This window comes from Pseudoalteromonas rubra (assembly GCF_004212645.1).
GTDB classification, from domain to species: domain Bacteria; phylum Pseudomonadota; class Gammaproteobacteria; order Enterobacterales; family Alteromonadaceae; genus Pseudoalteromonas; species Pseudoalteromonas rubra_G.
Genome location: NZ_PPUZ01000049.1, coordinates 1 through 57,671, shown reverse-complemented (window position 1 = coordinate 57,671; position 57,671 = coordinate 1). Strand labels below are relative to the sequence as shown.

Below are 57,671 nucleotides of genomic sequence, written 5' to 3'. Positions count from 1 at the left end.
AGGGCTTTTAATTACGTCAACATTTGCGTGCGCTTCGGCTTTTGCCACAACTGCATTACCAAGTGGTATCACAGAAGCTTTTGCGAAATTCACCACGCAAATTAGTGAGCTGGAAACATTGGCCTGGCCAATCCTGATTTCAGTCACATCTGCATTTGTGATCATCAAACTGTTCAAACGTTTTGTTTCAAAGGCGACTTAACAGGGCAGGCTCATACTTTAAGCAAAGGACAGCTCGCTGTCCTTTTTTGATCTAAGGAATGAAAATGAGATTGTTAGCTGCTTTGTCTTTATTATCAGCATCATCTTTCGCTGAAAACTGTCAACCGACCACTAATTTACTGCCCATCGTGACGGAAAATGCGCCCAGTGGTCTTGCATTTGTTCAGTCTTACTCACAAATGGCTGAAGGGCGCTTCCTGATAGGGAATGATGTGCTAGACCCGATTAAGTATCGCGGTCAACATTGGTTAGACCCAAATGGCGCTGACTGTCCACAAACATCAAACGGCGTCAGACTAAATTCGCTTGTCCAAGTTCCCTATATAGACCCTGTTGATAATGCACAAAGGCAGAAAACGGTGTGCATATACATGAGCTTCCAGGACAAGTACTGTCCGGATGGATACACAATAGACTTGATGAATAAAGACTGTATTTTGTCAGACTCAAGCCAGTGTAATAATCAATGCTCTGATGGCTTTCCACCTGACTTACTGGGCTATCCAGGTTGTGACCGACCACCGATACAGCAATGCAGCGATGGTTCATATCGCCTAGCTGATGCGATTTGCCCAGTGGATATTCCAGACCCAGATCCAAACCCAGATCCGACACCAAACCCTGATATTGATTTATCTGGTCTCATTCAGAAAATTGAAGAATTTAGACAACAGGAAAACCACTCTGGTGAGCAAGTCATAGATAAGCTAACTGATTTGAGTGGCAGTGTCAGACAGTCTGGCGACTCTGTGCGTGACGGTATCAATGCAGGGTTAATAAATCAGACTCAAGCCCTCAGTGCTTCAATAGGACAGTTAAATGACGATAACAAACTGCGTTCTGATTTACTGCGCGACTCTGTGTTTCAACTTAACACGGCTGTCAGGGATTTGCAGGCTGGAAATGCATTTGAACTTGATCTTACCAGGCAGTCTATTCAACAGCAGACTGATGCATTGAGCCCGAAGATAGACAGTACAAACTCGAAGCTTGATGCGACTAATCAACTGCTTAATAGCATAAAACAAAATACAGAGCCGAAACCTGGTGAAAGCTGTGTGCCAAGCATTGAAAATAATTACTGTGAGAACCCTCACGGTATCACAACTGCTGGAATGAAAAACATATTCGACACGTTAGGGGAGTATTTCGACGGCGAGATTACAGGCTATCAATCGAATTTTGAGACCAAGATAAACGAGTTCTCACAAACAAGCCCTTTGGGTAACGACCTGGACGAATCGGCTATTGAGTCGTTGCTTTCCTATTTTACCGATGTAATCCCACAGGCGACGGAATGCCGGCCTTTAACACTGTTTGATTATCAGGGTAAACGTTACGAAATCTCTTGTGCATTTTCTACCAAATTCAAGGAGCTTTTCGCTTGGATTTTAGGTGTTTATACCATTTTCAACTTAATTAACATACTAACGACTGGCATTGTCCCAAGAGGTACGCCAGCGAAACAAGGAGTATAGATATGCCCGCATTTCTTTTACCTATTATTACCGGTGCAGCAAGTATGATGCGATTTCCTGCTTTAATTGCGTTCTTCGCCGGGTTGTTCGGTCAGGTCATTGCGTTCTTTGCAAAATATCTGACAACTAAAGTGGCTATGCAGCTGACTATTGTTACCGCAGTTTCGGGGCTCACTCTCGCTGTTTTCGCAGCTATCAAGGCGTTAATACTAGCAATTTCTGTTGTTGCTCCGGAAGGGTTGATTCATGGGGCTTCGCTTGTCATTCCTGATAACGCAGCAGTCTGCTTGTCCTCCATTGTGTCAGCGCACGCAGTCCGTTATGTGTGGGTTTGGAAAGTGTATTTTATAGAATCTTTTGCACAGGGGCGTTGATATGACCGTTCATTTTATTACCGGAAAACTTGGGTCTGGCAAAAGTTTAAATTCAGTTTCCCGAATCAAAGACAGGTTAATGAAAGGGCTGCCAGTTGCAACCAACCTAGATATAAATTTAGTACCTATGCTTGGCAGAGATAAGAAGAACACTCGCTTGTATCGACTACCAGACAAGCCAAGTGTCGAGGACTTTATCAATATTGGCATTGGCAACCACAGCTATGATGAATCTAAAAATGGCCTGATCGTACTCGATGAGTGTGGCACATGGTTTAACTCTCGAACGTGGAATGATAAGAGTCGTCAAGAGATCATTGACTGGTTCTTACATGCCAGGAAAAGAGGATGGGACATCGACTTTTTAATTCAGAATATTTCATTGGTCGATAAGCAAGCGCGCGAAGCGTTAGGGGAATTGGTTGTTTACTGCCGCAGAACTGACCGCTTGAATATTCCCTTAGTTGGAACACTTTTCTGGATGTTAACGGGCAATAAGCTGCCCTTGCCCCGTATTCACTTTGGCATAGTTAAATATGGCGTGGCGAACAATTCCATCACTGTTGATAAGTGGTTGACAGTCGGAAGTAGCCTTTACCCATGCTACGACACAAAGCAAATATTTAGTCCCAATTACTCAAATTCGACCTACTCAGTCTTACCCCCATATTACACACATGGCAGATATCAGGTGCCGTGTACAGTGAGAAACATCATGAGAATTACCAAAATTTATTTGAAAAAGTGGTCTCGTCTTAAACTGGTCCTATTTGGAGCACTCATACCCAGTATTTATTTGTACGTATCTTATGAGCCCAACAGTGAACAGGGTAGTTTAGATAAAGGGGGGCAGGAACAAACAAGCCAGGGTGATGCTTTTGCTACGAAATCCGCTTTCAGTGATTTCAAAATAATTTCATATTCTTCTTTGCCAAATTTTGAGCGCTTTATTATCTCCTCACCCGAAAAGTCTTATTCATCCAGTCAGTTAACAGCTATGGGCTATCAAGTGACAGTTAAACATGCCTGCCACATCACACTTCATAAGGATGCGAATGATGAAACGGTTTTTTGTTAGTTTGTTTGTATGTTTGTTTGTTTCTAATGCAGCGTTCGCCGAAAAACAAAACAAACCAATCCAGCTCAGAAATACACCAATAACAGAGCTGACACAGTGGCTTTCTCATGTTACGGGAAAAACTATTGTCGTTAGTTCCTCTGTATCGGGAACGCTTCTGACTGCTGATATTCCTTCGGTTTCAACTGTCGATTTGATGGTGTTGCTTGACCATATAACCAAGTCTAATAACTTAGTTATGCTTGATTATGGGGATGTTGTACGTATCGAAAACAATACCAATCAGTTGATAACGGTAGGGGCTTTGGAGTCAGTGGTTTATAAGTTTTCAAACATACAGGCAACGAAAGTCTTGCCGCTGTTTCAGCAAGCGATAAAAACCCCCGATACCGATAAACAGTTTATGGAAAAGTTTGATGACATAAAATTTCAAACTCCTAGTGCCGGTGTGTTACCTAATTCAAATTCGATACTGGCAATTACATCACCTGAAGTGCATGAGCAACTTGCAGGGCTCAGAAGGGCGCTAGATTCACCTATTCGGCAAGTCCTAATTGAAGCGATTATCATGGAAACTGATGCGGGTGATGGCTTCTCATTTGGTGTGGACCTTTCAACTGCATTGAAGCAAACAGGTTTCACATTTACGTCGAATACACTCGGCTCACTTAGCTCTGGCCTTGGTGGGAATCTGATGTATTCAAGTGGTGGCGATATTCGAGCTTTAATATCGGCAACAGCTAAAGTGAAGAATACAAAAATACTGTCTACTCCAACCTTGTTGGTCATGGACAGGGAGCAAGGCGCTATTTCTGTGGGTCAGAATGTTCCATTTTTGATTGCTAAGGAAGTCACTGATGCAGGTAAAAGTGTTACCCGTATCGAGCGTAAAAATGTGGGTGTTTCGTTGTCAGTTACTCCTCATGTGTTAGAAGATGGTACGGCAATTCTTAAAATCAGTCAGGAGTCGTCTAGTGTAACGGACTCGACTATTGCGAGCGACATAGTGACAAATCAGCGCTCAATCCAAACCACGGTTTCAGTTAAAAGCGGCCAGACAATTGTACTTGGCGGCTTGGTGAGTGAGGAAAATAGAAAAAGTGAAGAGGGGGTGCCGGTTCTCAAGGACGTTCCACTGATTGGCCATCTATTCAAAACTGAATCAAACAATGTCGTACAGCGCGAGCTAACTGTGATGCTAAAAGTCCAAGTGTTCTAAGGCAGCATAGGGCAATATATCCCGTCATTTACTTTGCAGCCCTGCCTACGCAGTAGGTGGGGCTGCAAAGTAACATCACAACCAATTCGCCCCTGACTATTTTTTTTGCTTAAATCTGCATCGAATGAAATCACTGGTTAACATTGCGGGGCAGTAATGCAAGGGGATTATTAAGGGGCGTGCCCCTTGATGGCCAGCGCAAGCACACTCAGAATTGAACCGGTCAAAAAACTTTCCATGCGCGCAGTAAAAATTGCTCTGAACAATGGCAATGCGCATCCTTGGTGGACAAGTCGCGAGTTTTCAAAAAACGATGTGGTCACGATGTGGACACTTTCCATCAGGCACAAAAAAGCCAGTTAAAGATTGTATCTCTAACTGGCTGTTTTATAACACTTTAAAGTGGTGGAGCTGGGGGGATTTGAACCCCCGTCCAGAAAGCGTCGACCTTCGGTCCTACATGTTTAGTATCGTCTTTTGGTTAACCTTTAAGTCTCGGACGAACACGATAAGTAAAGGCGAGGCCGCTTAGTTTTAGCCCTTCAACCCCGGCCAAGGTTTCCGTAGCGATCTTGTGTAGGGTGACACTCCAGAACCAGAACCACAAGCATTTCATGGAGGAGTGCTAGCGGGCTATTATGCCGCTAGAGCGTAGTTATCGTCGTTTGCGATTACTTTAAATGCGGCTTTTTTACGAGGCCAACCGCCCCTCGACATGCACCTCAGGCTTCATGAATCCTGTCGAATCCTAATCAGCCCCTGAAATCTCTTTCAGTCAGTGATTGTGATTATACCCAATAAAATCCCTAAAGCTCAAGCGAAGTTTGCCGATAAGTACAATGATAATAGCTACTTGGCGGTTTTATACTCAAGCCTCATTTACAATCGTTTATATTTTGTGTAACTGAGGAGCTGGTTGGGCTTAACAATTAGGAAAGGTTGTGCTCAAATAAGGCAAGGCAATGGTTGTTTTAACGCACTGTTGTTGGTCAGTTTGACCGGTTTGTTCCTGTTTTAGCTGGTTTTGAATTTTGGCTGCATCTTAGATTATGGAAAATATAGCACTTTGGTTGTATTTTTTCCAAATAATTTTTGTTGCATGGCAAGATAACCCTGTATAAATAGGTACAAATGTAAAATGACGGGACTTAGTGCCTGGCGTGTAAAAAGCATGTTTTCTTTTACCGCAATGGCATAACAGGCTGTTTTCTGTATAGGCTCTACACCGATTGTCAGCACGGATGCAATACAATATGAAGAGGTTACACAGTGGCACTTGTCCTATGTATAGACCTGGTAGTGCATAATAATTCTAATAACATCATGCATAATTTTCGGGAAGTAAGTGATGTCTTTGTTTCATTTTGATGAGGAGTCGGGGTACGTTTCAATCAATGAACACCCTGCAAATACCGGATTTCCGGCCAGTTCCGCGCAGCTTGTTGAAGCGCTGGAAAGTTCTCCTTATGCCGACTTTGATATCATACATGCCAATATCGGGCAGTTGTTTTCGCCGTCGGATGATAGAGAAAAGGATTCTTTAATCGTTGCCAAAGCGGTTGATGCCGAGCTGACAGTTCGGGTAGACGACAGCAATATGATGGCAGAAGCACGACTGACGACAGCACGTGGCGGTAAAATGATTACCATGGACCAGGCCCGCGAAGCGCTTAAAGCCGCCGGCGTAAAACGGGGGATAAGTAAGCAAGCGCTGGATACTTTCCTCGGTCAGCAGTTTGAGCAGTCTCCCGGGAGTGTTTACAGTGGTATTGTCGCCCATGGTCAGCGGGCTAAAGATGGCACTGATGCCCGGTTTGTCCGTTTGTGTATGACAGCGCAGGACAGAGTGCTGAGTCCGCAGCAAAAAGACGGTGGCAAGGTTGATATGCGAGATCTCGGCGCCATTATTACCGTCAGTCCCGGCAGTCCGCTGATGAAGCGTGTGCCACCAACGCCTGGTGAAGAGGGTTATTCAGTATTTGGCGATGTGCTTGAGCCCAAACAGGGTAAAGACTTTGCGCTGGAGGTACCAGAAGGCACCAAAATTTCTCCTGACGATCCCAACCTATTGATCGCCGATTCTAAAGGTGTACCCGTAGCTATCCCGCGTGGGATCAGGGTTGACGATGTACTGTGTTACGATCAGGTAGATGCCACCACTGGCCATATAGAATTTGATGGCAGTGTCATTGTCAGCGGCGATGTAAAAGACGGCATGAAGATCAAAGCCTCCGGCGACATTACCGTGATCGGCTTTGTTGAGTCGGCGCACCTTGAAAGCAATGGCACCGTAACAGTGATGCTGGGGGTGATTGGTCGTAAGCGCGAGGATGGTGAAGACTTCAGCTGTTGTGTCAAAGCAAAGCGTACCGTCTCTGTTGGCTATGCACAGTATTGCCATATCGAATCTGAGCAGGACTTGTTGATTGAGCGCCAGGTTTTACATTGCGACCTCAGAGCTAAGCGCATGATCCGGGTTGGAAAAGGCGATACGCCCAGAGGCAAACTGATAGGCGGTACAGTCTATGATGCAATGCGCATTGAAGCCGGTGAAGTGGGCGCACCTTCGGGTACCCGAACGCGCATTGCGCTGGCCCAGGACTGGCACATGTTAAAACAAAAACAACAAGAATTTAAAGAGCTTGAAAAACGTCTTACCGATAAAACCCTTGCCCTGAAACGTGCACAGATCAAAGCGCAAAAAGCACCGGCCTCGAATAAGCGCGATGCCTATCTTACTAAACTGGCTCAGAATGAAAAACAACTCAGTAAGCATTACGCGCGTAATCAACGCAATATAAAACTGGTTCAGCACAAGTTGGCAAGGCTGTTAAAAATGAGCCGGATCAAGATCAACGAATTGATGCACCCGGGGATTGAGTTGACCATTGCCCGCGACAGCAAATCTTTCTCGCGGATCTATCCGCCGCATTCTGTGTTGCTGGATGAAGGCAAGATAACGCAGGAGTTTGCGACCGGGTAATATAGTCGCGATACCTCTGGTGGGTATCGCGCTTTTTGGTGGCTTATGCCGATGCGTCGTTGCTTTGCTCGTCACTCTCAGGTAAAGGCCAGCCACCCAAAGCCTGCCATTTATTGACAATATGACAAAACAACTCCGCGGTGCGCTCTGTATCGTACAGCGCTGAGTGCGCCTGACTGTTATCAAACTCAATGCCCGCGGTGCGACACGCTTTGGCCAGCACGGTCTGCCCCAATGCTAGTCCGGCCAGCGAGGTAGTATCAAAACTCACAAACGGATGAAACGGAGTGCGCTTGATTTTGCAGCGTTCAATGGCTGCGTTCAAAAACCCGTGGTCAAATGCGGCATTGTGTGCCACTACCACCGAGCGCTGACACCCCGCGGCCTTTTGTGCTTTGCGCACAGCTTTACAGATCTCTTTAATGGCTTCTTCTTCCGCCACTGCACCACGCAGCGCACTGAAGGGATCAATGCCGTTAAAATCAATCGCCGACTGCTCGATATTGGCGCCTTCAAACGGGGCAACATGAAAGTGTACCGTGTGGTCGAGGCTGAGCAGGCCCTGTTCGTCCATCTTAAGCATGCTGACGGCAATTTCCAGCAGTGCGTCGGTGTCTTTATTAAAGCCTGCGGTTTCAACGTCAATGACGACCGGAAAGAAGCCGCGAAAGCGCTTTGCGAATAGGGTTTGCTCTTGTTCTGCCATAATCTGCTTGGTTTACTAAAATGAGCGGCCTATTATACTGATCAGAGCTAAAGATGCGAATTTAGTGGCGTGCTTCGTGCACGTAAAGCAAGGTAAACACCGTAAAGACTGCACGTGTCAGAACTTTGCCACGAAAGTCTGGTTTTAAAGGCATGATTATTGCTTGTGATTATTGCGATATAAACCGGTGAGGTGTTTACTGACGCAGGCATTGATCACTCTATCAGTGCGCCCGGTTCGGTATTTTTGTTCAAAGCGGAGTAAGAGCGTGAAGTTTAAAGCGAATCTGATTATTGCGACCACCCTGAGTATGCTAACGCTGCAGGCGCATGGTGCAATGCGGCAATACTCTGCCACAGCAGACAGCTCCCAGTGGTTTGTCGACAGAACCACTCGATTGTCGTGCGCACTGTCGCACGAAGTGCCGTATTACGGCGAAGCCATTTTCTCGGCAACGGCGAGTAAAAACAAAGATCTCACTTTTAATCTGGATATGGTAGTCAGGCCAGAAAGTTACGATTTCGCCGGGCTGGAATCGGTGCCGCCAGCGTGGCGAGCCGGGTTGCCAGCACGGGTGATGGGCCAGATGAAGTTATTGAAGAAATTTGATGGTGAACTGACCAACGATATCAGCTGGGAGATGCTGACAGAGCTCGAGAAGGGCTATTATCCCACTTTTTATTATCAGGATTGGCAGAACCAGCACGATCAAATCTCAGTGGCGCTGTCTTCAGTGAATTTTAAAAATGCCTACTGGGAGTTCTTGCAGTGCCGCGATAATCTGCTGCCTTACAGCTTCGAAGACATTGCTTTTACTGTGATGAACTATAAGTTCAACAGCAGCGAACTGACCAAGTCGTCGCGTAAACGGCTGGATATGATTGGGGAGTACCTCAATAACGACCCTGAGATTGAATCGATTTATATTTCGGCTTACACAGACAGTTACGGCGGCCGCTCGGTTAATATGGCGATGTCGAAAAAACGGGCTGAAGCCATTAAAACCTATATGGCGTCAAAGGGCATACCAGAAGATAAGATAGTCACCGATGGGTTTGGCGAAAAGCGCCATATTGCACCAAACGACACGCCGATCGGGCGTGATAAAAACCGCCGCGTTGTGATTCAAATTTCCAAACCATAAAAAAGGCTCCCATTTTGGGAGCCCGCTGACATTTTAAATTTTATTCCTGATCAAGTCCCGAACCACAAAGCGGGCAGGGTGCAGTGCCTGATTCAGCCGCTCGCTGAGCGGACGGGGTTCGTCACACAACGCTGCAACCAGGTGCTCTGTCACCAAAGGTGCGCTGCACAATCCGCGAGCGCCAAATCCGGTCACAACGTGCAGACCTTCGTGAGGCTGAGCAAGCGGCGCAAAGTCGTTGTGCTTGCCACGGCGAAGATTGGCAAAAGCGTCACACAAACTGTTTGGATCCGGCACCTGGCCTGCCATAGGGAAATGATCGTTAAAGCAGCAACGTACCGCCGCTTTGGCTCCTGTGATCTCACCCAGGCTTTGATCAAACTGGGTATCGCCATAAAAACCCTGTAGCTGAGCACGGTTGGTGGCGTTATCCTGTTCAGTAACTTCACGTCCCTTACTGTATTTTTCAAATGTTGCGCCCATACAGTGTTCGCCCTGTGCGCTGGGCGTAAAGTACCCTTTGTGGCACAACACCGTCGTGAGCCCGGAAGAGGCTTCGCCGGCCTGGATATGAGAAACCTGACCGCGCACGCCGTGCAGCCCTAAGTGCTGAGTCTGAGCATACCCATCGCTGTGCTCGCCTGCGCAAACAAAGACGTCGGAAAACGGGCCCAGCCATTGCTTATTTACGTGTAAGTACCAGCCATCTTCGCGCTTGTCGAGTTCGCTGACATCTGCATTTAAGTGCTGCTGGCCAGGGCATTTCGCTTGCGCAGCGCTAAACACGGCTTCGGTCAGCTGCGGCGGGCTTACCCAGCCAGCCTGCTCAATAAACAGACCATCGAATGGGGTGTCGATATTGGCCAGCTTTTGTGCTTCTGTTACCGAGACATAGCGTATCAATGAGTCTGGGAATAAATCGCTGTTGGCAATTTTCTGGTGCTGCGTTTTTTTACCTTCGGTCACGCTTTGCAACAGCACGCCGCACCAGTCATGATCATAGCCAAAGCCGGCCGCTTCGATTTGCTGATAAAAGCGCCGTGCGTATAAAAAGCTCAAAGCATACAGCTCACTGGTGGTGCTGTACTCGGCCTGCAAGTTGGGATAAACGGCGCCCTGACGATTGTGCGATGCACCACCGGCGAGGGTGTCATCTTTACAAAACAGGGTGGTGCTAATGTTGCGCTTGGCAAGCTGATAGCTTAAACAGGCCGAACCAATACCACCACCTATGATGGCAACGCGCTCAAGCTTGCGAGTAGGGTGACGATAGTATTCAGGGTTGGTTGCCTGCGGGTTCGCCTCATTAAACTGACCGATCACCATTTCCCGCTTACGGCCGTAGCCTTTGACTTTTTGACAGTCGAAGCCGGCCTGTTGCAAGCCCCGACGGACAAAGCCCGCAGCAGTAAAGGTGGCGAAGGTCGCATTGGCCCGGCTCAGCGCTGCCATGGCATCAAACAGAGATTGTTGCCACATATCCGGATTTTTGCTGGGAGCAAAGCCATCCAGGTACCAGGCATCGACCAGACCATCTGGTGTATAAGAAAGTTTGGGCAAGGAGGCATGCACATCGCCAAACCACAGATCCAGGATCACTTCACCCTCATCAAATTCCAGGCGATGACAGCCTTCTACGGCATCCGGGTATTGTGCGCACAATTGTTGTGCCTGAATCGACAAATCTGGCCATGCTTTTAGGGCTTGTCGTAAATCTTCAATCTTGATCGGGTATTTTTCAAATGAAATAAAGTAAAGACGTTGAACGTTGCGTTGTGATTTCAAACGCTGAAACTGAGCCCAGGTATTAAGAAAATTCAGGCCTGTGCCAAATCCGGTCTCGGCAACCACAAAGTGGTCCCGGTCATGGTTGAGCAATCGGGTATTGAGCTTATTTTGTGTATAAAAAACATAATCCGACTCAGCCTGACCGTCATCGTTTGAAAAGTAGACATCGTCAAAGCTGTCGGCAACCGGCGTGCCTGCGTCGTTAAAGTGTATCTGGGCGTTGCGTATCATAATGTGTCTAAAAGTTCGCTACTAAATTGCCGCCTATTTTACGGATTTTATTTGCGTTCGTCCGTTGCATTTTAACAAATATCAGTTCAGAGTACGTGTGTACGCTGGAAAGCTGACCACTTGGTGCCTGGTTTCAGCGTAGAATACGCGTAAATTTAAAAAGTCCTAAGGGAATTACCCATGAGAAGAGCCGTTATTACGGGTATCGGTGTAGTGTCAAGCATCGGTAACAACAAGCAAGAAGTACTAGAATCTTTGAAAGCGGGTAAAAGTGGTATCGCTTTTAACCAAGAGTTCGCAGATATGAATCTGCGCAGCCAGGTATCGGGCAAGCTGGATATTGACGTTAAGTCTCTGGTTGACCGTAAAGCACATCGCTTTATGGGAGATGCAGCTGCATTTTCTTATATTTCAATGGCGCAAGCGATTGAAGACTCAGGTCTGGCACCTGAGCAGGTGTCTAATGAGCGTACTGGCCTTATCGTCGGCTCAGGTGGTGGTTCGTCTAAGTACCAGGTTGAAGCCGCTGACATTCTGCGCGAGAAAGGCGTTAAACGCGTAGGTCCTTATATGGTACCACGTACTATGGCCAGTACCGCTTCAGCCTGTCTTGCAACACCGTTTAAAATCAAAGGTGTTAACTATTCAATCAGCTCTGCCTGTGCAACGTCAGCACACTGTATTGGTAATGCGGTAGAGCAAATTCAGTTAGGCAAACAAGACGTGATCTTTGCCGGTGGTGGTGAAGAGCTACACTGGACCCTGGCTATGGAATTCGATGCGATGGGTGCATTGTCTACCAAGTATAACGAAGCACCAGAAACGGCTTCACGCACTTACGATGCAAACCGTGACGGTTTTGTTATCTCTGGTGGTGGCGGTATCGTGGTGGTTGAAGAGCTTGAGCATGCTCTGGCTCGTGGTGCGCACATCTATGCTGAAATCGTTGGCTACGGCGCAACGTCTGATGGCTATGACATGGTTGCACCGTCTGGTGAAGGCGCTGTGAGATGTATGAAGCAGGCTATGCAGGATCTCGAAGGCCCAATCGACTACCTGAACACCCATGGTACGTCAACGCCGGTTGGGGATGTGAAAGAGCTCGGTGCTATCCAGGAACTGTTTGGTGACAATTCTCCGGCGATCAGCGCAACTAAGGCGATGACAGGTCACGCGCTGGGTGCTGCAGGTGTGCACGAAGCGATTTACTCCTTGCTGATGCTGGAAAATAACTTCATTGCACCGTCTATCAACATTGATGAGTTGGACGAGCAGGCACAAGGTCTGGATATTGTGACTGAAATGCGCGAGCGTGAGCTGAACACTGTGATGTCTAACAGCTTCGGCTTTGGCGGCACCAACGCGACTTTGGTGATGCAAAAGTATAAAGGTTAATGGCGATTGCCATTAACCAAAAAAACCGCCAAAAGGCGGTTTTTTTATGGGTGTCTGACAGCCGTTAGGCTTTGTGCTTCATCAGACGCTCTTTGTCGCGCGACCAGTCTCTGTCTTTGATGTCGGCGCGCTTATCATGCATCTTCTTACCTTTGGCCAAATGGAACTCAAGTTTTACCCAGCACTTTTTCCAGTACATGGCGGTGGCGACCAGTGAAAAGCCATCGCGCTCGGTGGCACCGATCAGGCGGTCAATTTCACGCTTCTTAAGCAGCAGCTTACGATAACGCATAGGGTCACAAATAACGTGCGTTGAGGCGCTGTTTAACGGTTGAATTTGACTGGCAAGCAAAAAGGCTTCGCCGTCTTTAAGGTGAATATAAGTATCGGTGATATTGACCTTACCGGCTCGGATGCTTTTTACTTCCCAGCCTTGGAGTTCAATACCGGCTTCGAACTTGTCGTGTAAAAAATACTCATGACGCGCCTTTTTATTCAGCGCTATGGTATTGCTATTTGATTTGTTTGGTTTTTTCTTTGCCATAATGGCGTAGTCTACCTTGTATATCGGCGCGGATCAAAAATTGTGGTTATTTTCCCCCAGTCGACTGTCACAAACAAGATAAATCTTGAAAACCTTGGTAAAATCGCTTTGTTAGAGTTTGGAGAGCGTATGCCACAAGTAGAAAAAAGTGCGTTAGTGATGTACAGCACACAAGAAATGTTTAACTTGGTCAATGATGTTGACGCTTATCCCGCTTTTTTGCCTCATTGCTCCGGGGCGCGGGTAATAGATACTTCGGATCAGGGCATGACTGCAAGCCTTGAAATCTCCAAGGCCGGTCTGACCAAATGGTTTACGACAAAGAACCAGTATGAAGGCAACCGGGTCAGAATGCAGCTGGTAGATGGCCCGTTTAAGTCTTTGCATGGCTATTGGGAGTTTATTGAGCTGGATGAGCAGGCCTGCAAGGTGTGCCTGAAGCTTGAGTTTGAATTTGCCAACAAGTTGATTGAACTGGCGTTTGGTCGTATTTTCAATGAAGTGGCGAAGAACATGGTGTCGGCTTTTACACAGCGAGCAAAAATTGTATACGGAGTGCGCTCATGATCCAGGTTGAAGTGGTATTTGCCTTGCCCGAAAAGGCCACAACGCTCAGTGTTGATGTGGCTGAAGGCACCTCGGTAGAGCAGGTTGTGCTGCAAAGTGGTATTTTAGAGCGTTGCCCTGAAATAGACCCGACCAATCTGAGTCTGGGTGTCTGGAACAGAACGGTCAAATTGAATCACGTGGTGCGCGCCGGGGATAGGGTTGAAGTGTATCGTCCGCTGATAGCCGATCCTAAAGAAGCGCGTCGTCGCCGGGCTGAAAAAGCCAAAGAAGAAGGGCGCGCCAATAAAATTACCGGTGGTCGTCCGCTGTCGAACTAATGCTCATCAGGCCATCGGGTTGATGTGTAATCACAACACCCCAATGGCCTGAGCGACTTATTTCTCTTCGTCTTTCTGTTCACTTTGCTCGTAAGCTGCTTTTTCATCCGCCAGGTCTTGTTTCAGCTTACGGATCTTCAGCCCCAGCTCCTGGCCCCTGTGCCTGGCGTAGTAGGTACAGCCAATAAACATGCAGGTGGCAAAAAACAATTCGAGTAAAATTAAGGGCATTTCTTCGGGAGACACCCACAGCAGGGTGAGACTGTGTGTAAAGTAGATCAACACAATGAAGTTGGCCCAGGCATAGGTATAAGGTTTATCCTGAATAATGCCTTTGAGGGGTAACAGCAAAGGTAAAATGTAGACGGCAAACACAAAGCCTGTGCTGTAGCCTTCACGCGGTGCCAACACAAACAACCACAAGGGCATGAGAATTAACAGGCCCACATAGCCAATGAGGGCTGAGGCCTGAAAGCGTTTTGTCACGGGTTTTTTGGGGATCTTGCTCATGATAACTTATTGCTAATGGTATACAGTCGTTTTGCGAGTGCCCGGCAGATTTTCAGCTCTGTGTCCGTCAGTTCGCTGCTGTTGTCCATGCCAGCCACATGGGTTGCGCCATACGGCGTGCCACCACTGGTGGTCGTCAGCAGCTCAGGCACATCATAGGGCACACCCATCAACAGCATGCCGTGGTGCAGCAAAGGCAACGACAGGTTAAGTAAAGTGGCCTCATTACCGCCATGCATACTGCTGGAAGAAGAAAACACACACGCCGGTTTGTCGATAAGCTGGCCTTTAAGCCAGATATCACTGGTGGTTTCCCAGAAGGTTTTTGCCTGCGACGCCATCATGCCAAAGCGTGTGGGCGTGCCAAATGCCAGCGCGTCGCAGTCAATGAGATCTTGCTTTGAGACAACTACGTCATGGGCCTCTTTGGCAACAAAGGTACGCAGCCTGACCTGTGCGCCGTGAAATGTCAGAGTTTCCGCAATTTCATGTGCCATTGCTGCAACAGAGCCATGGCTCGAGTGATATAAAACTAAGATCTCAGGCATGGCGTTACAGAATATCCAGTACTGATTCTGGTGGGCGACCAATCGCGGCTTGTTCGCCTTTAACCACTATGGGTCTTTCAATCAGTTTAGGGTTTTCCAGCATGGCCTGACGAATACGTGCTTCGTCGCTGTCTTTGCTCAGGCCCAGCTCTTTGTAAATTGTTTCTTTGCTACGTACCAGCTGGTGTGCAGAGGTAAAACCGAGCTTTTGTAACAGGTCGCTGAGCGTGTCTTCGTCGATGGGGGTTTTGAGGTATTCAACGATTTCAGGTTGAACGTCGCGTGACTCGAGCAAAGCCAGAGTTTCACGAGATTTTGAACAGCGCGGGTTGTGGTAAATCGTAACTGACATACAAGATCCTTTACGGTAATAATACTTATGTGATTCAGCGCAAATTGTACCGTATCCTGCCTTTCGTGCCTATGTTTTTCGATTGGGTGAGGCCGACAAGCCGCTATCAAATTGGGCCGCTAATCATGTGTGTTTGAGGGAGTGAACATGCACTGCCCAGGGCTTTCTAAATTGTTAGTAAAGCCCTGGCAGCACTGAGTTGAGTTACAACTTCGCAAGCTCTTTTTGCATATCACGATATTGTGTCAGCAACGCTTTTAAGCGCAAACGACGCACGGTTTCATCCTTTTCTACATGATTCAGGGCTTTTTGAATTTCGTCAGCCGCCCGCATAAAGGCGCCGTAATGGCTGAGTAAGCTAGCCTGGCTTTCATGGTAGTTGGCTTTGGCATCCATTTTTTTGTAGGTCTCTGTAAGCAACTGCCTGGCCAGGACATGGTCGGGCTTTTCCAGTAAAAAGACTTTAAGCAGTTGCTCTGCCAGTTCATACTGCTCACTCTTTAATGCTACGTTGGCATAGTTCAGTGTGATCACCTGGTTATTCGGTCTTAGCTGGTGCTTTTCGCCCAGTAGTTTAGTGATCCTGTTGTAGTCTTTTTTGGCCAGCAGTAAGTCTGTGTATACGTCCAGGTAGAACAAGTTGTTAGGCTCAGCATTGAGTAGCTTATCCATAACGGCCTGAGCCTGGTCGAGCTTTTTCTGATCCAGATAGGTAATGGCCAGACCATACTCCAGTGCACTTTTGTCCAAATCTGAAGAGTGTTTCAGCGCTTGCTCAAAGTAGGCCTGTGCAGACTCACCTTCGAGCTGGTATCTGGCAATGACCCGGCTTTTTGCAAGCTGAAACTGGTGGCTTTTGGGCACATAGCGTTGTTCGTATTGCTGCGCTCGTAACCGGACATCCGAGACCCGAGAGTCAGGCAGCGGGTGAGACATTAAAAACACCGGGGCTTTGTTTTTAAAGCGCACCTGAGCGGCCAGTTTACTCAGAAACTCGCTTGAGGCATGTGGGTCAAACCCGGCATTGTATAGTGTCTGCATGCCAAAGCGGTCGGCTTCTTGCTCGGCTTTGCGGCTATGAGTCAGCTGACTCAGTGCAGATTGGGTGGAGCTGGCCGACAGAATTGCCATACCGGCATCGGGTGCGATAACGGTTGCCAGAATACCGGTGATCATGCCTGCAATTGTGAGGGCGCTGTTGTCTCTGGCTTGCTGAATTCTGCGTGCCAGGTGGCGTTGTGTCACGTGTGCAATCTCGTGGCCCAGTACAGAAGCAAATTGACTTTCGTTGTCCGCCTGGGCCATTAGGCCGGTATGCACGCCCACGTGACCACCATAAAACGCAAACGCGTTAATGTCTTTATTATCAATCCAGAAGAAAGAAAAGGGAAAGCGAACATCGTTGGCATTGGCAACCAATTTGTTGCCTAGCGTTGATAAGTATTCGTCGAGTACCGGATCCTGAACTAATTTAGATCCAGAGCGGATCTGCATCATCATGATTTCGCCGATGGCTTTTTCTTTATCTATCGGGAGCACCTGCACTGCCGATGTGCCCAGATCGGGCAGTTTGAATGCCGGCTGAGCCAGGCCGGGCATTGAAACGCTCAGAGCGAGGGCGCACACAGATGCCTGAAAAAGCTTTCTTAACTGCATTTTAATCCTTATTTAAATCGTCGCCGAGCATTATCTTGGCAATATCCACTTCATCGCTGCATGCCCGGGCGTCTTTTTCGCACAACATATAAAAATCTTTAATTGAGACCCCATCTACCTTCACAATGTTCAATTCTCTTTGCAGGAAGGCCAATGTTTTGTGTACTACTTTATGTGCATGTAAGATCAGTGCTTTGTCTGCGGTATCACCGCGCTCAAAGTAGAAGGCGATAAATTTATGCAGCTGGTTAAAGCGCAGCAGCACTTTCATGGTATGCGGGTCCCAGACGTTGAACTCAAGAAATTTATTTTCCTTGAGGTAACTGTCTACTTTGACGCCTTTGGCAATCGGATAGGCCCACAGTTCAAAGCCGCGGTCGGTAAACACCTGATGGAGTGACAGGCTAGGTGCATTATCACAGTGGATCATACCGTTGCTATCTTCATATCCGCCGAGCAGGGACAAGTTCCAATTCCGTTTGTCCAGCAGGCGTTTAACGGCATGCTCAAAGCCATGCTGAAAAATACCTTCGCCTTCACTAACTGAAGAGGCAACAAGGTGATAAAATGGCGGCAACTCACCCCAGTTAATTTGTTTTTTAAACCAGTTTATTTCTTTTAAGGTTGGGTTGTCAGGCAAACGCGCCTTGTTGTTTACACCAGGCATGTGAAAATCCGAAAAATCACTATCTCTTTTATAAGGATAACGCATTGACCGGGTTCAGGCTATACGGTTTGCACACAGAGCAAAGCCGAATTGTGCTCCGGCACAGGCTAAGAGTTGTAACAGGTTGAAAGTAGAATTAAAGAAGGCCCAAAACAGAGTGATCGAATGTGATTTGCGATCTTTTCAGTGCCCGCAACTTTTTGTCCAGTTTAAGTGGCAGCTGAAACAAGCGAAAATCCAGGCTAAAGCCGTACGGTTTTTTTACACCAAAGAACAAGACTTACGAGATGTAATGCGCTATTTAGACAATCAAGGTTGGGTATTTCACCTTAACCAACAGTCAGAACCCTTTTTTATCCAAGTGGAGTGCTTAGATGATTGAACTCATTAAATCCTGGTATCGGGCCAAGTTTTCAGATCCTAACTCAGTGACCTTACTGCTGATGTTGCTCGCGATGGCCGCGCTGCTATACTTTTTTGGGACTTTCATCATTCCTGTGTTAGTGGCCATTGTGATTGCCTACTTGCTGGACTGGCCGGTGACGCGTTTACAGCGGGTGGTGCCCAGCCGCCAGATGGCAACTAATTTGGTGATGCTGGTTTTTGTCGGTGTGATGCTGGCGCTGATGTTTGGCATTGTGCCTGTGCTGTGGGCGCAGACCAGTAACCTGGTGCAAGAAGCCCCCACTATGATTGAAGAAGGTAAATACTACTTGCTGCACTTACCTGATAATTATCCGAACCTGATCACTACAGAGCAGGTACAAAACCTGGTGGGTGCCGTGGAAACTAAGTTGTTTGAATTGGGCCAGCAGGTCGTCTCTGCGTCTTTGACGTCGATTAAAGATGTGGTGGCCTGGCTGATTTATCTGGTATTGGTGCCTTTGCTGGTGTTTTTTATGCTTAAAGATAAGAGTCAGCTCACAGCCGGCTTATTGCAGCTGGTGCCAAAAGAAAGACGCCTCATTAACCAGGTCTGGGAAGAAATGGACCACCAGATCATGAATTACATTCGCGGTAAAGTGTTCGAAATCACCATTGTGGGCATATCCAGCTTTGTTGCCTTCACTGTGTTGGATTTGCGCTATGCAGCGCTACTTGGCACGCTGGTTGGCTTCTCCGTTTTAATTCCTTTTATTGGTGCAGCTGTTGTGACCTTGCCGGTTGCCGCTGTGGCGCTATTTCAGTTTGGTTTAGCGCCAGAGTTTTGGACCGTATTAGCCGTGTATGGCGTGATCCAGGCACTGGATGGTAACGTGCTGGTGCCTTTACTGTTTTCTGAAGCCGTTGATCTTAACCCGGTTTATATCATAGTGGCCGTGCTGTTTTTTGGTGGCTTGTGGGGGTTCTGGGGGGTCTTTTTCGCCATTCCACTGGCCTCGCTGGTAAAAGCACTCCTTAACGCCTGGTCGACACAACATCAGGAGTACCTAGCCTCTGAGGCTGAATAACTACCTATTCTGACAGGTGGTACGGCCGTACCACCTGTCTCCTTCCGCTGCTCTGCGAATGTTATCTTGTACCATTTTGGAATAACGATCTTCATTTATACAGCAAATGATTATTATGCTTGCCCGGTCTTTTGTGTAGAATGGAATATGATATTCTATATTGTTATAAAGGAGCGCCGTGTGATCCAGTCTGAGCAAGACCAACTTATCTACCTCGATGCCAATGCCACTACGCCGGTATTACCCGAGATTGCCAAGGTCGTGGTACATACCATGCAGGTGTGCTTTGGCAACCCCTCGAGTGCCCACGTTACCGGTGTGCAAGCCAAGCACTTGATGGAAGAGGCGCGCAATAAAGGCAGAGAGGTGATAGGAGCGACCAGCGGCGAGCTGCTCTTCACTTCTGGTGCAACAGAAGGGATCCAAACGGCCATCGTTTCGGCTTTGAGTGATTATGTGCAACATCATCACGAGCGATATGCAAAACCGGTTCTGATGTATGGCGCGACAGAACATAAAGCGGTACCGAATACCCTGAAACACTGGAACCGGTTACTTGGACTGAACGCTGAAATCCTGGAGATCCCGGTAGACTCGAAAGGCTTGCTGGATCTGGACTTTATTGCTGAGCACATTGAGCAGGCAGTGATGATATGTACTATGGCGGCTAACAATGAAACCGGCATTAAGCAGGACCTTGGCAGACTAGAGCAGGTGATCCGTGAAGGGAACAGGCAAACCGCCTGGATGGTCGACTGTGTTCAGGCCCTGGGCAAGTTGCCACTGGAGCTATCAAAAACCACAATAGATTATGCACCGTTTTCCGGCCACAAGCTCTATGCGCCAAAAGGGATCGGATTTTTGTATATTCGCAGCGGCAGCCCCTATACGCCCTTTATCGCTGGTGGTGGTCAGGAGTCGGGAATGCGCTCCGGCACAGAAAATATCCCTGGGATAGCCGCGCTGAGTACTCTGTTTGATATGTTACTGGATAAGGAAAACTCGCCTTTTAATCCGGTAGAGCAGCTCGAAAAACACCGCAGTATGCTGGCTGAAGCCGTTGAAACAACGTTTAAACAGGTTACTTTCCATCATGATTTCGCGCTGTCAGTGCCAACTACGTTGAACTTTTCGGTTGATCACCTCACCAGTAAAGAAGTGATTGATCTGCTTGATGCAGCGGGCATTCGAGTGAGCGGCGGGTCGGCCTGTAGTTCAGGCTCAAGTCGCAGTTTTGTACTGGATGCGATGAATGCACCGGACTGGCAAAGCGAGAATGCCATCAGGCTGTCATTTGGTCCTGCTGACAGTGAAGCGCAGATCCGACGTGCATGTGATGCGCTCAAAAGTCTGAAACCTATTCTTGAGAATAACTGTCTGGTGGTATCGGATAGCACTGCACCGGAGCAGGAGGCCTGTGCTGTGGGTTTGACGCAGTTGCGCCATCAGGGGGCCTGTTGCTGGCTGTATGTCACACCCGACAAACAGGCAGTGATTGTAGATCCTGTTCCTGAGTTGGTTCCGCGTTTGCAGCGCCTGCTTGATAAACAGGGGCTGGCTTGCAAGGCTGTGCTTAAGACCCATCTGAGCGCACAGGCGAGTGATGCGGTGAACTTACTTGCTCACAACCTGATCAGCGACGAAGCATTTGATGAATTTGGCTGGCCTATGGATTGCGCCGAGGGCTTGTTGCAGGGGACACTTCTAAAGCTGCCAGATATTGAGAGCGAAATTGAAAACCGTTGCTACTTATTGATGCAAGGTGAAGATGTGTCTGCGTGTTTTGCCGGTAAGCTGTTGTTACCGCAAGGCCTGGGAGACAGTGAGGGGAGTTCGGTGCGCGCCGGGGCGATGGCCGAGACTCTGTTACGTCTGAATGAAATGCTGGATGACGATAGTTTGATCTGTAGCGCGCTGGATTATCAGCAGTGCTTTGCTATTAACTGGCATGCGCAGGTGCAGATTAGCCCTCTGCTGGGCCGGCTGTTAAATGGGGCGTGTTCGACCGCTGAATTTGTTGACCAAAAAGTCAGTATTGACAGTGACGCCAGCACATTCCGGGAGCGTTTCCTTGATGCACTGATGGACGCCGCGGTGCCTGCTGTTAAAGCACTGAACCGCTCGGCTGCACAAGACTGGCTGGCATGTCATAAAGGGGTGATCATTGATTGTCGTGAACCTTATGAATCGGATGTGTCTCGGCGCGGGATCACGGATCTATTTGGTGATCTGGCAACAGGGCGGGTGCTTAATATTCCGCTGAGCAGAATGACGGACGTACTGCGAAACGGGGCACTGGATCCATCGCAACATTACCTGCTGGTGTGTCGTACCGGTAATCGTTCTATGCAGGCTGGTCATACGCTGGCGTTACTGGGCTTTGATCGGGTCGCTAATTTACAGGGCGGGCTGGCATTAAATTAAAGCAAGTTTGCCCCGGACAGACCGGGGCAAAGGCATTTACTGGGGGGCGGGTCCTGTACTTTCTCTTACCACCATGCTTGGCGTAAACGTGGTGATAATGTCTTTATCCTGATTGCGACTGCCACGGGTTTTTGAAAATAATAACCGTGCGGCGTGTTCAGAAATCACATTGTTTGCCTGATGGGCGGTGGTGAGCTTTGGCCAGGTCTGGCGAGAGAACGGAGAGTCTTCGAACCCGGAAATAGACAGCTGCGCCGGGATCTCTATGTTCATTAACCTCGCTGCAAACAGGGCACCGGCTGCCACCTCATCGTTACCGCCTAAAATCGCCGTGATCTGCTTGCGGTTGCCATCTTCTAGCAGGGCTTTTGCGCCTTGCACACCCGATTCAAACGAGTAGGTACCATTGTGAACGAATTCTTCATTGAAGGCTATCTGATGGTCGGCGAGAGCTTGCTTGTAGCCCGCCAGGCGTTCGGTGGTTGATTTGTGTTCTTCATCACCGCAGACAAAAGCAATGTGCTTGTGCCCGAGCGTGATCAGGTGTTCTGTGATCTCGTACGCGGCAGCGAAGTCATCAACATAGATGCAGTTTTTAGCTTTTTCTGTATCATCTTCATTGTGCCCGGAAAGCAACCGCACATAGCTGACACCCAGCTCGTCCAGCATGTCTATAATAGGTTGCTGCTCAGAGAGCGGCGGAGTTAGCACCAGACCGGCCAGACGAGAGCGCTTGATCATAGTGGCAATTTCCGCCTGCATGTCTGCTTGCTGTGCATTACATGGATGGATCACCAGCTCATAGCCTTCTTCTTTGCAGCGCGACAACACGCCATTTTGCATGTCTATGATGTAGTAGGCGTTGGGGTTGTCATAGACCAGGCCGATGGCAAACGACGATGTCCCCGCCAGGTTCCTTGCGGCAGTATTGGGTTGATAATTGAGCTCTTTGACGGCTTGCATCACCTGATCATAGGTTTTTTTGCGTACCGATGGTTCCTTGTTAATCACGCGCGATACGGTTTTCATTGATACGCCAGCGTGTTTTGCTACATCATTGATGGTTACTTTCATCTTGTTTTTCTTCTGTGAGAGAAGGTGGTACTATAATGTGTACAAGTGCCTGACTGTGCACTTTTTAGCGCGATCATTGCGCATTCCTGATGACTCGAGATCTGGGATTCACTTGGTATAGTCCGTGCCTTGATTTCATAAAATGATCATTTGCAGTTTCTAGTCTATCCAATTTGCTCTTAAATTAGCAGTAAAAATTCTACCAAATAAATTAATGATACCGGTGTCAAAAAGTCAAAATTGGGGTATTATGCGCAATGTAAAATTGAGTATTAGCTATTTGACAGCGTTGTCATTTTAACTTATGTTTAACGCAATACACCGTTTAACACTTGTGATAATTACAATTTTTATTGTTTTGAAAACGCACCGTCACTAGGGGAATTTATATGAGTTGCCGTACACAACTATCGAGTTGGCAGGCTTTAACAACAGCATCAGAACAACTGAAGTCACAACATCTGAAATCATTGTTTGAACAAGATGCGACGAGATTTGAGCAGTTCTCTCGTCAGATCCCTGGCTTGTTGTTTGACTTTTCTAAGCAGCTTATTGATTCAGACACCTTTGCACAGCTGATCAAGCTAGCTGAGCAATGTGAATTGGCCCAGTGGCGTGACAAGCTGTTTAGCGGTGAAAAAATCAATATCACTGAAGATCGTGCCGTGCTGCATGTTGCACTGCGCAATCGTGGTAATACACCTATCTACGTTGATGGCGAAAACGTCATGGAACAGGTGAATACCGAACTTGAAAAAATGAAAGCGTTTAGTCACAAAGTGCGCAGCGGCGACTGGTTGGGCTACACGGGTAAAGCGGTTAAAGACGTAGTTGCAATCGGCGTTGGCGGTTCAAACCTCGGCCCTCAGATGGTGACTGAAGCACTGAGCGCTTATGCTGATGATACTCTTAATGTGCATTATGTCTCTAACGTTGACGGTGTTCAGCTGGCCCAGGTGTTAGATAAAGTGTGTCCTGAAACCACCTTGTTTGTGATTTCGTCAAAAACCTTTACGACGTCAGAAACTATGACCAACGCGCGCTCAGCGGTTGCCTGGTTCCTGAATGCTGCGCAAAACGAAGCTGAAATTGCCAAGCATTTTGTTGCTGTGAGCACTAACCTTGAAAAAACGCGTGCCTTTGGTATCAGCGACGAAAACGTATTCACCATGTGGGACTGGGTAGGTGGGCGCTTCTCATTGTGGAGCGCGATTGGCTTACCCATTGCCTTATATTTGGGTTATGACAAGTTCGAGGCCATCTTAGAAGGGGCCTACGAAGTTGATGAGCATTTTAAAAATGCGTCATTTGATCAGAATATTCCGCTGATCATGGCACTTCTGAGCGTTTGGAACACCAGTTTTCTCGGTTATCAGTCTCAGGCTATCCTGCCTTATGATCAGGCGCTGCATATGCTGCCTGCTTATTTGCAGCAGGGTGAAATGGAAAGTAACGGCAAACATGTGACCTTTGCCGGGCAAACTGTGCCTTACACGACTGTGCCGCTGATCTGGGGCATGACGGGGATTAATGGTCAGCATGCTTTTTATCAGTGTCTGCATCAGGGGAATGTAATTGTCCCTGCTGATTTCATTGCGTCGCTGAAACCGCAGCGCAATGTGGCCAAACACCATGATATTTTGCTGTCTAACTTTTTTGCACAAACAGAAGCCCTGATGGCCGGTGTGAATGAGCAACAAGTGCGCGCTGACTTGAGTGCAAAAGGTAAATCAGAGGCCGAAATTGAAAGCCTGTTGCCGCATAAGATCCATGAAGGAAACCGACCTACTACATCCATGATTTTGGATGTAGTAGATGCAAAAGCGGTTGGGCGTCTTATCGCATTGTATGAGCATAAAATCTTTTGTCAGGGCATTATACTTGAGGTTTGCTCATTTGATCAGTGGGGTGTTGAACTGGGTAAAGGTCTGGCAAGCGCCATTGAAGCAGAATTGACGCAGGATGGGGTGACACACCCACATGACAGCTCCACAGCCGGGCTGATTGCGTACTACAAACAAAACAGATAACAACCACAAATGCGTGCTTGTGGTGTGCCTGATTTAATTTGGGCACGAGTGAAAAGAATACCTTTGAACGGGTAGCGCTGGAGTGCTTAGGGCCTGTATTTTTGTGAGAGGAATTACAGTGCCCCTAAGGCTCATTTTTTCAAATTTATTGGCCTTGTCATAACCTATAAGTGACAGGCGGGTAAACTGGCTTTAACAGCCAAAGAGCAGTGACGGAGCAGACTCTTATTGGGGATGTATGGCGTAGTCGTCACGACGAACTGCATACATGGTTCAAACGGGTTACCCGTTACCATCCCCGACCTCACTGCGGCACAGCCCCATGGTTTCCAGACTGGTTCCATGTGCTGTGCATACGAATTCAAATCCAGCAAGAAAGCAGAGTTTGCTAGTCTGAATGGACTGGAAAACGGTTTTAACTAACGAGCGTGTGAGGCACTTTGGTGCTACGCGCCTAACCTTGTGAGACATAATTATGCTTAATCCTTTTGATATCGTAATTTTTGGTGGGGGCGGCGACTTAGCGTTACGAAAGTTGTTACCTGCAATGTATCGTGCGTATCAAGAAGGTAATTTACCTGAAGGCTCACGCGTACTGCCAACTGTCCGTGCAGAAGAACAAAAAGAACAATACCTTGCCACGGCTGAGCAAGCACTCCAATCCCACCTCAGCGAGGGTGAGTTTAATGTTAAAGACTGGCAGGCTTTTGCCCAGTTTTTAGTGCCTGTCGTCGTTAACGTGACCGAGGCCGATGATAATTGGGACGTTCTTAAAGACATTCTTGATGCTGACGGCGAAGAAAAGTCGCGTGTATTCTATTTATCTTTGCCGCCTGCGGTATACGGTACCTGTTGTGAGTTGTTGTCACGAAAGGACCTAATCACGGACAATTCTCGCGTAGTCGTTGAAAAACCCATTGGCTATTGTGGTAAATCGGCTGAAGAAATTAACGGTAAGATTGCCCAGTTCTTCGATGAGAACCAGATCTTCCGTATCGACCACTACTTAGGTAAAGAAACGGTACAGAATTTGATGGCACTGCGTTTTGCTAACGCCTTGTTTGAAAACCTCTGGGATGCAAAATCAATCGACAATATCCAGATCAGTATCTCTGAGACGGTCGGTCTTGAGAGCCGAGCTGGTTTTTATGACAAAGCCGGTGCCCTGCGCGACATGGTGCAGAACCATTTATTGCAGCTTTTATGCCTGGTGGCGATGGAGTCTCCGTCAAAGCTGAATGCGAACAGCATCCGCGCTGAAAAGCTCAAAGTACTTGAAGCATTGCGTCCTTTGGTTGGTGAAGATGTTGACGATAACGTGGTGCGTGGCCAGTACGTGCCGGGCGACCTGAACGGCAAACTGGTACCTGGTTATCTGGAAGAGCTGGGCGAAGGGTCCAGCACCACAGAAACCTTTGTGGCTATTCGTGCACATATTGATAACTGGCGTTGGGCTGGTGTGCCTTTTTACCTGAGAACGGGTAAGCGCATGAAAAAGCGTTGTGCGGAAATTGTGGTTGAATATAAACCAGTTTCTCACAATGTTTACGGTCCAAGCGTGGGCCCAATTCAGCCTAACCGCCTTGAGATCCGTTTGCAGCCAGAAGAAAGCATCCAGCTGACACTCATGTCTAAGCGTCTGGATAACCTGGAAATGCAACTGGAACCTGTGACGCTGAATATTGAGCTGAGTCAGCAGTACAGTAAAGGTTTCCATTCAGATGCCTACAAGCGTCTGATGTTGGATGCCGCGGCAAATAATCCGGCCCTGTTCATTCATCGTGATGAAGTACGAGAAGCCTGGCAGTGGATTGACCCTATTATCGCGCGTTGGCAAGAAAAAGGCACCCCTTCACTTTATCGTGCCGGTTCATGGGGCCCTGAGGCCGCTGATGAGCTGCTGGAAGAAAATAATCATGCCTGGTTTAACGTGGGAGAAAAAGCATAATGGCACAGCTGAACGAACAGTTTTTTGATAGTAAAGACGCCATGACCGCAGAGCTGGCAGCGCTTTTGAGCAGCACGTTGAGTAATGCGATTGCCAACGATGGCCGTGCGACTATGCTGGTATCGGGTGGTTCGTCACCAGCGCCTGCATACCGACATTTGTCAAATTTGCCCTTGGCCTGGGATAAAGTCACTGTGGCCATGGTTGATGAGCGTTGGGTTGATGCCGACCATGAGAAGTCTAATGAAGCCTTCATCAATTCGACACTGTTACAAAACGAAGCAAGCTCTGCTGAATTTGTAACTATGAAAAACGCCGCAGCGACGGCACAAGCAGGTCAGGGTACATGTGAAAACGCTTATGCGGCATTAAAAGCTCCATTTGACATCACTATTCTGGGGATGGGGCCGGACGGGCACACTGCGTCTTTGTTCCCACATGCTGAAGGACTGGAAGAGGCATTGCAAACGACTGATCTTGTGTGCGCCATCAATGCAAAGCAAAGTGAAGTCACGGGCAGTATTACAGAGCGCATGAGTTTGACGCTGGCTGGTATTGCTAATACTAAGCATGCCGTGCTCTTGATCAGCGGCGAGGCAAAACGCGCGGTATACGAAGAAGCCAAGCAACCAGGTTCTGAGCTCGACATTCCGTTGCGCGCGGTACTAAACCACCCTGAGCTAACGCTTAGCGTGTTTTGGTGCCCTTAATTAGCCAAACAGAATTGCAACATACAAAGCACGCCTCGGCGTGCTTTTTTAATGGATTGAGTTCGGAAACTTGAGCGTGTGTTTCAAAAGTAAAAGAGAGGCTCTATTGCCTCTCTTTTTCTATTAATTACAGGGAATTGATGAACACCAGCGCAATGGCCAGCGGGCAGACAAAGCGGATATACCAGGGCCAGATCCGCCAGAAAACAGATGAAGCGACTTCCGGGTGGCCTTCCTGAATTTCGCTCAGTAACTTCTGACGGTGCCAGATCCAGCCAACGAAAATACAGCACAGCATGCCAAGCAGGGGTTGACCGAATTGTGTGGTCAGCTGCACAACCAGACCAAACAGAGCCGAGAAGTTCAGAATGATTGTCACGCTCACGGTTGCGATGATGCCGCCAATGATCCAGGTCGCCTGCGTTCTGGCCAGTGCAAACTTTTCAACCGCATAAGATACCGGGGCTTCAAGCATCGAAATAGAGCTGGTGAGCGCTGCGATGCTCATCAGAGCAAAGAAAGCAAAGCCAACAAAGACACCCACGCCGCCCATGCCTTCAAACAAGGCTGGCAACACCTGGAATACTAACGTGTCTTCAGACAGCAACTGACCGCTTGATGAGAAAATTTCGACGCCCTGAGCCTGTGCGACATACATAGCTGGAATGATCAGCAGGCCTGCTACAAAGGCAATAAACACATCAATAAGCGTGACGTAGGCGCCCAGAGAAACAAGGTTTTCCTGTTTACTGATGTATGAGCCATAAATGATCATGACACTGGTACCCAGCGACAGCGAGAAAAATGCCTGGCCGAGCGCACTGACCAGCAAACCCGGGTCCAGTAACGAAGAAAAATCAGGTACTAGATAGGCTTTTAAGCCCGTCGTAGCTCCTTCCTGAGTTAATACGTAAGCAATCAGGGAAAATAAAATGACCAGCAGCGCAGGCATCAGACGTTTAGACCATTTTTCTATGCCATTTTCGACGCCTTTACTAATGATAGAGATAGTCAGAGCCACGAAAATGAGCGTGAAGCTGAGATCTCTTACCAGAGACTGCTCTGATAGCCACTGTGCAGCACCAGCAGCGCCAACTGTGGTCGCGATCGGCTCCAGAGTGGCACTGAGCATCCAGCCTGCCACGATGGCATAAAAGCTTAAGATCAACCCGGCACAGATTATGCCGCCGAACCCGACGAAAAATGCAAATTTCTTTTGCACCGGGTTGTTGCCCAGTTTTTGTAAAGAAGACACCGCGTTTGCCTGACCATGGCGACCAATCACCAGCTCAGCCATCAATGCGGGATAAGCCAGACAAAACGCCAGGATCAAATACATTAGTACAAAAGCGGCACCGCCGTTACTGGCGGTTTGAGTTGGGAAACCCCAAATATTTCCCAGGCCAACAGCTGAGCCCGCTGCTGCCATTATGAATCCGAAGCGAGAGCTGAACTCTCCGCGCACACTGCTCATATTCTTATACTTCTCATTTTTAAAGACGGCGGCAACAATCTACTGTAATTAAAAGGAAATAAAAAGACCTAAATTGCTTTGATCTAACACAAGTTTTTGCACAAATCCTGAGCGTAATCCGAAAAATCCAGTGCTGTGTTCGCCATTAGTTAGTATCTAGCTGATTTATAGCACAAATCTAACGCTTGTCAGTCAGCCTTGACAGTATTTCTCGGTGCTTTACAGGGAAACGTCAAGGTGAATTTAGCGCCGCCAAGCAGGTCGGATCTGCTGACACTGGCCCGGCCATGATGCCAGTCGACCACTTTTGCAACAATGGCCAGGCCCAGGCCATAACTCTTACCGGCCCGGTTTCGATGTCCCTGCTCCTGGAAAAAAGGATCGAATACCTTAGCCCAGTTTTCTTCCTCGATACCTGGCCCATCATCTTCAACGCGTATTTCAATCTGATGATCCAATTGCTGGGCGCTGACGATTATCTGCTTGTCGGCAAAATCGCAGGCATTGCTCAGTAAATTAGAGATGGCTCTGGCCAGCCAGTGCGGATCGGCATCCATTTGCAAGTGTGCAGGGACCGAGACGCTGGCATTGATTTGTTTGTTCGTCAATTTAGGGGCCATCTGCTCAACGACATTGCGAATATAGCTGTCCAGCTCTGTTGGGGCGAACTTGAGCAGGTGTGATTTTTGTTCAAGGGTGGCAAAGGCTAAATAACTGGCCAGCATGTTTTCCATCTGATCAAGATCTTTCTCCATGCGATGCATCAGAGCGTGGACCTGTTCAATGTCATCTTCCTCAAAAGCGGCATCAAAGCCAAAGCGTAAACAGGCAACCGGGGTGCGAATGTCGTGAGACAAGCTTGACGCCATGAGTTTGTTCTCAGCCAGTAGCTTTTCTATCTGGTTGGCCATGCGGTTAAAGGTCAGTTCCAGATCTTTGATATAGGTAAAGTGATTTACTTCGATACGGGCACTTAAATCGCCACTGGCAAACTGTTTAGCGACACTCACCAGCACGGTAAGTCGTTTGGCAAGTGGCGCCAATATAACCCACATAAAGGTACAAATGCCGGCATAAAATGCCAGTGTCAGAAACACATCTGAATCATATTGCTCGGGAGGCTTTTCAAGCCTCAGTTCAAGGTAGTCTGGTGCCAGTGACGGGGCTGATTTGAGCAGGTAATAGCCCATATCATCCTCAAGCAGTAAGCCCTCCGGTTGCATCATCTGGTTTTTGAGCTCCACAGGTAATGCCAGAGAGTCCCCGGAACTGTAAGTAATAGGTAGGTCAAAATCTTTGCTTACCTGCTCCATATAGGCTGCCCGCAGTGTCTCTGGTATGGATGCACTTTGGTTGGTAACGCCATAAAGCAGCTTTGCCTGCCAGGCAAAGGCGTCTTCTGCGGGCTCTGCCTGCTGGCTTAGGGTGTCAAGTAACCAGCCTAGCACCACAATTGAGATCAGCGCACTTGCGAGCAGATAAAGATAGAGCTTTCTCATCCGTTACTCCAAAGATAAGTACCATTGCATCAGGCTGGGGAGAAGAGAGGTTTGGGCCCGCGCCATTGTGAGCGGGCCATCAGGTAGCAATGTGGCTTACCAGGCCGAAGGCACAAGCAGATAGCCTTTTCCCCAGATTGTTTTGATCTTTTCCGGATTTTGAGGATCATCGCCAAACTTTTTACGCAATGCCGAGATAAGCACATCGACGCTGCGGTCCAGGCCATCGTATTCACGGCCTTTAGTTGCCTTAAATACTGCATCCCGAGACACAACCTCACCAGCGTTACTGGCAAGAAAGTGCAGCAGCAGGTACTCGGCGCTGGAGACATTGACTTCCTGATCTGCCACGATGACTTTGCGTGCCTGCGTATCAATGCGCAGATTCCCGACATTGAGCATCAGCGCATTGGCATCTGAGTTCGATTCATTATCTTGAGCAACACGCATATTAGCCTTGATCCGCGCCAGCAAAGCGCGTGGCCGGACAGGCTTTATGACATAATCACTGGCACCGACTTCGAGCCCAATGACTTCGTCCATCTCTTCGTCTTTTGCTGTCAGCATTATGATGGGCTTGCTATAAAACTGGCGCAACTCGCGACACACACTGATGCCATCTTGCCCGGGCAACATGATATCCAGCAACACCAGATCTGGCTCATGTTGCTTGACCATACCGACAACCTGATCGCCGCGATAACAACACTCTGTGGTGTAACCCTGATTGTTCAGGTAATCGGCAACCCACTGAGCGAGTGACTCGTCATCTTCAACCAACAAAATTGTGCCGTATTGCTCCATTTGACTTCTCCTTTATTGCGCTTGCCTTGCATGTTGCCGGCCAAGACGTTCATTATTTTGCTTGAATTATGTTCTTGACTGCAATTATAAGTACGAATCACGTAAAAAGTGTAATTAAGTGTGTGTTCTTGTTTAATAACCTCAGTTAAAGCAAGACATTAAGTTTTTCTATCAGACCTTTGCTGAGGTGGTGCATCATATCGCTGGTCAATGCGCTCACCTCTGTTTTGTTACAGGCACCGGCGGTTTTGACCAGAGGAGATATTTGCGACTCTACCTGATAGGGCGGGATTTTCACGCTCTGGTTATATCGGGCGCGACGCGCTTCTTCCTGATTTTGCTCAACGATAAAGGAAATGACGGCGTGCTCATTGGCCACTTTTTCAGTTTCTGTAAACGTGTATTGTAGTGGAATACCCTGATACCCGGCACTGTTGATGGACGATTTGGCAAACCATATCACATCGGAAGACGATTTATGCGTCAGTCGCATACTTAAAGATGCAATGATATTACTGCATTGTTTGCTTGGAATGGTCTGAGCAAGTTGCGCTATATAGGGATGCGGATCTTCGGGTTTGTTTAGTACATAGACTTTGTCTTTACCAAATGACAGGTCCAGCTGTTGAACCACCAGGTGGTAGTCGCTGCTTTTTTGTGCGACTACGGTCAGACCTTTGTCTTTTAACAGTTGGATAATCTGCTTACGCAAAGTATCCGTCATGCTCACTTTACTGGTATCTATGTATACCGTATTACCACTTTTAACTGGGTGAGCGGGCAGCTGCACGGATTTGATCCGGGCAGACTCGAGTTCGGTACTGTAAGATATCTGATAAACCGACTTGGTTAATAGCGGCTTTTTCGGCACGTCCAGTTTGGGCGCCATTGGCGGTGTTGCAATACACCCTGTCAGTCCGGCCAAGGCAATAATTGAAAGCAAACAGCGCATGACTTATACCTCTAAATTTAGTTTTATAGATCAGCACTTAGCTGCATTAAAACACGACAAATTCTTTGGTACGCTCCATAGGGTGAGACAGAAAAGTTTCTGTGTTCAGCCTGGATTGTCTGCGTGAGCAGTACCAAACTTCATGATATTATGTGCAGCGTGTTAATGAATCGGATCATTATGAAGTCACTGCATCACCTTATTATTCTTGCTTTCGCACTGACGACCTGTGTCGTTCAGGCTGACCCTGGCCGCGAGCAGCAGCGCTGGGAGCAATTTGTAAACGCATATTCTAAGCAACTCAAACAAAAACTAAAAGAAAAATCGATACCGGGCGCTGCTTTGAGTATTGTGCACCGCCAGCATGGCGACCATATTGCCGGGTTGGGGAAAACCAAAGTAAGAAAAGGGCGTCAAGTTACAGCCAATACCCGTTTTCGTCTGGCCTCGGTGTCTAAAACCTTTGCCGGCTCACTCACCGCTAAGTTGGCAGCGCAAGGGATACTAAACCTGGAAGATACCGTTGCTCAGCATCTGCCTATTTTCAGTGAAAGTGCCTACGGCAAGGCAAAATTATATCACTTACTTAGTCACTCCAGTGGTCTGGTGCCTAATGCCTATGACAATCTGATTGAGTCTCGGATGACGTATGACAAAATTTATCCTCGACTGGTCGATGTAGAGCATATTTGCCGACCCGGGATTTGTTATGGTTATCAGAACGTCATGTTTAGCCTGATAGGCGATGTGATAGCGCAAACCACACAGCTGAGTTATGAAGCCTGGCTGGAACACTTTTTCTTTGCTCCGTTAGGGATGAAAGATGCAGGCTTAGGACACGCACACATGACTCGCGATGATAATTTTGCCGCGCCTCATGTACGTGGCACTAAACGTTGGCATACTGCAAAACTCAAACCGCACTATTACAAAGTTGCCCCTGCCGCGGGTGTGAACGCCAGCGCCGCAGACATGAGTCAATGGCTTAAGGCACAACTGGGGATTTACCCATCGGTATTATCGCTGGACGCGCTGACCATTCAGTCTCGTCCTTATACCCGCACTAAGCGGGAACTACGCAGAAGGGTATGGCGTAATTATGTCGAGCAGGCGCATTATGGCCTAGGCTGGCGTATTTACAGCTTTTCTGGTGAACTTATGTATTACCACAGTGGCTGGGTTCAGGGGTACAGAACGGATATTGCGGTGTTGCCGGAACTAGGAATTGGGTTTAGTTTGCTGCTGAACGCTGAAAGTGGCGTTATCAACGGCCTGAGTACAGAGTTTATTCGTCAGGCCATTGAATTTAGCAGGGCTGCCAAAGCACAATCTGATACTTAGACAGCCAGCCTTTGCTACTGGCGAGGCAGCTGGATTTTTTTATCTTCGCTTTGGCGATACAAAACGACGATGTGGCCAATCGCCTGAACCTTGTGAGCACCTGTTTCACGCGCGATGGCGTCGAAGATCAGTTGCTTGGTTTCGCGATCATTGGTGGGTACTTTTACTTTGATGAGCTCGTGGATGTCTAAACATTGCTCAATCTCTAACAGAACTCCTTCTGTTAGCCCGTTACCACCGAGCAAAACAACGGGTTTTAGGTCATGTGCTAACCCTTTTAGGTACTGCTTCTGTTTATTTGATAATGTCATATTGATACAATTTACTAATTAAGGCTTGAATTACCGCTATTCTAACGCCATCTAAAGAATATTACTAATGAGTTGCAGTTAATATGGCAAATAAAAAGCACTCAGCGAGCTCTAAGCGCTGGTTAAAGGAACATGTTGAAGATCCGTATGTTCATGAGGCACAAAAACGGGGCTATCGCTCTCGTGCCGTTTTCAAACTTGAAGAGATCCAACAGAAAGATAAGTTGTTCAAACCGGGCATGCATGTTGTTGATTTAGGTGCAGCACCGGGGAGCTGGTCTCAGTATTTGGCTGAGCAAGTCGGTGATAAGGGCGAGGTGATTGCCTGCGACATCTTACCTATGGACTCACTGCCAGGCGTGGCATTTTTGCAAGGTGACTTCCGTGAAGAAGCTGTGCTCAATGCCTTGTTAGACAGAATTGGCGGCAAAAATATCGATGTGGTATGTTCGGATATGGCACCCAATATGAGCGGCAACACTGTGATTGACCAGGCGGGAAGCATGTATCTGGTTGAGCTGGCATTTGACATGTGTCACCAGGTGCTTAAACCCAACGGTGCTTTTGCTGTGAAGGTATTTCAGGGTGAAGGCTTTGATCAGTTTGTGCAGGACGTGCGTAATGCTTTTAAAGTGGTTAAGATCCGCAAGCCAAAAGCGTCTCGTCCTCGCTCCCGTGAAGTATATATAGTGGCGACGGGCTACAAACTGTAGTACAGTTGAAACGCTTTTAAGACGAATTTGAATTATTTTAGATACAAGAGGTTAACCCCTTGAGCGATATGGCGAAGAACTTAATACTCTGGTTGGTGATAGCAGTCGTGCTAATGACCGTGTTTCAGAGCTTCAATGGTGGCGAACAAGCAGATCGCCAGACTAGTTACACTCAGTTTGTGAACGAAGTACGTAGCGGTGTTGTCCGCGACGTCAACATCGACCGGACAGCTGGCACAATTACAGGGATCAAAAACAATGGTGAGCGTTTCCAAACCATTATGCCATTGTATGATGATGACCTGATCAACGATTTACTTAAGAACGACGTAAACGTAAAAGGGGTTGCACCAGAAGAGCAATCTTTCCTGGCGAATATATTCATTTCCTGGTTCCCAATGCTGTTGCTAATTGGTGTGTGGATTTTCTTCATGCGTCAGATGCAAGGCGGTGGTGGCAAAGGCGCCATGTCATTTGGTAAGAGCAAAGCGCGTCTGATGGGCGAAGATCAGGTCAAAACAACGTTTGCCGACGTTGCGGGCTGTGATGAAGCAAAAGAAGACGTTACTGAACTGGTAGACTTCCTGCGTGATCCGTCCAAGTTCCAGAAGCTGGGCGGCAATATTCCTAAAGGCGTGTTAATGGTAGGTCCTCCGGGTACGGGTAAAACCCTACTTGCTAAGGCGGTGGCCGGTGAGGCAAAAGTGCCATTCTTTACCATTTCAGGTTCTGATTTCGTAGAAATGTTTGTTGGTGTGGGTGCATCTCGTGTGCGCGACATGTTCGACCAGGCTAAGAAAGCTGCGCCTTGTATTATCTTTATCGATGAAATCGATGCGGTAGGCCGTAAACGTGGCGCCGGTATGGGTGGTGGTCACGATGAGCGTGAGCAAACGCTGAACCAGATGCTGGTTGAAATGGATGGCTTCGAAGGCAACGAAGGTATTATCGTTATAGCTGCGACAAACCGTCCTGACGTACTTGACCCGGCATTACTCCGTCCAGGCCGTTTTGACCGTCAGGTTGTGGTTGGCTTACCTGATGTACGTGGTCGTGAGCAAATCCTGAACGTTCACATGCGTAAAGTACCGCTTGACGAAAACGTTGAGGCATCAGTGATTGCGCGTGGTACGCCTGGCTTCTCGGGTGCCGATTTGGCAAACCTGGTTAACGAAGCTGCGTTATTTGCGGCCCGTGGTAACAAGCGTAAAGTCAGCATGGCTGAGTTTGATGCTGCGAAAGACAAAATCATGATGGGCGCAGAGCGCAAGTCTATGGTGATGTCTGAGAAAGAAAAAGAAATGACTGCCTATCATGAAGCGGGACATGCCATTGTAGGTCGTTTAGTGCCAGAACATGATCCGGTTTACAAAGTATCTATCATTCCGCGTGGCCGAGCGCTGGGTGTCACTATGTACTTGCCGGAGCAAGACAGAGTAAGTCACTCTAAAGAGCATCTGGAGTCTATGCTGTCCAGCCTGTATGGTGGCCGTATTGCAGAAGCCATCATCTATGGTGATGACAAGGTAACAACGGGAGCCAGTAATGACATTGAACGGGCTACTGACATTGCACGTAAGATGGTCACGCAATGGGGCTTAAGCCCTAAATTGGGCCCGCAGATGTACATGGAAGAGCAAGGGGAAATGTTCATGGGTGGCGGCTCATCACGCATGGCAGGTGTGTCTGATGAAACAGCTAAGCTTATCGATGCAGAAATAAAAGATTTTGTAACCCGTAACTACAATAGAGCGGAGCAAATTCTGAAAGACAACATGGACATTCTGCATGCAATGAAGGACGCATTGATGAAGTACGAAACAATCGATGCAGGCCAGATTGATGATCTGATGGAAAGAAAAGAAGTACGTCCACCCAGAGATGCCCATGACCGTAAACCAACAGACAACGGTAATACGGGCGCTTCGGCCGACACCAGCAATGATGTTGAAAAAAGCGAAAATCCCTCGGCGCCAGGGTCTGAGCTTGATGACAAGCTGTGATCTGAGCTAAAATAAGCGTGTTGATTAACCCCGGCTATAGCCGGGGTTTTTTTATAGGCTAAGCACCATGTAAGCTCACATAATGAGCAAGAATATCTCTCACGCTTTTCTGTGCTCAGTTGCACTATAGCGAATTGATTTAAGTAAGCAGCCATTCATACAGCGGCAGTTAGGCTCTTACCAGCGAGCACTTACTATCTTAATGTGGCAGTTTTTTATAAAATATGCTTATATACAAGCAATTCAACAGGCGAAATATGCTTAAGCTTAGACTTCCTCGTGGTCGCACACTTGACCTTTCTACACCCCAGATAATGGGCATTGTGAATGTAACTCCTGACTCTTTCTCAGATGGCGGCAAGTATTCCAAGGCTGACAGCGCTGTCAAACATGGTTTATCTTTACTTGAGCAAGGCGCTAGCATGCTTGATATCGGTGGTGAGTCTACACGACCAGGGGCACCTGATGTGGCACTGGAGCAAGAGCTTGAGCGCGTGATTCCTGCCATAGCAGGCCTGCGAGCCCAGTCTGATTGCATTATTTCTGTTGATACCAGTAAAGCCGAAGTGATGGCGGCTGCGATTGAAGCGGGTGCCGACATAATCAACGACGTTCGGGCGTTGCAGGAGCCTGGCGCATTGGATGTCGCTGCACGTTATCACGATGTACCGGTCTGCCTGATGCATATGCAAGGCCAGCCCCGGACTATGCAGCTTGAGCCGAGTTACCAGGACTTATTCCAAGATATTCGTGCTTTCTTCGAGTCACGCATCGCTTGCTGTGTAGAGGCTGGGATAGTGCGTGAGCGCCTCATAATTGATCCAGGTTTTGGTTTTGGCAAAACATTGGAGCACAACTTTTCGCTGTTAGGGCAGTTATCATATTTTGCTGAACTAGAACTTCCTATTCTTGCCGGGTTATCCCGCAAATCTATGTTTGGCAAATTACTAAATCGGGATACAGATGAGCGCTTGGCTGCAAGCCTGAGTGGGGCACTGCTAAGTGCTCAACAAGGTGCGCAGATCATACGTGTTCATGATGTAAAAGAAACCAATGATGTGCTGCGGGTTTGGCGCGCAGCAACCCATGGAGTATATAAATGACAACTAGAAAATATTTTGGTACGGACGGTGTACGTGGCATGGTAGGGGAATTTCCCATCACGCCTGAATTTGCGCTCAAGCTAGGCTGGGCGGCAGGTAAAGTGCTGTCTAAGTCTGGTACCAAAAAAGTAATAATTGGTAAAGACACACGCATTTCTGGCTATTTGCTGGAAACTTCTTTAGAGGCCGGTCTGATCGCTGCGGGCATTAATGTCGTGTTACTTGGCCCAATGCCAACACCTGCCGTCGCCTACTTATCGCAAACTTTCCGTGCTGAAGCGGGCATTGTGATCAGTGCGTCACACAACCCTTATCACGACAACGGTATTAAGTTCTTTGGTGGGGACGGCAAGAAACTGCCAGACGAAGTTGAGTTAGAAATTGAAGCTATGCTCGATGAACCAATGACTTGCGTGGCTTCGGATAAACTGGGCAAAGCAAGACGACTTGAAAACGCCGACGGTCGTTATATTGAATTCTGTAAAGGCCAGTTCCCGAATGAGTTATCGCTAGAGGGACTGAAAATTGTCTTAGACTGTGCCAATGGCGCCACTTATCACATCGCACCAGCCGTGATGCGTGAATTGGGTGCAGAGGTGATCTGTACTGCGTGTGAACCAAACGGGGTTAATATCAACGAAAAGTGCGGTGCAACGCACGTTGATGCACTAAAACGTCATGTTTTGGAGCATCAGGCGGATGTCGGGATTGCTTACGATGGTGATGGTGATCGCGTGATGATGGTGGATCACAACGGACGTGTCTTTGATGGTGACGACATTGTTTACATCATTGCGGCTCAGGCTCAGCGTAGCGGACAATTAAAAGGCGGTGTGGTCGGTACTGTGATGTCGAACATGGGTCTTGAAAATGCATTGAAAGAAAAAGGCATTCCGTTTGAGCGCAGTAAAGTTGGCGACCGTTATGTCTTGAGCAAGCTCCAGAAACACGGCTGGACAATTGGCGGTGAAAGCTCTGGCCATGTGCTGAATCTGGACCTTATCCCGACAGGGGATGGTATTGTGTCTAGCTTACAGGTACTGGCTGCCATGGTTGCACAAAACCAGACACTGAAAGACTTGGGCGCCGGGTTTGTGAAATATCCGATGAAAATGATCAACGTGCGTTATGCCAAAGGCACCGATCCTGTTTCAGCAGATGTAGTTAAGCAAACCGTCAAAGAGGTGGAAGCTGAACTGGCAGATAAGGGTCGAGTACTGCTGAGAAAGTCAGGAACCGAGCCGGTTGTTCGTGTCATGGTTGAAGCCGAGCAAGAGAAGCAAGTTATTGACTTTGCCACCAAAATCGCTCAAGTCGTTGAATCTGTGAGCAACTAAACCAAAATCCACATTTTTTTCTTGTAACTTAGGGTGAGTGGCGTTAGTATCTCACCCGCTTTCTGATGCGGAGTACTACATGGGACAAAGAAAGCCAATCGTCGCAGGCAACTGGAAAATGAACGGCTCAAGCGAGCTGATAAAAGAAATTGCCGCGGTGAGTACGCAAGTCTCAGGCGAACAGCGTGAGGTATTAATCTTTCCTCCGGCGGTTTTGCTTTCAGAGGCAATATCTGCAGGTCTGAATTGCGGCACACAAACTGTGTCGGAGTTTGAGTCTGGTGCCTACACGGGTGAAACACAAGCTACACTGGTTAAATCTTTAGGCGCAAACTACACCTTGGTAGGACACTCTGAAAGACGTAGTATCTACGGCGAATCGGATGAAGATGTCGCGAACAAGTTCGCTCAAGCTCAACAAAGCGGCCTGACGCCTATTTTGTGCATTGGTGAAACCCAAGCGCAAAGAGAGGAAGGTAAAACAGAAGAAGTTGTTAAACAACAGCTTGAAGCTGTAATAAAAAAATTAGGCATAGCATCACTGGCAAATTCTGTGATAGCATACGAGCCAGTTTGGGCTATAGGTACCGGTTTAACAGCCACACCAGAGCAAGCCCAGGCGACACACAAGTATATACGCGACTTGTTATCTGGTTATGATGAACAAGTTGCAAACGCACTGCGCATTCTTTATGGCGGCAGTGTTAATGAAAGTAACAGTGAATTATTATTCGCACAGGCAGATATTGATGGTGGCCTAATCGGCGGAGCAAGTCTCAAACCTGAAAGCTTTAAAGCTATCTGCGAAAGTGCAAAGGGATAAGTAAATGTACGAGATTCTTTTGGTTATTTATTTGGTTGTCTCGCTGTCTTTGATCGGAATGATCTTGATTCAGCAGGGCAAAGGCGCTGACATGGGTTCATCTTTCGGTGCTGGCGCGTCGGCAACCGTATTTGGTTCATCAGGTGCTGGTAACTTCATGACCAAAACAACAACAATACTTGCAACTGTGTTCTTCGTGCTAAGTATTGTATTGGGAAGTATGACTGCAAGCCAAATCAAGCAGGCTGATCAATGGGAAAATCTGGAAGCACCAGCAACAACCGTTGCTCCGGCTTCTGAAGATGTACCTGCGTCAGAAGAGTCTCAAAACAACTCAGACGTCCCGAACTAAAAAACACTTAGCGAACGTGGTGGAATTGGTAGACACGCCATCTTGAGGGGGTGGTGAGCATAGCTCGTGGGGGTTCAAGTCCCCCCGTTCGCACCAAACTCAGAGCCAGCAATGCACTGGCTCTCTCATAATCAAAGAGAACATAAGCGTCAAGCACGCATGCATTACACCGAATTGCGAATGTGGTGGAATTGGTAGACACGCCATCTTGAGGGGGTGGTGAGCATAGCTCGTGGGGGTTCAAGTCCCCCCATTCGCACCAATCGGTACTTCAAAGTCCTGTCAGATTCATAAATCTCCTAAATTTAAATTACTTAGCTGCTCTATTCTGCTTTTATTGAGTTACAATGAAAGAAATAAGTTTGTTCTCCTTTGTATGCATTTTTCTGCTCATTTCATTTCCCGAGTATTCCATAGCGTTAAGTCCGTTGAGATAGGCGCGAACGGAATAAAGATAATGCGCTCTGGCGGTGAAGAGTTACTGACCTGGACGCAACAATGTCAGCCACCTGTTGTGCTTGTCGATTGGCTGGGTACGCGTCTGGTGTGTCACGACGGCAATAGAGTATTGACCGTTCGACTGAAAAAGTCGCTGAGTCCAGAGGTGCAACCCCAACTAGAGACACTTTGGGTAAACACGCACAAAGCCCGCCTGCTAAGTTCGATTACCTCTATCGAACAACTTTTACAATATCGTTATCTGTCGATACGCTACTGGGCTACAACGCGCTCCGTCATTAGTGAACTGGCAAAGTACTGGAGTGGCTGGCAAAGTCAGTTTGCTCTGCCTGAGGTCGTCCAGCAAGCCCAGTATACAGTCGCGGAGCTCAATGCGTGGCAGGAAGCCGATCTGGCGCAATTCAGAGAAGCTTATGTTCAGGCTCAGCTTTCTCGTTATGCAACCTTTTTCGACGCCATATGTGGTCAACCACTTACTCAGGCGCAGCGTCGCGCCTGTGTGGTACAGGATGAACGTCAGCTATTGCTAGCGGGGGCCGGAACTGGCAAAACCAGTGTGATGGTCGCCAAAGCTGCTTACCTGTTACACTCGCAGCAGGCCACGGCGGAGCAAGTGCTGATGCTGGCGTATGGTAAAGAGGCTGCAGCTGAAATGCAGCAGAGGCTCGGTCATAGTAAGGTGAATGTGGAATGTGCCACTTTTCATAGCCTTGGCCTGGAGATCATTGCGCGCTCAGAGGGCTGTAAACCAAAACTGTCTGCACTCAGTCAAAATGACACCGCCAGAGCGCAGTTTATAGCCGAGACTCTGGCATCGCTCTGTCAGGAGTCGCTTTATCAGCGTGATTTACTTGCACTACTTAAGCGCCAGTTCGGCGCGGCTGAGGACTGTGACAAACTGGATCTGGATTCTCATCCGGTGCAAAAGCTTATTCGTCAGTTTTCTGAGGCGCTGAGTTTTTACAAGCAGGCACTGTTTCTGGGCAAAGTTCAGTCACTTAGTCAGGAGTTTGAGCTCTGGAACAGCTGTTTTCGGCCAGTGCTCACCGACTACCAACTCTATTTACAAAAAGAACAATGCATCGACTTCGATGATATGATCACTCGCGCGATTGAGCTGGTTCGCAGTGGCCAGTTCAAAAGCCCCTGGCACGTCATTTTGGTCGATGAGTTCCAGGACATTTCTCCATTAAGAGCTGCTTTACTGAAAGCTTTACTGGCGCAAAACGATAAGTATGCCCTGTTTGCCGTGGGCGATGACTGGCAGGCGATATACCGCTTCAGCGGTGGTGATATCTCCATGACAACGCATTTTGCCGAGCACTTTGGTGAGGCGACCATTCAGCAGCTCGATATGACTTTTCGTTATCCTCAGCAGTTACTGGATATTGCCAGCGAGTTTGTTTGTCAGAATCCGAACCAATTAATGAAGCGGGTTAATTCGAGCAAGGTGGCAACCTGCCCGGCACTGATAGCGCGCCCGGACAATGACAATGCGTTAAGCACAGCAATAGATGGGTTTATGGATCTCACGGCTGAGCCTTGCACGGTACTGCTGCTGGCACGCAATCACAAGTATTTGCCCTCAGCAGAAGCACTTGCCGCGCTCTCACAGCGCTTTGTGCGTGCCCGGATAACGGCACTGACCTTTCATGGTGCTAAAGGCAAAGAAGCGGATTTTTGTATTCTGCTGGGATTACACAGCAATAGTGTGCCTGCCAGGCAGCAAAGTGCCGCTATTATCGAGGCGCTATTGCCTGAGGCTGAGACATTTTTGGATGCTGAAGAGCGCCGGCTGTTTTATGTCGCACTGACCCGTGCGCGCAAGCAGGTGTGCTTACTGGTACCTGACGATCCAAGCCCGTTCATTGAACAAACACTGGCATTGCTGGACTAATACGCCAGGCAGGAATTTTCTTATCCTGACGAGAAAATAATTTTGTTGTACTTTGTATCCGCAGCTTTTCATAATTCGCGCTTTGAAACACGAGCAACAACAGAGAGCCCCAATGCGCGGATGGATTATATACAAAGACTCAGCGACCCTGCTAAAACCTGAAACTTATGAGATCAAACGACTGCTGCAAGTCGCTCAGGAAGAGAATATTGATCTGCAGGTGTATTCTCCCGATCAGTTCGATCTGCTGGTATCCCGGGAAGACGATCAGAGTGTTCTGATCGATGGCGAGCCGGTCTCATTGCCCGACTTTGTGCTGCCGCGTATGGGCGCAGGCACAACCTACTTTGCGCTGGCGATCATTCGCCATCTGGAGCGCCTTGGTGTGCATTGCTTTAACAGCTCAGAAGCCATCGAAACGGTTAAGGATAAGTTGTTTGCGCAACAGATCCTGGCACAGCAGAATTTGCCTACGCCGAAAACCATGTTGGTAAAATTCCCGGTGAATATCGACCTGGTAGAAAAGCAAATTGGTTTTCCTGTAGTCGTAAAAACGCTTTCTGGTTCGCAGGGCAGTGGGGTGTTCTTATCTAAGTCTCGTAGTGAGTTTGACGATTTGATGCAGCTTATTGAAGCGACCAGCCCGAAAGCCAATATTATTTTGCAGAAGTTTATTAAATCCAGTCATGGCAGAGACTTACGAGTACTGACGATAGGCGGCCGGGTGGTTGCCTGTATGGAGCGCAATTCTGGTGGTGCGAACTTTAAGGCCAACGTGAGTGCGGGCGCAAAAGGCCTGTCTCACCCGATCACCCCGGAGATCGAATGGCTGGCAACTCAAACGGCCAATATCCTGAACCTGGATATGGCGGGGATTGATCTGTTGTTTGATGAAGAACATTTTAAGATCTGTGAAGCCAACTCAAGTCCTGGTTTTGAAGGGCTCGAAGCGGCTGTAGATGTGGATGTGGCACGGGAAATTCTGCACTTTATCCGCATTCGCTTAGGGATCTTCGATAAGAAAAAACCAGTGGTTGTTGAGACCAAAAAGTCGGCTGCTAAATCACAACCTGCGGCAACGAGCGCTTAGCCTTAAGCCGTTTTAATGACTCAGATGATACCAGTCAGCACAGATTGGCTGGTATCTACAGCTTGTTGATTTCTTTTGCAACCTGATAGCCATCATCGGTGATGATTTGCTCCAGGGTGGCTACGCGCGCTTTGAGTTGTTTAATTTCATCCTGCATGGCCTGCTTTTCGGCCGCACTCATGCCGTCGAGTTTTTTCATTTCAAGGCGCTTAGCAAAGATATCGCGGATAACGCCAAAGCCCACTGCCACTAAAACAATTAAAAAAACCATGGTCGTGCCAGACATACCTGTAGCTCCCTTTTCACTTTGATGGCCCTAGGTTAGCAAACTATCGGGCAGAGATCTTGGCTTGATCTGTTTCAAGATGTGATTGAGCGAATGGGCACACAGGGCGCCCATTTTATGAAGGAGGGGGTTATTCGTAAGGTAAAGGATCGCTTGCCTGGTTAAGTGAAAAGGCTTCCAGGCGCTCCTGACAGGCGCCACATTTGCCGCACGCTTTTTCACGACCGTTATAGCAGGTCCAGGTTTTACTGTAGTCGAGTCCCATTTTCAGGCCGTCAGTGAGGATCTCAATCTTAGTGTTGTTCAGATAAGGGCAGACAATTTCAATTTCTTCGTAATTGGCGATACGACAGACGTCGTCCATTTTCTTAACAAACTCGGGGCGACAATCCGGATAAATTGCGTGGTCGCCAGAATGGGCACCGTAGAAGACTTTGCTTGCCTTGAGCGACACCGCATAGCCCACGGCCAGAGACAGTAAGATCATATTGCGATTCGGCACCACCGTGCTTTTCATGCTTTCTTCTTCATAGTGGCCTTCAGGAACATCAATATCATCAGTCAGTGATGAGCCGCCGATCAGCTGATTGATAGCGGAAATATCGACAATTTTATGCGCGACGCCGAGTTCATCACAGGCCTGGCGGGCAACTTCGAGCTCTTTCACATGGCGCTGGCCATAATTAAAAGACAGTGCATAGACCTCATAGCCTGACTTGAGTGCTTTGTTCAGGACCGTATATGAATCCATACCACCGGAATAAATAACAACGACTTTTTCGCTCATTGGTTTGCCTCGTTTATGTGCTCGAATACTCACTGACATTGCTCGCAATTTTAATAGAGGTTTATGTCAGGGCGCGATATACTACACGGCCGCTGAAAAAATGACAATCAGACGGGTCAGATAATGCCTGTTTTTCAGTGTTGTGGCTGTCGCCAATGTAAAATGTAAACCTTGTTAAATCGTCATGTATCCGGTTTGATCCCGGGATGTAAAGTGAGTTCGGAGCTGTTTTGTACAAGATCAATGAAGTGTTTGAAACCATCCAGGGTGAAGCCAGCCACACTGGCGTGCCTTCCATTTTTGTGCGCTTGCAGGGGTGTCCTGTTGGTTGCGCCTGGTGTGATACCAAGCAGACCTGGGAGGTCGATCCGGTTTATCTTGTGAGCCTTGAACAAACAGTCGAAAAGAAAGCGGACTCCGACTACTGGGCCAATGCGACACCTGAGCAATTACTAGCTTTGTTTGAAGAGCGCGGTTACACCGCAAAGCATGTTGTGATCACAGGCGGCGAGCCTTGTATGTACGACCTCAACCCCTTGTGTGACGCATTACATGCAAACGGGTACCATACTCAGGTTGAAACCAGTGGCACCTTTGAGATCCTGGTTCCGAAAGAAACCTGGGTCACGGTCTCTCCAAAAATCAATATGCGCGGAGGCTACAAAGTGCTGACCAGTGCCATGCAAAGGGCGGATGAAATCAAGCATCCGGTCGCGATGGAAAAGCATGTGGAAGAGCTGGAGGCCTTGTTTGAGCAAACCGGCGTGCAACCTAAGCTGGTTTATTTGCAACCTATCAGCCAGAAGGCCAAAGCCACTAAGCTGGCAATCGATACCTGTAAACAGAAAAACTGGCGCTTATCTGTGCAAGTACATAAATACATAGGGATCAGCTAACCGGTGCTGCTTTAGCCAGCGGTTTCACCTTTAGCCAAATCTCCAGCGCAATCACGTGGCTTGCAGGGTCTGCCTCGTTGTTGCGCTCAGCGGGTTGATTGTAGTGTTCGATTAACGGCGCATCGTCCGGCTCAAAGCCACTGGTTGGTAACCAGGCGGCATACAGTGCCAGCTGAAACGGCAGCAAATTCCCCAGCAAATCGTGATAGCGAAAAACAGCGTACTGACCCGCCGCTAAGGTGCTGAGCCTGAAAGGGCTCAAAACGGCTGATTTTAATCTGACCGGTATCACCAGCGCTCCGTCATACCTGGCTTTGTCCAGCGGGGTAAATAGCGGATTATCGTGACCGAATCCAAGTTTAGTCGTCGTTTGCGGGTCCAGATCATGTGTCTGAGCCCACAGCTTAAGTTGCTCCCAGCACTGCCAGATCCCGTCGAGGTGATAACCCCGAGGTGCTCTGAGTGTACACAGCGTCATCGAGTCTATGTTTATGATCCGCTCCGGAGTTGGGTTAAGCGCAGGTGGGTTTACTGACACCCTTTCAGCTTGCAGCTGCATGAGTAATTCTACGTTTATCTTTTGTGGTGTCAGGCTATTTGCCAGTTGTTTTCTTAGTCGCTCTGTTTTTCTTACACTGACTGGCGTAATGCCATAGTGCTCTTTAAAAGAGCGCGCAAAGTTGGCGCTGCCTGAGTAGCCGCAATCCAGCGCAATGTCCGTGACACTTTTATCTGGATGAAAAAACAGCAAAGAGGCGGCGCGCTCAAGCCGTACCCGGTTACTGTATTGCGTCAGTGATTCTCCCATCAGAGCAGAAAAGATGCGCTGAAAGTGATATTTGGAAAAATGACTGAGCACAGCCGCCTGTTCCAGCGTAACGGATTGGTCTGGATGGTTGTGGATGTAAGCGACCACGGGCTTTAACCGTTCGAAATACAAGTCGCGATGCTTGTTGTGCTGTTTAATATGCTGCATTAGAAACTTCCAATCGATTTAAGCGTGTCTTTTTGTAGTGAATCCAACACAGAGTGCAGGTGGCCAGTGCGGCGATAACGTCGGCACCGACAATCGCCATAAAGATCCCATTAAGCTCAAACCACAATGGCAAAGTCAGCAGCAAAGGTGTAAACACAAATAAGACTCTGAGTGCACTAAAAAAGCTGGCCCGGCGTGTATCGCCAATAGACTGATAAAAACCACTGGCGAGCAGCATAAAAGCAATGAGTGGTAAGCCCCACAGTGCCGAATGTATTATGATCTCGCCCTTTGCAATAAGCTCAGGCTGCTCGGTAAACCAGGTCATAATGCTAAAGGCAAACCCGACTAAAACAAGGATCAGTAGTGTTGCATAGAGCACCATCGACAGCAGTGCTATTTTAATCGATTTGCGTACACGGGCCATATTCTGTGCGGCAAAGTTGTATGCGCACAAAGTCTGAAAGGTGACCAGCATAGCAACCAGGGGCAGGGTCGCGAAGGCCAGCACCCGACTTAACATGCCGTATGCTATCAGCCAGTTTTCATCGGCTATCTTTATCAGTTGAATATTCATGAGCGCGGTTTGCCAGCCAAGACATAGCTGAGTGATCAGTATGGGCGCGCCGGTAGCCAAAATGGCTAGCCACTTACCTGGCTTAAATGCAAAGTGAATTTGGCTAAGTTTGTTTGAGCGCCTAAGCATAAAAATGGCCATGACCAATGCGGCGGCCTGTGATGTGATTGTGGCAATAGCTGCGCCCGACACGCCCCAATCGAATACGGCAATAAACACGTAATCCAGTAAGATGTTGAGCCCTGAGGCCGTTAACATTAACAGCATTAGCTTTTGCGGCTGTCCTTCAGCACGGAAAATGTCACCAAGTACAGGCAGCTGTATGGTAACAAAGCTAAATAGGATTATGGGGTGCAGGTAAGCATATGCATCAGCTTTAAATACCGCCTGTACGCTCAACCAGTCTAATATTTCCAGTGGGTAGAGCCAGCCTAAAAGCAGCAGTATTGTGCTCAGGGCGGCGGCGATTTGTAATGTATGGCCTATTATCAGTCCCGCCTTTGCACGCTGTTGGGCACCCAGCTGGCGCGTAACGAGCGTGGCCATACCGGCACTGAGCATGGCAGCCAGAGCGGCAATGCCCATTTGTATGGGGAACACCATGGCAACGGCCCCCAGTGCTTGCTCACCAACAAAATGGCTGATAAAAAGGCCGTCGATAAGGTTATAAAGACCAATGACAAGCATGCCAATACAGATTGGAATAAAGTGTTTAACAAACAAGCTTATTACAGGCTCGTTTGCGAGGCGCTCAGCGCCGTGAGACGCCTCGTCGTGGTTGACAGACATGGCTATTTTCCTGAACTAAATGAAAGTCAGGCTAGTCTATTGGCCTTCTTCCAGGAAAAATATTCAAATCTTGCGCAGTGAGCATCTTTGCTCAATAACATTCAGAGCTGCCCATTTCGATAATGCGATTGGTTTCGCCGCTGTTCTTGAATAAGTAAAGGCTTTTGTTGATGTCGTTGAGTACGCCCCGCCAGTTAGGCTTGGCCTTACTGAGCGCAAAATAAAGGTTATTGTATCGCAAAGCGGGCTCCACGTTTTCCAGCCCTCTTAACAAAGTCACCTTTTCTGATTTACTCAGATCTGAATAGCTTACGGTAAAGCGCAGTACTTTAGGGTCGCCAATGATCAGGTCAACGCGCTTGCCTACCAGCAGCTTTACCAGTTGCAGGTCGTCAACGGCCTCAACAATCACAAACTCATTATTGTCCATCATGGCGTCAAATTCCGGGGTATTCTGATAGCCACGCACTACCCCTATGGTTGCCCCTTTGAGTGCATTAAGGTTGCCCTCAAAGTTGTCTGCCTCACCGCGGCGTTTCAGCAGGGCGATTTCTCCGCCCGGGTAGGCGTTAGACAGTGCCAGTAACTCGCGGCGTGTTTTGCCCTGGTAGTTGTCTGATGGTGAGGCATCTTCGATAAAGTACTCGGGGAAAAGAATGTCTGCCCGGCCTGATTCAACAGCCTTAACGGCCCTTGCCCAGGGCAGGAATTCAACATAAACAGGGTAATCCTGATCGGCCAGTATCGAGATGGTAAACTGAAACACCCAGCCTTTATTACATAACTGATCGCCGATATAAGGCGGCCAGTCCAGCGTCACCAGATGCAACAGTGGCTTGTCGCCGCTCTTGTTATAGAGATAGCCGTTACGGTATTGCTCTCCCTGAACCATGATGTACTTTCCTTGCTTGAAATAACCAACGTTCAGGCTGGCAAAGGTGCTCAGAGAAGCGCTACACAGTAACAGCAACAATACGACCCTGGTGAGTGTTTTCATAACGTGTTTCCCGGTGCCCACAGTTAAGATAAAAGCGTTTAAAAATAAAGCGATGAGTTTGCTTTTTGGCTACATCTATTATTCATTAAGTCTAGACATTATCACGCTAAAAGGAAGGGAAGAAGACAATAAGGCCAGCATTTTGCTGGCCTTATTCTAGACAATTAGTCTGACAGGTACGGTGTGCTTAGATTACTGCACTAATTCCTGTTCCGAAAATTCATCGGCGAACAGTGGGCTCGACAGGTAGCGCTCTGTCGCACTTGGCAGGATAACCACGATGTTTTTATCCGCATTTTCCGGCTTCTCAGCAAGGCGTTTTGCTGCAACGACCGCTGCACCAGATGAAATACCCACTAAGATACCTTCATCTTTCATTAGCTGATGTGCCATGGCAATCGCATCTTCGTTAGATACTTGCTCAGTCCCATCCAGCAGTTCAAGGTCCAGGTTACCAGGAATGAAGCCTGCGCCAATGCCCTGAATTTTGTGTGGACCAGGTTTCAATTCTTCACCTGCCAGCGCCTGAGAGATAACCGCTGAGTCAACAGGTTCTACCGCGATAGACTTAACGTCCAGGCCTTTTTCTTTTTTCAGGTAACGCGTTACACCTGAAATCGTACCACCAGTGCCCACGCCTGCAACGAAGTAGTCAATCGCACCGTCCATTGCTTCGAAAATTTCAGGACCTGTGGTCTCTTCATGGATTTTCGGGTTAGCCGGGTTTTCGAACTGTTGTAGCAGCACATATTTTTCAGGGTCACCAGCGAGGATTTCATTGGCTTTTTCAATGGCGCCTTTCATGCCTTTGGCACCTTCGGTCAGTACCAGGTTTGCCCCAAGGGCTTTAAGCAGTTTACGGCGCTCAAGGCTCATTGTGTTTGGCATAGTCAGTGTCAGTTTGTAACCGCGCGATGCAGCAACAAATGCCAGTGCAATACCTGTGTTACCTGAGGTAGGCTCGATAAGTTCTTTGCCTTCGCTTAGCAAGCCGGCTTTTTCAGCTTCCCAAATCATGGAAGCGCCGATGCGGCACTTTACGCTGAAGCTCGGGTTACGAGATTCAATCTTGGCAAAGACATTGCCACCGGTTACACGGTTAAGTTTAACGATCGGGGTGTTGCCAATAGACAGGCTGTTATCTGCAAAAACGTTCGACATAATTTTCCCTTGAATGAGCTAAGGATATTTAATACTAGTCACACTTTACTGGGGTTGTAGCAAAACGAAAGGAAAGAATGGCTATAAGATATATTAAAAAGGCTTATGCCTTGATGGAATAAAAAAATAAATATGTATAATAAAAGAGCAATATACAGCCAAGCAGATTTTGCATCTCTGATTGGCTGTATGCAGCGGGCTTTACAGCAACCAGGCGTAGCTGAACTTGGCAAAGAACGTCTTGTTATCTTTGCTGATTTTGCTCAGGTCGTCATCCTGATAGCCATTGTCTGAGTAGCCTGCAAAAAACACGGTTTGCGGGTTCAGTTTATATGCGTAGAGCAGTTGCGTACTCAGGCGTTTGTACTGACTGTCTACATCGTCGATATAGTTGGCCTGATTGCGGCGAATATCCGTTTTGATGAAGGCCAGTCTCAGATAGCTGTTGATGTTAAACTGATAAGTAAAACGTATGTCGCTGAGGTTTGCGGTAAACACCTCCATGCCATCAGCGGTGAGTTTCTGATAGGTGTGACGCAGGCGCACCTCAAAATGCTGGCCAAGGTAAAAGTCCAGTAAAGGGCGGATATAACGTTCATCTGCCATACGGTTATTGGCTAAATCGACACGGTTGCCTGTGCGTAGCGTCAATCCACTGAACACGCCCGGCGCGGGCTTACTCTCCAGATAGATCCACTGAGTGTTTTCGCTAAACAGATCGGTATTGCCGTCAATGGCCAGGCTGGATTCGTCATGACGTAAACCGGTACGCTTACGATGATCAACGCCAAAGTCAATGGTACTTTGCAGCGGACCACTGATGGCTATGTTACTCTGAATTTCTTTTTCCAGCAGTTCGCCATTTTCATTGTGGCTGATATCCCAGTCGGTATACCAGCGGGTGCGGTTCCACCAGGTCTGTTCATCACCATACCAGCGGTATTCAAAGCCGGTGACGAATTTATTGAAATCGACCTGAGATAAAAAGCCCATGTCGGCGCGCAGTGCAGCGTCATAGTTGCGATAGCTGGCAAAGGCTTTCCAGTGCTTCTGGTTATGACGATAGTCGAGCATATAGCCCAGACCCTGGTTGTCATCCTCAAGTTGAGTACGCAACACACTTTCGTCTATTTCACAGTTTTCCAGCGTTTCGTCGTCGCACAACTCTTTTACCATGGCCGGGTCGTAGTCGGTTTTTGAAGTCAGGATCTGTGCTTTAAAGGTATCGTTTGCGGTGGGCTCGTACTTACCATCCAAGCTGAGCAACTGATTCTTGTAGTCTTCACTTTGCCGGGTTGTGGTTAAGGCGCCCACAGACAGCGTCTCGTTGGCATCATATCGGTAGCGCAGTGCTGCGTTTTCACTTTTTTGCTCTAATGAAACCACACTGGAGCCCAAATTGCCCGGCACCATGACATTGGTAAACTCATCGTTAGTCACAAAAGCGGCATAGGTGTGGCCCTGTTTGCTGCCGGTTAATTTAGCACCATAATCGGGCGCGGCAATGTTTCGGGTATGTAGCAGGTTAATATGGGAGGAAAAATAGTCCGCATTGTCGAGAAAAAATGCGCGTTTTTCCGGGAAGAATAAGCTAAAGCTGTTGTTTACACTGAGCTGCCCATTGTCGGCTTCTACCTGAGAAAAATCCGGGTTCAGCGTGGCGTTTAAAGTGGTATCCGGTGTAATGGCCCATTTAACGTCCAGTCCTGGCTCATAGTTAGTGTCGTTTTCCCAGTCCGGGATAGTGCTGCCGTCTATGTCTCTGGTTTGCTGCTGACTGACCACCATCGCCGGGATCACGGCAAGGTTGCTGTTTTGTTTGGCACCAGAAAACCCGGTGAATGCTGGCATCTGACACACCCAGCACTGGTTTTCATGGGCAATTTGCATACTGGAAATCCGCAGTCGCTCACTGCGCGGATAAAAACGCAAAAATTCCATGGCCATGGTTTTGGTGTCCTGACTGTCGTCAAAGTTGAGCACACGCAGTGGGATCTCTACTTCAACCACATAGCCTGAGTCATTAATCTGGCCTGCGGAATCCCAGATACCGTTCCAGGAGCTGTCTTCGCTGCCACTGAGTACGTTTTCTATGGAATCCTGCTGGACACCAAGGGGATTAATAAAAAACTGATAAGCACTGCGGCCGTTGTTGAAAGAATCAATTTTTATGCCGACGAGGTCGTCGTTCCAGCCGCGATCCCGGTCGCGGAAAAACGCCCTGATCTGGGCTGGGTCGGGGTCCTTGGCATCAAAGGCCAGAAACAACGACTGACCATTTTCAAATACCCGTACACTGGTTGTCACCGGGCTTTGCGTATTTTCGTATGGCCAGGTGACGTTGTCTATGGCAATGAGCTTTGCCTGTTGCCATACGGTTTCATCTATTTTTCCGTCGATGTTCACGCTGGCATTGATATAAGGAATGGCAGGCTCGGCGGCAAGGCTGGGAGCACTGAACCACAGGCAGGGTGCAACGATTGAGAGTGAGCTTAAAACTTTATTTAACATTATTAGTGGGTTTGATAGCACAACTTTGATGGCGCATTAAATACCAGAGATACAGTGTGAACAATTGTTTAGCGTTTAACAGCAAAGTGGCCGGGTTGAGTGGTATTTTATTTATGTTTTGTGAACAGTTGGTCAAGTCATATCGCAGAACTATGTACCTGCATTGTCATTCCATGGTAAAAAGGCGAATCTGTTTTCAATCAGGCGTGTTGTATGTCTCTTATTTTAAAACTTGTCGCCGGTATTTTCGCCGGTGTACTGGCGGGCTTTTATTTGCCTATGCTGATGGTCGAACTGCTTTATACCGTTAAGGTCATCATCGGGCAGCTGATCTCTTTTACTATTCCACTGATCATCTTGTTTTATATCGCATCCGGTATTGCGGGATTACCCAAGGCGTCTGGCCATTTGTTAGGTAAGACTGTTGGCTTCGCTTACGGCTCTACGGTCATTGCCGGTACTCTGGCCGTCCTTCTAGTTAGTCTGGCTGTGCCCATGTTTGAAGGCAGTGTTGCTTACCAGGCTGCAGAGGCCACTAAAATAGAAAGCCTTATTAAGCTGCAAGTGCCGCCGCTGATGGGGGTCATGACGGCGCTGGCAACGGCATTTGTCTTCGGTATAGGGATCAGTCAGCTTCACCTGACTCAGCTTAAGCAAGTGGTTGATCAGGGGCGTGATGTGATTGATGCGCTGCTGGCTAAAGTGATTATTCCTGCACTGCCATTCTATATTGCCGGTGTATTTGCAGAAATGGCTGTTGCGGGTACCGTGGCAGATACGCTGAGCACGTTTGGCGTGGTGCTACTGGCGGCTGTGGCGATGCACTGGCTGTGGCTGGCATTTTTGTATATCAGCTCAGGCATCTTACTAAAGCGCAATCCACTTGAACTGATTAAAAATATGCTGCCAGCTTATTTTACCGCCATTGGTACTATGTCCAGCGCAGCGACCATTCCGGTTTCACTGCGTGCCAGTAAATCAAATAATGTGAAAGAAGAAGTGGCCAACTTCACAGTACCTTTATGCGCCACTATTCATCTGTCAGGGTCAACAATCACCATAGTGACCTGTACGATGGCCGTGATGCTGCTTTCACCTGAGATGACATTACCATCTCTGAGCCAGATGTTACCTTTCATTTTTATGCTGGGCATCGTTATGATTGCGGCACCGGGTGCGCCGGGTGGGGCAGTGATGTCGGCACTGGGTCTGCTGAGCACTATGCTGGGCTTTGATGAAAGTGCCGTTGCTCTAATGATTGCCTTGTATCTGGCACAAGATAGCTTTGGTACAGCCTGTAATGTAACCGGCGATGGTGTTATTGCCCTGTGGGTAGACCGTTTCTCAGAGCAGGACCTGAGGTTGCATGGCAATTCATAGCCAGGCTCTAATACTAAAGGCTGTTTTTACCTAAAGTAGAAACTCGAATTGATTATGCTTTGCAATTTTCTGTGTTACCCTTGCAAAGCATAATGCAGGCATTATGCATGCATAATCAGACGATTATATAGACGACATTTGGCAGTTATTGCCGTTACCAAGGCTAGTGTGAGGGTTACCCGTTGATTAACGTACTTTTAGTTGATGATCATGAACTTGTCAGAACCGGTATTAAGCGTATTCTGGATGATGTACGCGGGTTTAAAGTGGTCGGAGAGGCTAAAACGGGTGAAGAGGCGGTCAGTTATTGTCGTCAGAGTGAACCTGATATCGTATTAATGGATATGAATATGCCAGGTATTGGCGGTCTGGAAGCAACCAAGAAAATTTGTCGCTACTGTCCGGATGTAAAAGTGATTGTGCTGACTGTGCATTGCGAAGATCCGTTTCCCAGCAAGGTTATGCAGATTGGTGCACACGGTTATTTAACCAAAAGTGCCGGCCCGGATGAGATGATCAATGCAATCCGTGCTGTGAATGCCGGTCAACGTTACATTGCCCCTGAAATTGCACAGCAAATTGCGCTGGCGCAGTTTAGCGGCAAAGTGGATGAAAACCCGTTCCAGTCATTGTCAGATCGTGAACTTCAGATCATGCTGATGATCACCAAAGGTGAAAAAGCGCAGGACATAGCAGACAGGCTCAACCTGAGCTCAAAAACGGTCAACAGCTACCGTTATCGCATGTTTGAGAAGCTTAACGTCAGCGGTGATGTCGAGTTAACACACCTGGCGATCCGCCACAAAATGATTGATATCGACAGCTCTCACTAGGTGAGCGTGTTGTTCTGAATAGAGATAATTCTCAGCCATGGCAGTGTTTGATAGTCAGGCGTTTCTTAAAACGCTGACCACGGAACCTGGTGTCTATCGTATGTATGACGAAGACCACCAGGTGATCTATGTCGGTAAAGCCAAAAACCTCAAAAAGCGCGTCAGTAGCTACTTTCGCAGCAATATACCGGATGCTAAAACCCGGGTTCTGGTGAGCAATATTCGTCATATCGAAGTCACTTTGACGAATACCGAAACCGAAGCCTTGCTGCTCGAAAACAACCTGATCAAAAAGTACCAACCCAGGTACAATATTCTGTTGCGCGATGACAAGTCGTATCCTTATATTTTACTGACCGATCATCGCCATCCCCGACTTGCGTTTCATCGTGGTTCCAGAAAGAAAAAGGGCGAGTACTTTGGCCCTTTCCCCAGCAGTGCTGCGGTGTCGGAAAGCTTGCGACTGATGCAGAAAATTTTCCCCGTCAGACAATGCGAAGACGCTTATTATCGGGCGCGCAGTCGGCCTTGCTTGCAATATCAACTGAAGCGCTGCTCAGCGCCTTGTGTGGCGAAAGTCAGTGACGAAGACTACGCCGAGCAGGTTGATATGGTACGCCAGTTTCTGAGCGGTAAATCACATCAGGTGATTGCGACTTTGGTCGGGAAAATGGAGCAGGCGAGCATGGCGCTGAATTTTGAAGCAGCCGCCAAGTTTCGGGATCAAATCGCGCTGCTGCGTCAGATGCAGGAGCAACAGTCTGTTGCGGGTAATTTCGCTGAAATGGATGTAATCGGCTTTGCACAGCTTAACGGCCTGTGCGCCATTCATATGTTGATGATCCGCGAGCATAAAGTGCTGGGATCAAAAACCTTCTTTCCAAAAATTCCCAAAGATTCAGGTCGAGATGAGATCCTCACCAGTTTTGTCGGCCAGTATTATGTGTCGACTGGCAGTCATGGCCGGATAGCCAAAGATATTGTATTGCCGTTCGACATTGCTGAGCTGGACGACCTGGCCGCAGCGCTGACACAGGTTGCCGAGCGCAAAGTTCAGCTCAGGGTGAATGCGCGCTCAGAGCGTGCGCAGTATCTGGAGCTTGCCAACAAGAATGCCCTGAACAGCATTATGGTGAAGCAAAATGCGCAGGACTCTATCGACAAACGGTATGCCAAACTAAAGGCGGCGCTGGGCGTGTCGGATATCAACCGCATGGAGTGTTTTGATATCAGTCATACCATGGGAGAAAACACCGTGGCATCATGTGTGGTGTTTGACGGGCAAGGGCCTAACAATCGAGAATATCGCCGTTATAATGTTACGGGTATTACGCCGGGAGACGACTACGCGGCCATGGCATTTGCATTAAACAAACGCTACGGCAAAGTCACAGATCCCGATAAAGTGCCCGATATTATTTTTATCGATGGCGGTAAAGGCCAGCTGTCCAGAGCAGAGTCGTTTTTCGAATCCTGGACACTGGAGAAGTTGCCAATGCTTATCGGTGTGGCAAAAGGCACCAGCCGTAAGCCAGGGTTAGAAACTCTGCTGATCGATGGCGGACGCAAAACCATTAACCTGGAAAGCGACTCTCCGGCACTGCATTTGATCCAGCATATTCGTGATGAGTCTCACCGTTTTGCGATAGCGGGACACAGAAGTAAGCGTCAAAAACAACGCACGCAATCCGTTCTGGAAGAAATTGAAGGCGTAGGCCTGAAGCGACGCCAGGCACTGCTTAAATACCTTGGAGGAATGCAGGGCGTAAAAGCCGCCAATATACAACAACTAAAACAAGTGCCCGGGATCAGCCCTCAGCTGGCTGAAAAGATATTTAACCATTTGCATGACAAAGCTTAAGCGTTCATGCGAACATAGTAAAAAAGAGTCTCTCTTAGTAGTTATGTGGAACATTCCAAACACGCTCACAACATTTAGGTTGTTACTTATTCCTGTATTTGCAGTGATCTTCTATTTGCCTTATTCATGGGCATTTTTTGCTGCCGCTTTTATTTTTTGGCTGGCATCGGTAACCGATATTCTTGATGGCTACCTGGCTCGCAAGCTGGAACAGTCAACGCCCTTTGGCGCTTTTTTAGACCCCGTAGCCGACAAAGTGATGGTGAGTGTGGCGCTGGTGGTGCTGGCAACGCATTATCAAAACATGTTTATGACCATTGCTACCATTGTCATTATTAGTCGTGAAATCGTTATCTCAGCCCTCAGAGAGTGGATGGCAGAGCAGGGTAAGCGTGGTCATGTGGCGGTGTCCTGGATGGGCAAGTTTAAGACCGCTGCACAAATGCTGGCCATTATTGGTTTGATTTGGCAGTTTGCGCCCTGGATGGTGATGCTAAGTTATGCATTGTTAGCCATTGCCACTTTGCTGACTGTGGTGTCTATGGTGCAGTATTTCTATGCTGCTCGTACTGAATTGGTTAAATCTTAGTATTCTTTGGCTGAATACAAAGCGTTTTAGATAAAAAATAAGCAAACGATTAAAAAGCTTCATTTTTTATGTTGACGCCTCCCGGAACTTCTGTAGAATGCGTCCGTGTTGAGAGGCAACAGCCTAACAAAAAGAGAAGTTCAAAACACTTCAATATGTTGAAAGTTTTGAATTTAAATGGGATTTAGCGTAAACGCTTTCAAACCCTTTCGGAGTGCGAGTATAGCTCAGCTGGTAGAGCGCAACCTTGCCAAGGTTGAGGTCACGAGTTCGAACCTCGTTACTCGCTCCAATTTCTCTTTGTCTGACTTAGTCAGAGTAGTGTGGCGGAATGGCAGAGTGGCCATGCAGCGGATTGCAAATCCGTCTACCTCGGTTCGACTCCGGGTTCCGCCTCCATTTTCTCAACAAACTCCACATGCGAAAGCAGCCCGATGCCCGGGTGGTGGAA

Annotated in this window: 51 protein-coding genes, 4 tRNA genes and 1 other RNA gene (1 of these 56 running past the window's edge); 34 read left to right on the top strand and 22 right to left on the bottom strand. The window is 48.0% G+C overall.

Annotation, left to right across the window (positions count from 1 at the left end; genetic code table 11):
• The 6 genes from C3B51_RS17785 to C3B51_RS23625 all read left to right on the top strand — a co-directional run.
• On the top strand, positions 1 to 202 hold the 3' portion of the coding sequence (locus tag C3B51_RS17785; protein ID WP_165389188.1) for a major coat protein. It extends 35 nt beyond the left edge of the window; the window shows 202 of its 237 coding nt (coding positions 36-237); the start codon falls outside the window, past its left edge; its stop codon occupies positions 200 to 202.
• A 64-nt stretch (positions 203 to 266) separates the two neighbouring features.
• A complete protein-coding gene (locus C3B51_RS17780) occupies positions 267 to 1,700 on the top strand; it encodes a hypothetical protein (RefSeq protein WP_130245914.1) in 1,434 nt (477 codons plus the stop codon).
• 2 nt (positions 1,701 to 1,702) lie between these two features.
• Positions 1,703 to 2,074 carry a DUF5455 family protein gene (locus C3B51_RS17775; protein WP_130245913.1) on the top strand — a complete coding sequence of 124 codons (372 nt, stop codon included), beginning with the start codon at positions 1,703 to 1,705 and terminating at the stop codon, positions 2,072 to 2,074.
• A gap of 1 nt (position 2,075) precedes the next feature.
• A complete protein-coding gene (locus C3B51_RS17770; RefSeq protein ID WP_130245912.1) occupies positions 2,076 to 3,152 on the top strand; it encodes a zonular occludens toxin domain-containing protein in 1,077 nt (358 codons plus the stop codon).
• Complete coding sequence (locus C3B51_RS17765) at positions 3,130 to 4,371, top strand: type II secretory pathway protein (RefSeq protein ID WP_165389187.1); 1,242 nt, start codon at positions 3,130 to 3,132, stop codon at positions 4,369 to 4,371. Before C3B51_RS17770 ends, C3B51_RS17765 begins: the two co-directional genes overlap by 23 nt.
• Positions 4,372 to 4,557: 186 nt before the next feature.
• A complete protein-coding gene (locus C3B51_RS23625) occupies positions 4,558 to 4,734 on the top strand; it encodes a hypothetical protein (protein WP_165389186.1) in 177 nt (58 codons plus the stop codon).
• Positions 4,735 to 4,774: 40 nt separating this feature from the next.
• On the opposite strand, the gene ssrA is transcribed toward C3B51_RS23625, so the two are convergent.
• Positions 4,775 to 5,131: a transfer-messenger RNA gene (gene ssrA / locus C3B51_RS17760) on the bottom strand.
• Between the two features lie 588 nt (positions 5,132 to 5,719).
• Between ssrA and C3B51_RS17755 the strand changes: the two genes are divergently transcribed.
• A complete protein-coding gene (locus C3B51_RS17755; RefSeq protein WP_130245910.1) occupies positions 5,720 to 7,354 on the top strand; it encodes a DUF342 domain-containing protein in 1,635 nt (544 codons plus the stop codon).
• A 43-nt stretch (positions 7,355 to 7,397) separates the two neighbouring features.
• Here the strand turns inward: C3B51_RS17755 and rnt are convergent, their stop codons facing one another.
• Complete coding sequence (gene rnt / locus C3B51_RS17750) at positions 7,398 to 8,060, bottom strand: ribonuclease T (RefSeq protein WP_130245909.1); 663 nt, start codon at positions 8,058 to 8,060, stop codon at positions 7,398 to 7,400.
• Positions 8,061 to 8,328: 268 nt separating this feature from the next.
• On the opposite strand from rnt, the gene C3B51_RS17745 reads away from it, so the two are divergent.
• Entirely contained in the window at positions 8,329 to 9,204 is an 876-nt protein-coding gene (locus tag C3B51_RS17745; RefSeq protein WP_130245908.1) for a flagellar protein MotY, read from the top strand.
• 33 nt (positions 9,205 to 9,237) lie between these two features.
• Here C3B51_RS17745 and mnmC read toward each other — a convergent pair whose 3' ends face one another.
• Positions 9,238 to 11,223 (bottom strand): bifunctional tRNA (5-methylaminomethyl-2-thiouridine)(34)-methyltransferase MnmD/FAD-dependent 5-carboxymethylaminomethyl-2-thiouridine(34) oxidoreductase MnmC, encoded by a 1,986-nt coding sequence (gene mnmC / locus C3B51_RS17740; protein WP_130245907.1) that lies wholly within the window; start codon positions 11,221 to 11,223, stop codon positions 9,238 to 9,240.
• 180 nt (positions 11,224 to 11,403) lie between these two features.
• Here mnmC and fabB point away from each other — a divergent pair, with 180 nt between their 5' ends.
• Complete coding sequence (fabB, locus tag C3B51_RS17735; protein WP_054017108.1) at positions 11,404 to 12,618, top strand: beta-ketoacyl-ACP synthase I; 1,215 nt, start codon at positions 11,404 to 11,406, stop codon at positions 12,616 to 12,618.
• Between the two features lie 64 nt (positions 12,619 to 12,682).
• On the opposite strand, the gene smpB is transcribed toward fabB, so the two are convergent.
• Positions 12,683 to 13,162 (bottom strand): SsrA-binding protein SmpB, encoded by a 480-nt coding sequence (smpB, locus tag C3B51_RS17730; protein WP_046004234.1) that lies wholly within the window; start codon positions 13,160 to 13,162, stop codon positions 12,683 to 12,685.
• Between the two features lie 129 nt (positions 13,163 to 13,291).
• On the opposite strand from smpB, the gene C3B51_RS17725 reads away from it, so the two are divergent.
• Both C3B51_RS17725 and C3B51_RS17720 read left to right on the top strand, forming a co-directional pair.
• Entirely contained in the window at positions 13,292 to 13,729 is a 438-nt protein-coding gene (locus tag C3B51_RS17725; protein ID WP_046004233.1) for an SRPBCC family protein, read from the top strand.
• On the top strand, positions 13,726 to 14,049 hold the full coding sequence (locus tag C3B51_RS17720) for an RnfH family protein (protein WP_125719155.1): 324 nt from the start codon (positions 13,726 to 13,728) through the stop codon (positions 14,047 to 14,049). Before C3B51_RS17725 ends, C3B51_RS17720 begins: the two co-directional genes overlap by 4 nt.
• 57 nt (positions 14,050 to 14,106) lie before the next feature.
• Here the strand turns inward: C3B51_RS17720 and C3B51_RS17715 are convergent, their stop codons facing one another.
• The 5 genes from C3B51_RS17715 to C3B51_RS17695 all read right to left on the bottom strand — a co-directional run bounded on the left by C3B51_RS17715 (position 14,107) and on the right by C3B51_RS17695 (position 17,782).
• On the bottom strand, positions 14,107 to 14,559 hold the full coding sequence (locus tag C3B51_RS17715) for a DUF2069 domain-containing protein (RefSeq protein WP_125719157.1): 453 nt from the start codon (positions 14,557 to 14,559) through the stop codon (positions 14,107 to 14,109).
• Positions 14,556 to 15,107 (bottom strand): NAD(P)H:quinone oxidoreductase, encoded by a 552-nt coding sequence (gene wrbA / locus C3B51_RS17710; protein ID WP_130245906.1) that lies wholly within the window; start codon positions 15,105 to 15,107, stop codon positions 14,556 to 14,558. The genes C3B51_RS17715 and wrbA overlap by 4 nt, the downstream gene beginning before the upstream one ends.
• A 4-nt stretch (positions 15,108 to 15,111) precedes the next feature.
• A complete protein-coding gene (arsC, locus tag C3B51_RS17705) occupies positions 15,112 to 15,459 on the bottom strand; it encodes an arsenate reductase (glutaredoxin) (protein WP_125719161.1) in 348 nt (115 codons plus the stop codon).
• Between the two features lie 204 nt (positions 15,460 to 15,663).
• Positions 15,664 to 17,115 carry a M48 family metalloprotease gene (locus tag C3B51_RS17700; RefSeq protein WP_125719163.1) on the bottom strand — a complete coding sequence of 484 codons (1,452 nt, stop codon included), beginning with the start codon at positions 17,113 to 17,115 and terminating at the stop codon, positions 15,664 to 15,666.
• A gap of 1 nt (position 17,116) precedes the next feature.
• Positions 17,117 to 17,782: a hypothetical protein gene (locus C3B51_RS17695; protein ID WP_125719165.1), complete on the bottom strand. Its 666-nt coding sequence runs from the start codon at positions 17,780 to 17,782 to the stop codon at positions 17,117 to 17,119.
• Between the two features lie 374 nt (positions 17,783 to 18,156).
• Between C3B51_RS17695 and C3B51_RS17690 the strand changes: the two genes are divergently transcribed.
• Complete coding sequence (locus C3B51_RS17690; protein ID WP_125719166.1) at positions 18,157 to 19,233, top strand: AI-2E family transporter; 1,077 nt, start codon at positions 18,157 to 18,159, stop codon at positions 19,231 to 19,233.
• Positions 19,234 to 19,380: 147 nt separating this feature from the next.
• Positions 19,381 to 21,657 (top strand): aminotransferase class V-fold PLP-dependent enzyme, encoded by a 2,277-nt coding sequence (locus tag C3B51_RS17685; RefSeq protein ID WP_130245905.1) that lies wholly within the window; start codon positions 19,381 to 19,383, stop codon positions 21,655 to 21,657.
• Between the two features lie 36 nt (positions 21,658 to 21,693).
• Here the strand turns inward: C3B51_RS17685 and C3B51_RS17680 are convergent, their stop codons facing one another.
• A complete protein-coding gene (locus C3B51_RS17680) occupies positions 21,694 to 22,731 on the bottom strand; it encodes a LacI family DNA-binding transcriptional regulator (protein WP_125719170.1) in 1,038 nt (345 codons plus the stop codon).
• 389 nt (positions 22,732 to 23,120) lie between these two features.
• Here C3B51_RS17680 and pgi point away from each other — a divergent pair, with 389 nt between their 5' ends.
• The 3 genes from pgi (at position 23,121) to pgl (ending at position 27,419) form a co-directional block, all read left to right on the top strand.
• Positions 23,121 to 24,761, top strand: a complete 1,641-nt coding sequence (gene pgi / locus C3B51_RS17675) for a glucose-6-phosphate isomerase (protein WP_125719172.1) — start codon at positions 23,121 to 23,123, stop codon at positions 24,759 to 24,761.
• A gap of 475 nt (positions 24,762 to 25,236) precedes the next feature.
• On the top strand, positions 25,237 to 26,709 hold the full coding sequence (gene zwf, locus C3B51_RS17670) for a glucose-6-phosphate dehydrogenase (RefSeq protein ID WP_125719174.1): 1,473 nt from the start codon (positions 25,237 to 25,239) through the stop codon (positions 26,707 to 26,709).
• On the top strand, positions 26,709 to 27,419 hold the full coding sequence (pgl, locus tag C3B51_RS17665; RefSeq protein WP_130245904.1) for a 6-phosphogluconolactonase: 711 nt from the start codon (positions 26,709 to 26,711) through the stop codon (positions 27,417 to 27,419). The genes zwf and pgl overlap by 1 nt, the downstream gene beginning before the upstream one ends.
• A 127-nt stretch (positions 27,420 to 27,546) precedes the next feature.
• On the opposite strand, the gene C3B51_RS17660 is transcribed toward pgl, so the two are convergent.
• From C3B51_RS17660 to C3B51_RS17645, 4 genes are all read right to left on the bottom strand, one after another.
• The gene (locus C3B51_RS17660; RefSeq protein ID WP_125719178.1) at positions 27,547 to 28,893 is read right to left on the bottom strand and encodes a sodium-dependent transporter; all 1,347 of its coding nucleotides are present in this window, start codon (positions 28,891 to 28,893) and stop codon (positions 27,547 to 27,549) included.
• 188 nt (positions 28,894 to 29,081) lie between these two features.
• Positions 29,082 to 30,392 (bottom strand): sensor histidine kinase, encoded by a 1,311-nt coding sequence (locus tag C3B51_RS17655; protein ID WP_125719180.1) that lies wholly within the window; start codon positions 30,390 to 30,392, stop codon positions 29,082 to 29,084.
• 96 nt (positions 30,393 to 30,488) lie between these two features.
• Positions 30,489 to 31,196, bottom strand: coding sequence for a response regulator transcription factor (locus C3B51_RS17650; RefSeq protein WP_125719182.1), 708 nt, complete (start codon positions 31,194 to 31,196; stop codon positions 30,489 to 30,491).
• A gap of 145 nt (positions 31,197 to 31,341) precedes the next feature.
• Positions 31,342 to 32,148, bottom strand: coding sequence for a hypothetical protein (locus tag C3B51_RS17645; protein WP_125719183.1), 807 nt, complete (start codon positions 32,146 to 32,148; stop codon positions 31,342 to 31,344).
• Between the two features lie 180 nt (positions 32,149 to 32,328).
• Here C3B51_RS17645 and C3B51_RS17640 point away from each other — a divergent pair, with 180 nt between their 5' ends.
• Positions 32,329 to 33,489: a serine hydrolase domain-containing protein gene (locus C3B51_RS17640; RefSeq protein ID WP_164519250.1), complete on the top strand. Its 1,161-nt coding sequence runs from the start codon at positions 32,329 to 32,331 to the stop codon at positions 33,487 to 33,489.
• Positions 33,490 to 33,503: 14 nt separating this feature from the next.
• Here the strand turns inward: C3B51_RS17640 and yhbY are convergent, their stop codons facing one another.
• The gene (gene yhbY / locus C3B51_RS17635) at positions 33,504 to 33,800 is read right to left on the bottom strand and encodes a ribosome assembly RNA-binding protein YhbY (RefSeq protein WP_046004214.1); all 297 of its coding nucleotides are present in this window, start codon (positions 33,798 to 33,800) and stop codon (positions 33,504 to 33,506) included.
• Between the two features lie 83 nt (positions 33,801 to 33,883).
• On the opposite strand from yhbY, the gene rlmE reads away from it, so the two are divergent.
• The 10 genes from rlmE to C3B51_RS17585 all read left to right on the top strand — a co-directional run bounded on the left by rlmE (position 33,884) and on the right by C3B51_RS17585 (position 43,577).
• The gene (rlmE, locus tag C3B51_RS17630; RefSeq protein ID WP_046004213.1) at positions 33,884 to 34,513 is read left to right on the top strand and encodes a 23S rRNA (uridine(2552)-2'-O)-methyltransferase RlmE; all 630 of its coding nucleotides are present in this window, start codon (positions 33,884 to 33,886) and stop codon (positions 34,511 to 34,513) included.
• Between the two features lie 68 nt (positions 34,514 to 34,581).
• A complete protein-coding gene (gene ftsH, locus C3B51_RS17625; RefSeq protein ID WP_130245903.1) occupies positions 34,582 to 36,516 on the top strand; it encodes an ATP-dependent zinc metalloprotease FtsH in 1,935 nt (644 codons plus the stop codon).
• Between the two features lie 257 nt (positions 36,517 to 36,773).
• Entirely contained in the window at positions 36,774 to 37,619 is an 846-nt protein-coding gene (folP, locus tag C3B51_RS17620; RefSeq protein ID WP_130245902.1) for a dihydropteroate synthase, read from the top strand.
• A complete protein-coding gene (glmM, locus tag C3B51_RS17615; RefSeq protein WP_125719191.1) occupies positions 37,616 to 38,956 on the top strand; it encodes a phosphoglucosamine mutase in 1,341 nt (446 codons plus the stop codon). The genes folP and glmM overlap by 4 nt, the downstream gene beginning before the upstream one ends.
• Before the next feature lie 79 nt (positions 38,957 to 39,035).
• Positions 39,036 to 39,779 (top strand): triose-phosphate isomerase, encoded by a 744-nt coding sequence (gene tpiA, locus C3B51_RS17610; protein WP_125719194.1) that lies wholly within the window; start codon positions 39,036 to 39,038, stop codon positions 39,777 to 39,779.
• Between the two features lie 4 nt (positions 39,780 to 39,783).
• Positions 39,784 to 40,131: a preprotein translocase subunit SecG gene (secG, locus tag C3B51_RS17605; protein ID WP_125719196.1), complete on the top strand. Its 348-nt coding sequence runs from the start codon at positions 39,784 to 39,786 to the stop codon at positions 40,129 to 40,131.
• Positions 40,132 to 40,141: 10 nt separating this feature from the next.
• Positions 40,142 to 40,227, top strand: a tRNA-Leu gene (locus tag C3B51_RS17600).
• Positions 40,228 to 40,307: 80 nt separating this feature from the next.
• Positions 40,308 to 40,393: transfer RNA gene (locus tag C3B51_RS17595), tRNA-Leu, on the top strand.
• 195 nt (positions 40,394 to 40,588) lie between these two features.
• Positions 40,589 to 42,487 carry a UvrD-helicase domain-containing protein gene (locus tag C3B51_RS17590; protein ID WP_165389185.1) on the top strand — a complete coding sequence of 633 codons (1,899 nt, stop codon included), beginning with the start codon at positions 40,589 to 40,591 and terminating at the stop codon, positions 42,485 to 42,487.
• Between the two features lie 112 nt (positions 42,488 to 42,599).
• Positions 42,600 to 43,577: an ATP-grasp domain-containing protein gene (locus C3B51_RS17585; protein WP_125719200.1), complete on the top strand. Its 978-nt coding sequence runs from the start codon at positions 42,600 to 42,602 to the stop codon at positions 43,575 to 43,577.
• Positions 43,578 to 43,632: 55 nt separating this feature from the next.
• Here the strand turns inward: C3B51_RS17585 and C3B51_RS17580 are convergent, their stop codons facing one another.
• Together C3B51_RS17580 and queC are read right to left on the bottom strand one after the other, a co-directional pair.
• On the bottom strand, positions 43,633 to 43,863 hold the full coding sequence (locus C3B51_RS17580) for a hypothetical protein (protein ID WP_125719202.1): 231 nt from the start codon (positions 43,861 to 43,863) through the stop codon (positions 43,633 to 43,635).
• Between the two features lie 130 nt (positions 43,864 to 43,993).
• The gene (gene queC / locus C3B51_RS17575; protein WP_125719204.1) at positions 43,994 to 44,650 is read right to left on the bottom strand and encodes a 7-cyano-7-deazaguanine synthase QueC; all 657 of its coding nucleotides are present in this window, start codon (positions 44,648 to 44,650) and stop codon (positions 43,994 to 43,996) included.
• 230 nt (positions 44,651 to 44,880) lie between these two features.
• On the opposite strand from queC, the gene queE reads away from it, so the two are divergent.
• Positions 44,881 to 45,546, top strand: coding sequence for a 7-carboxy-7-deazaguanine synthase QueE (gene queE / locus C3B51_RS17570; protein ID WP_125719206.1), 666 nt, complete (start codon positions 44,881 to 44,883; stop codon positions 45,544 to 45,546).
• Here queE and C3B51_RS17565 read toward each other — a convergent pair.
• The 5 genes from C3B51_RS17565 to C3B51_RS17545 form a co-directional block, all read right to left on the bottom strand.
• On the bottom strand, positions 45,539 to 46,522 hold the full coding sequence (locus tag C3B51_RS17565; RefSeq protein ID WP_130245900.1) for an AraC family transcriptional regulator: 984 nt from the start codon (positions 46,520 to 46,522) through the stop codon (positions 45,539 to 45,541). The genes queE and C3B51_RS17565 overlap by 8 nt on opposite strands.
• Positions 46,509 to 47,888, bottom strand: a complete 1,380-nt coding sequence (locus tag C3B51_RS17560; RefSeq protein WP_130245899.1) for an MATE family efflux transporter — start codon at positions 47,886 to 47,888, stop codon at positions 46,509 to 46,511. Before C3B51_RS17560 ends, C3B51_RS17565 begins: the two co-directional genes overlap by 14 nt.
• 91 nt (positions 47,889 to 47,979) lie before the next feature.
• Positions 47,980 to 48,885: a substrate-binding periplasmic protein gene (locus C3B51_RS17555; protein ID WP_206074729.1), complete on the bottom strand. Its 906-nt coding sequence runs from the start codon at positions 48,883 to 48,885 to the stop codon at positions 47,980 to 47,982.
• A 192-nt stretch (positions 48,886 to 49,077) separates the two neighbouring features.
• Complete coding sequence (gene cysK, locus C3B51_RS17550) at positions 49,078 to 50,046, bottom strand: cysteine synthase A (protein ID WP_046005763.1); 969 nt, start codon at positions 50,044 to 50,046, stop codon at positions 49,078 to 49,080.
• Positions 50,047 to 50,247: 201 nt separating this feature from the next.
• Complete coding sequence (locus C3B51_RS17545; RefSeq protein ID WP_130245898.1) at positions 50,248 to 52,557, bottom strand: carbohydrate binding family 9 domain-containing protein; 2,310 nt, start codon at positions 52,555 to 52,557, stop codon at positions 50,248 to 50,250.
• 213 nt (positions 52,558 to 52,770) lie between these two features.
• Between C3B51_RS17545 and C3B51_RS17540 the strand changes: the two genes are divergently transcribed.
• From C3B51_RS17540 to C3B51_RS17515, 6 genes are all read left to right on the top strand, one after another.
• On the top strand, positions 52,771 to 53,937 hold the full coding sequence (locus tag C3B51_RS17540) for a dicarboxylate/amino acid:cation symporter (protein ID WP_130245897.1): 1,167 nt from the start codon (positions 52,771 to 52,773) through the stop codon (positions 53,935 to 53,937).
• Positions 53,938 to 54,119: 182 nt separating this feature from the next.
• On the top strand, positions 54,120 to 54,770 hold the full coding sequence (gene uvrY / locus C3B51_RS17535) for a UvrY/SirA/GacA family response regulator transcription factor (protein WP_010385932.1): 651 nt from the start codon (positions 54,120 to 54,122) through the stop codon (positions 54,768 to 54,770).
• A gap of 37 nt (positions 54,771 to 54,807) precedes the next feature.
• The gene (gene uvrC / locus C3B51_RS17530) at positions 54,808 to 56,631 is read left to right on the top strand and encodes an excinuclease ABC subunit UvrC (RefSeq protein ID WP_130245896.1); all 1,824 of its coding nucleotides are present in this window, start codon (positions 54,808 to 54,810) and stop codon (positions 56,629 to 56,631) included.
• Between the two features lie 43 nt (positions 56,632 to 56,674).
• Positions 56,675 to 57,220 carry a CDP-diacylglycerol--glycerol-3-phosphate 3-phosphatidyltransferase gene (pgsA, locus tag C3B51_RS17525; protein ID WP_046005759.1) on the top strand — a complete coding sequence of 182 codons (546 nt, stop codon included), beginning with the start codon at positions 56,675 to 56,677 and terminating at the stop codon, positions 57,218 to 57,220.
• 216 nt (positions 57,221 to 57,436) lie between these two features.
• A tRNA-Gly gene (locus C3B51_RS17520) sits at positions 57,437 to 57,512 on the top strand.
• Positions 57,513 to 57,545: 33 nt separating this feature from the next.
• Positions 57,546 to 57,619 (top strand) — tRNA-Cys (locus C3B51_RS17515).
• Positions 57,620 to 57,671: the final 52 nt, after the last annotated feature.

Bases quoted from the DNA above. Each gene is read 5' to 3' on its own strand.
- folP (WP_130245902.1), top strand. From the start codon at position 36,774: ATGCTTAAGCTTAGACTTCCTCGTGGTCGCACACTTGACCTTTCTACA.
- C3B51_RS17755 (WP_130245910.1), top strand. From the start codon at position 5,720: ATGTCTTTGTTTCATTTTGATGAGGAGTCGGGGTACGTTTCAATCAAT.
- pgi (WP_125719172.1), top strand. From the start codon at position 23,121: ATGAGTTGCCGTACACAACTATCGAGTTGGCAGGCTTTAACAACAGCA.
- C3B51_RS17715 (WP_125719157.1), bottom strand. From the start codon at position 14,559: ATGAGCAAGATCCCCAAAAAACCCGTGACAAAACGCTTTCAGGCCTCA.
- C3B51_RS17640 (WP_164519250.1), top strand. From the start codon at position 32,329: ATGAAGTCACTGCATCACCTTATTATTCTTGCTTTCGCACTGACGACC.
- C3B51_RS17775 (WP_130245913.1), top strand. From the start codon at position 1,703: ATGCCCGCATTTCTTTTACCTATTATTACCGGTGCAGCAAGTATGATG.
- rnt (WP_130245909.1), bottom strand. From the start codon at position 8,060: ATGGCAGAACAAGAGCAAACCCTATTCGCAAAGCGCTTTCGCGGCTTC.
- C3B51_RS17560 (WP_130245899.1), bottom strand. From the start codon at position 47,888: ATGTCTGTCAACCACGACGAGGCGTCTCACGGCGCTGAGCGCCTCGCA.
- tpiA (WP_125719194.1), top strand. From the start codon at position 39,036: ATGGGACAAAGAAAGCCAATCGTCGCAGGCAACTGGAAAATGAACGGC.
- zwf (WP_125719174.1), top strand. From the start codon at position 25,237: ATGCTTAATCCTTTTGATATCGTAATTTTTGGTGGGGGCGGCGACTTA.
- C3B51_RS17585 (WP_125719200.1), top strand. From the start codon at position 42,600: ATGCGCGGATGGATTATATACAAAGACTCAGCGACCCTGCTAAAACCT.
- C3B51_RS17695 (WP_125719165.1), bottom strand. From the start codon at position 17,782: ATGCCTGGTGTAAACAACAAGGCGCGTTTGCCTGACAACCCAACCTTA.
- C3B51_RS17660 (WP_125719178.1), bottom strand. From the start codon at position 28,893: ATGAGCAGTGTGCGCGGAGAGTTCAGCTCTCGCTTCGGATTCATAATG.
- C3B51_RS17725 (WP_046004233.1), top strand. From the start codon at position 13,292: ATGCCACAAGTAGAAAAAAGTGCGTTAGTGATGTACAGCACACAAGAA.
- C3B51_RS17720 (WP_125719155.1), top strand. From the start codon at position 13,726: ATGATCCAGGTTGAAGTGGTATTTGCCTTGCCCGAAAAGGCCACAACG.
- pgsA (WP_046005759.1), top strand. From the start codon at position 56,675: ATGTGGAACATTCCAAACACGCTCACAACATTTAGGTTGTTACTTATT.
- C3B51_RS17540 (WP_130245897.1), top strand. From the start codon at position 52,771: ATGTCTCTTATTTTAAAACTTGTCGCCGGTATTTTCGCCGGTGTACTG.
- cysK (WP_046005763.1), bottom strand. From the start codon at position 50,046: ATGTCGAACGTTTTTGCAGATAACAGCCTGTCTATTGGCAACACCCCG.
- ftsH (WP_130245903.1), top strand. From the start codon at position 34,582: ATGGCGAAGAACTTAATACTCTGGTTGGTGATAGCAGTCGTGCTAATG.
- glmM (WP_125719191.1), top strand. From the start codon at position 37,616: ATGACAACTAGAAAATATTTTGGTACGGACGGTGTACGTGGCATGGTA.
- rlmE (WP_046004213.1), top strand. From the start codon at position 33,884: ATGGCAAATAAAAAGCACTCAGCGAGCTCTAAGCGCTGGTTAAAGGAA.
- C3B51_RS17780 (WP_130245914.1), top strand. From the start codon at position 267: ATGAGATTGTTAGCTGCTTTGTCTTTATTATCAGCATCATCTTTCGCT.
- smpB (WP_046004234.1), bottom strand. From the start codon at position 13,162: ATGGCAAAGAAAAAACCAAACAAATCAAATAGCAATACCATAGCGCTG.
- C3B51_RS17680 (WP_125719170.1), bottom strand. From the start codon at position 22,731: ATGAAAGTAACCATCAATGATGTAGCAAAACACGCTGGCGTATCAATG.
- C3B51_RS17645 (WP_125719183.1), bottom strand. From the start codon at position 32,148: ATGCGCTGTTTGCTTTCAATTATTGCCTTGGCCGGACTGACAGGGTGT.
- C3B51_RS17650 (WP_125719182.1), bottom strand. From the start codon at position 31,196: ATGGAGCAATACGGCACAATTTTGTTGGTTGAAGATGACGAGTCACTC.
- C3B51_RS17590 (WP_165389185.1), top strand. From the start codon at position 40,589: ATGCGCTCTGGCGGTGAAGAGTTACTGACCTGGACGCAACAATGTCAG.
- arsC (WP_125719161.1), bottom strand. From the start codon at position 15,459: ATGTCAGTTACGATTTACCACAACCCGCGCTGTTCAAAATCTCGTGAA.
- secG (WP_125719196.1), top strand. From the start codon at position 39,784: ATGTACGAGATTCTTTTGGTTATTTATTTGGTTGTCTCGCTGTCTTTG.
- C3B51_RS17690 (WP_125719166.1), top strand. From the start codon at position 18,157: ATGATTGAACTCATTAAATCCTGGTATCGGGCCAAGTTTTCAGATCCT.
- wrbA (WP_130245906.1), bottom strand. From the start codon at position 15,107: ATGCCTGAGATCTTAGTTTTATATCACTCGAGCCATGGCTCTGTTGCA.
- C3B51_RS17685 (WP_130245905.1), top strand. From the start codon at position 19,381: ATGATATTCTATATTGTTATAAAGGAGCGCCGTGTGATCCAGTCTGAG.
- C3B51_RS17555 (WP_206074729.1), bottom strand. From the start codon at position 48,885: ATGAAAACACTCACCAGGGTCGTATTGTTGCTGTTACTGTGTAGCGCT.
- uvrC (WP_130245896.1), top strand. From the start codon at position 54,808: ATGGCAGTGTTTGATAGTCAGGCGTTTCTTAAAACGCTGACCACGGAA.
- C3B51_RS17545 (WP_130245898.1), bottom strand. From the start codon at position 52,557: ATGTTAAATAAAGTTTTAAGCTCACTCTCAATCGTTGCACCCTGCCTG.
- C3B51_RS17700 (WP_125719163.1), bottom strand. From the start codon at position 17,115: ATGCAGTTAAGAAAGCTTTTTCAGGCATCTGTGTGCGCCCTCGCTCTG.
- yhbY (WP_046004214.1), bottom strand. From the start codon at position 33,800: ATGACATTATCAAATAAACAGAAGCAGTACCTAAAAGGGTTAGCACAT.
- C3B51_RS17655 (WP_125719180.1), bottom strand. From the start codon at position 30,392: ATGAGAAAGCTCTATCTTTATCTGCTCGCAAGTGCGCTGATCTCAATT.
- mnmC (WP_130245907.1), bottom strand. From the start codon at position 11,223: ATGATACGCAACGCCCAGATACACTTTAACGACGCAGGCACGCCGGTT.
- C3B51_RS17770 (WP_130245912.1), top strand. From the start codon at position 2,076: ATGACCGTTCATTTTATTACCGGAAAACTTGGGTCTGGCAAAAGTTTA.
- pgl (WP_130245904.1), top strand. From the start codon at position 26,709: ATGGCACAGCTGAACGAACAGTTTTTTGATAGTAAAGACGCCATGACC.
- C3B51_RS17580 (WP_125719202.1), bottom strand. From the start codon at position 43,863: ATGTCTGGCACGACCATGGTTTTTTTAATTGTTTTAGTGGCAGTGGGC.
- fabB (WP_054017108.1), top strand. From the start codon at position 11,404: ATGAGAAGAGCCGTTATTACGGGTATCGGTGTAGTGTCAAGCATCGGT.
- C3B51_RS17765 (WP_165389187.1), top strand. From the start codon at position 3,130: ATGATGAAACGGTTTTTTGTTAGTTTGTTTGTATGTTTGTTTGTTTCT.
- queC (WP_125719204.1), bottom strand. From the start codon at position 44,650: ATGAGCGAAAAAGTCGTTGTTATTTATTCCGGTGGTATGGATTCATAT.
- C3B51_RS17565 (WP_130245900.1), bottom strand. From the start codon at position 46,522: ATGCAGCATATTAAACAGCACAACAAGCATCGCGACTTGTATTTCGAA.